At 54.6% G+C, this 57671-nt stretch carries 52 protein-coding genes and 3 pseudogenes; 27 read left to right on the plus strand and 28 right to left on the minus strand.

Annotated elements, in window-relative coordinates:
* Nucleotides 1-344: 344 nt before the first annotated feature.
* Nucleotides 345-1574 (minus strand): adenylate/guanylate cyclase domain-containing protein, encoded by a 1230-nt coding sequence (locus ACR0IK_RS20795; protein WP_480643059.1) that lies wholly within the window; start codon nucleotides 1572-1574, stop codon nucleotides 345-347.
* A gap of 750 nt (nucleotides 1575-2324) precedes the next feature.
* On the opposite strand from ACR0IK_RS20795, the gene rsgA reads away from it, so the two are divergent.
* The 7 genes from rsgA to ACR0IK_RS20830 all read left to right on the plus strand — a co-directional run bounded on the left by rsgA (nucleotide 2325) and on the right by ACR0IK_RS20830 (nucleotide 6468).
* Entirely contained in the window at nucleotides 2325-3407 is a 1083-nt protein-coding gene (rsgA, locus tag ACR0IK_RS20800; protein WP_480643060.1) for a ribosome small subunit-dependent GTPase A, read from the plus strand.
* A gap of 4 nt (nucleotides 3408-3411) precedes the next feature.
* Nucleotides 3412-4179 carry a VOC family protein gene (locus tag ACR0IK_RS20805; RefSeq protein ID WP_480643061.1) on the plus strand — a complete coding sequence of 256 codons (768 nt, stop codon included), beginning with the start codon at nucleotides 3412-3414 and terminating at the stop codon, nucleotides 4177-4179.
* A gap of 479 nt (nucleotides 4180-4658) precedes the next feature.
* On the plus strand, nucleotides 4659-4841 hold the full coding sequence (locus ACR0IK_RS20810) for a hypothetical protein (protein WP_480643062.1): 183 nt from the start codon (nucleotides 4659-4661) through the stop codon (nucleotides 4839-4841).
* A 204-nt stretch (nucleotides 4842-5045) separates the two neighbouring features.
* The gene (locus ACR0IK_RS20815) at nucleotides 5046-5171 is read left to right on the plus strand and encodes a hypothetical protein (protein ID WP_480643063.1); all 126 of its coding nucleotides are present in this window, start codon (nucleotides 5046-5048) and stop codon (nucleotides 5169-5171) included.
* A 64-nt stretch (nucleotides 5172-5235) separates the two neighbouring features.
* Nucleotides 5236-5388 (plus strand): hypothetical protein, encoded by a 153-nt coding sequence (locus ACR0IK_RS20820; RefSeq protein WP_480643064.1) that lies wholly within the window; start codon nucleotides 5236-5238, stop codon nucleotides 5386-5388.
* Nucleotides 5389-5475: 87 nt separating this feature from the next.
* Nucleotides 5476-5718: a hypothetical protein gene (locus ACR0IK_RS20825; RefSeq protein WP_480643065.1), complete on the plus strand. Its 243-nt coding sequence runs from the start codon at nucleotides 5476-5478 to the stop codon at nucleotides 5716-5718.
* Nucleotides 5711-6468 (plus strand): IS5 family transposase gene (locus tag ACR0IK_RS20830; protein WP_480643066.1). Its coding sequence is split into 2 segments (ribosomal slippage): nucleotides 5711-6032 and nucleotides 6032-6468, totalling 759 coding nucleotides; the frame shifts between segments, so codons are not numbered across the junction. Before ACR0IK_RS20825 ends, ACR0IK_RS20830 begins: the two co-directional genes overlap by 8 nt.
* Nucleotides 6469-6888: 420 nt before the next feature.
* On the opposite strand, the gene ACR0IK_RS20835 is transcribed toward ACR0IK_RS20830, so the two are convergent.
* The 7 genes from ACR0IK_RS20835 to ACR0IK_RS20865 form a co-directional block, all read right to left on the minus strand.
* Nucleotides 6889-8289, minus strand: coding sequence for a TRAP transporter large permease (locus ACR0IK_RS20835; protein ID WP_480595426.1), 1401 nt, complete (start codon nucleotides 8287-8289; stop codon nucleotides 6889-6891).
* A gap of 11 nt (nucleotides 8290-8300) precedes the next feature.
* On the minus strand, nucleotides 8301-8933 hold the full coding sequence (locus ACR0IK_RS20840; protein ID WP_480643067.1) for a TRAP transporter small permease subunit: 633 nt from the start codon (nucleotides 8931-8933) through the stop codon (nucleotides 8301-8303).
* 68 nt (nucleotides 8934-9001) lie between these two features.
* Complete coding sequence (gene dctP / locus ACR0IK_RS20845) at nucleotides 9002-10012, minus strand: TRAP transporter substrate-binding protein DctP (protein ID WP_480595428.1); 1011 nt, start codon at nucleotides 10010-10012, stop codon at nucleotides 9002-9004.
* A 125-nt stretch (nucleotides 10013-10137) separates the two neighbouring features.
* Entirely contained in the window at nucleotides 10138-11478 is a 1341-nt protein-coding gene (locus tag ACR0IK_RS20850) for a sigma-54-dependent transcriptional regulator (RefSeq protein WP_480643068.1), read from the minus strand.
* Entirely contained in the window at nucleotides 11475-13175 is a 1701-nt protein-coding gene (locus ACR0IK_RS20855) for a sensor histidine kinase (RefSeq protein ID WP_480643070.1), read from the minus strand. The genes ACR0IK_RS20850 and ACR0IK_RS20855 overlap by 4 nt, the downstream gene beginning before the upstream one ends.
* Nucleotides 13176-13735: 560 nt before the next feature.
* Nucleotides 13736-15451 (minus strand): adenylate/guanylate cyclase domain-containing protein, encoded by a 1716-nt coding sequence (locus ACR0IK_RS20860; RefSeq protein ID WP_480595431.1) that lies wholly within the window; start codon nucleotides 15449-15451, stop codon nucleotides 13736-13738.
* A gap of 39 nt (nucleotides 15452-15490) precedes the next feature.
* A complete protein-coding gene (locus ACR0IK_RS20865) occupies nucleotides 15491-15628 on the minus strand; it encodes a hypothetical protein (RefSeq protein WP_480643072.1) in 138 nt (45 codons plus the stop codon).
* A 123-nt stretch (nucleotides 15629-15751) separates the two neighbouring features.
* On the opposite strand from ACR0IK_RS20865, the gene ACR0IK_RS20870 reads away from it, so the two are divergent.
* From ACR0IK_RS20870 to ACR0IK_RS20880, 3 genes are all read left to right on the plus strand, one after another.
* A complete protein-coding gene (locus ACR0IK_RS20870; protein WP_480643118.1) occupies nucleotides 15752-15907 on the plus strand; it encodes a winged helix-turn-helix transcriptional regulator in 156 nt (51 codons plus the stop codon).
* A gap of 300 nt (nucleotides 15908-16207) precedes the next feature.
* The gene (locus ACR0IK_RS20875; RefSeq protein WP_480595433.1) at nucleotides 16208-16471 is read left to right on the plus strand and encodes a YdeI/OmpD-associated family protein; all 264 of its coding nucleotides are present in this window, start codon (nucleotides 16208-16210) and stop codon (nucleotides 16469-16471) included.
* Nucleotides 16472-16911: 440 nt separating this feature from the next.
* A complete protein-coding gene (locus ACR0IK_RS20880; RefSeq protein WP_480643073.1) occupies nucleotides 16912-18636 on the plus strand; it encodes a caspase family protein in 1725 nt (574 codons plus the stop codon).
* A 135-nt stretch (nucleotides 18637-18771) separates the two neighbouring features.
* Here the strand turns inward: ACR0IK_RS20880 and ACR0IK_RS20885 are convergent, their stop codons facing one another.
* Together ACR0IK_RS20885 and ACR0IK_RS20890 are read right to left on the minus strand one after the other, a co-directional pair.
* The gene (locus ACR0IK_RS20885; RefSeq protein ID WP_480643074.1) at nucleotides 18772-19617 is read right to left on the minus strand and encodes an MBL fold metallo-hydrolase; all 846 of its coding nucleotides are present in this window, start codon (nucleotides 19615-19617) and stop codon (nucleotides 18772-18774) included.
* Nucleotides 19618-19881: 264 nt separating this feature from the next.
* Nucleotides 19882-20204, minus strand: a pseudogene (locus ACR0IK_RS20890) (transposase); the annotation flags it as partial.
* Nucleotides 20205-20749: 545 nt separating this feature from the next.
* On the opposite strand from ACR0IK_RS20890, the gene ACR0IK_RS20895 reads away from it, so the two are divergent.
* The gene (locus ACR0IK_RS20895; RefSeq protein ID WP_480643076.1) at nucleotides 20750-21697 is read left to right on the plus strand and encodes a DMT family transporter; all 948 of its coding nucleotides are present in this window, start codon (nucleotides 20750-20752) and stop codon (nucleotides 21695-21697) included.
* Nucleotides 21698-21961: 264 nt separating this feature from the next.
* Nucleotides 21962-23989 (plus strand): oxidoreductase, encoded by a 2028-nt coding sequence (locus ACR0IK_RS20900; protein ID WP_480643077.1) that lies wholly within the window; start codon nucleotides 21962-21964, stop codon nucleotides 23987-23989.
* Nucleotides 23990-24500: 511 nt separating this feature from the next.
* Here ACR0IK_RS20900 and ACR0IK_RS20905 read toward each other — a convergent pair.
* The 3 genes from ACR0IK_RS20905 to ACR0IK_RS20915 all read right to left on the minus strand — a co-directional run bounded on the left by ACR0IK_RS20905 (nucleotide 24501) and on the right by ACR0IK_RS20915 (nucleotide 27155).
* Nucleotides 24501-25628 carry an ATP-binding protein gene (locus ACR0IK_RS20905; protein WP_480643078.1) on the minus strand — a complete coding sequence of 376 codons (1128 nt, stop codon included), beginning with the start codon at nucleotides 25626-25628 and terminating at the stop codon, nucleotides 24501-24503.
* A 200-nt stretch (nucleotides 25629-25828) separates the two neighbouring features.
* Nucleotides 25829-26488, minus strand: a complete 660-nt coding sequence (locus ACR0IK_RS20910; RefSeq protein WP_480595438.1) for a response regulator transcription factor — start codon at nucleotides 26486-26488, stop codon at nucleotides 25829-25831.
* A 37-nt stretch (nucleotides 26489-26525) separates the two neighbouring features.
* On the minus strand, nucleotides 26526-27155 hold the full coding sequence (locus ACR0IK_RS20915; protein ID WP_480643079.1) for a PepSY domain-containing protein: 630 nt from the start codon (nucleotides 27153-27155) through the stop codon (nucleotides 26526-26528).
* 198 nt (nucleotides 27156-27353) lie between these two features.
* Here ACR0IK_RS20915 and ACR0IK_RS20920 point away from each other — a divergent pair, with 198 nt between their 5' ends.
* The 4 genes from ACR0IK_RS20920 (at nucleotide 27354) to ACR0IK_RS20935 (ending at nucleotide 30946) form a co-directional block, all read left to right on the plus strand.
* Nucleotides 27354-28466: a hypothetical protein gene (locus tag ACR0IK_RS20920; RefSeq protein ID WP_480643080.1), complete on the plus strand. Its 1113-nt coding sequence runs from the start codon at nucleotides 27354-27356 to the stop codon at nucleotides 28464-28466.
* Nucleotides 28467-29368: 902 nt separating this feature from the next.
* Nucleotides 29369-29590: an excinuclease ABC subunit A gene (locus tag ACR0IK_RS20925; protein ID WP_480643081.1), complete on the plus strand. Its 222-nt coding sequence runs from the start codon at nucleotides 29369-29371 to the stop codon at nucleotides 29588-29590.
* A gap of 184 nt (nucleotides 29591-29774) precedes the next feature.
* Nucleotides 29775-30203, plus strand: coding sequence for an HAD hydrolase-like protein (locus ACR0IK_RS20930; RefSeq protein WP_480643083.1), 429 nt, complete (start codon nucleotides 29775-29777; stop codon nucleotides 30201-30203).
* A 50-nt stretch (nucleotides 30204-30253) separates the two neighbouring features.
* Nucleotides 30254-30946 (plus strand): glutathione S-transferase, encoded by a 693-nt coding sequence (locus ACR0IK_RS20935; RefSeq protein ID WP_480643119.1) that lies wholly within the window; start codon nucleotides 30254-30256, stop codon nucleotides 30944-30946.
* A gap of 26 nt (nucleotides 30947-30972) precedes the next feature.
* Here the strand turns inward: ACR0IK_RS20935 and ACR0IK_RS20940 are convergent, their stop codons facing one another.
* The gene (locus ACR0IK_RS20940; protein WP_480643084.1) at nucleotides 30973-31359 is read right to left on the minus strand and encodes a WGR domain-containing protein; all 387 of its coding nucleotides are present in this window, start codon (nucleotides 31357-31359) and stop codon (nucleotides 30973-30975) included.
* A gap of 204 nt (nucleotides 31360-31563) precedes the next feature.
* Here ACR0IK_RS20940 and ACR0IK_RS20945 point away from each other — a divergent pair, with 204 nt between their 5' ends.
* Together ACR0IK_RS20945 and ACR0IK_RS20950 are read left to right on the plus strand one after the other, a co-directional pair.
* Nucleotides 31564-33123, plus strand: coding sequence for a class I adenylate-forming enzyme family protein (locus ACR0IK_RS20945; protein ID WP_480643085.1), 1560 nt, complete (start codon nucleotides 31564-31566; stop codon nucleotides 33121-33123).
* A 371-nt stretch (nucleotides 33124-33494) separates the two neighbouring features.
* Nucleotides 33495-34736 carry a YbfB/YjiJ family MFS transporter gene (locus ACR0IK_RS20950; RefSeq protein WP_480643086.1) on the plus strand — a complete coding sequence of 414 codons (1242 nt, stop codon included), beginning with the start codon at nucleotides 33495-33497 and terminating at the stop codon, nucleotides 34734-34736.
* Nucleotides 34737-34847: 111 nt separating this feature from the next.
* On the opposite strand, the gene ACR0IK_RS20955 is transcribed toward ACR0IK_RS20950, so the two are convergent.
* Together ACR0IK_RS20955 and ACR0IK_RS20960 are read right to left on the minus strand one after the other, a co-directional pair.
* Nucleotides 34848-36734, minus strand: coding sequence for an NAD-dependent malic enzyme (locus tag ACR0IK_RS20955; RefSeq protein ID WP_480643088.1), 1887 nt, complete (start codon nucleotides 36732-36734; stop codon nucleotides 34848-34850).
* Between the two features lie 206 nt (nucleotides 36735-36940).
* The gene (locus tag ACR0IK_RS20960; protein ID WP_480643089.1) at nucleotides 36941-37849 is read right to left on the minus strand and encodes a LysR family transcriptional regulator; all 909 of its coding nucleotides are present in this window, start codon (nucleotides 37847-37849) and stop codon (nucleotides 36941-36943) included.
* 158 nt (nucleotides 37850-38007) lie between these two features.
* On the opposite strand from ACR0IK_RS20960, the gene ACR0IK_RS20965 reads away from it, so the two are divergent.
* The 3 genes from ACR0IK_RS20965 to ACR0IK_RS20975 all read left to right on the plus strand — a co-directional run bounded on the left by ACR0IK_RS20965 (nucleotide 38008) and on the right by ACR0IK_RS20975 (nucleotide 41690).
* The gene (locus tag ACR0IK_RS20965) at nucleotides 38008-38787 is read left to right on the plus strand and encodes a CmcJ/NvfI family oxidoreductase (RefSeq protein WP_480643091.1); all 780 of its coding nucleotides are present in this window, start codon (nucleotides 38008-38010) and stop codon (nucleotides 38785-38787) included.
* Between the two features lie 139 nt (nucleotides 38788-38926).
* Nucleotides 38927-39715, plus strand: coding sequence for an SDR family NAD(P)-dependent oxidoreductase (locus ACR0IK_RS20970; protein ID WP_480643093.1), 789 nt, complete (start codon nucleotides 38927-38929; stop codon nucleotides 39713-39715).
* A gap of 91 nt (nucleotides 39716-39806) precedes the next feature.
* Nucleotides 39807-41690, plus strand: a complete 1884-nt coding sequence (locus ACR0IK_RS20975) for a sigma-54-dependent Fis family transcriptional regulator (protein ID WP_480643094.1) — start codon at nucleotides 39807-39809, stop codon at nucleotides 41688-41690.
* A 51-nt stretch (nucleotides 41691-41741) separates the two neighbouring features.
* On the opposite strand, the gene lpdA is transcribed toward ACR0IK_RS20975, so the two are convergent.
* The 11 genes from lpdA to ACR0IK_RS21030 form a co-directional block, all read right to left on the minus strand.
* Complete coding sequence (gene lpdA, locus ACR0IK_RS20980; protein ID WP_480643095.1) at nucleotides 41742-43136, minus strand: dihydrolipoyl dehydrogenase; 1395 nt, start codon at nucleotides 43134-43136, stop codon at nucleotides 41742-41744.
* 23 nt (nucleotides 43137-43159) lie between these two features.
* A complete protein-coding gene (locus ACR0IK_RS20985; protein ID WP_480643096.1) occupies nucleotides 43160-44434 on the minus strand; it encodes a HupE/UreJ family protein in 1275 nt (424 codons plus the stop codon).
* A gap of 69 nt (nucleotides 44435-44503) precedes the next feature.
* A complete protein-coding gene (locus ACR0IK_RS20990) occupies nucleotides 44504-45097 on the minus strand; it encodes a VOC family protein (protein WP_480595456.1) in 594 nt (197 codons plus the stop codon).
* A gap of 123 nt (nucleotides 45098-45220) precedes the next feature.
* Nucleotides 45221-46801, minus strand: coding sequence for a GMC family oxidoreductase (locus ACR0IK_RS20995; RefSeq protein ID WP_480643098.1), 1581 nt, complete (start codon nucleotides 46799-46801; stop codon nucleotides 45221-45223).
* Between the two features lie 19 nt (nucleotides 46802-46820).
* Complete coding sequence (locus ACR0IK_RS21000) at nucleotides 46821-47414, minus strand: Twin-arginine translocation pathway signal (protein WP_480643099.1); 594 nt, start codon at nucleotides 47412-47414, stop codon at nucleotides 46821-46823.
* 97 nt (nucleotides 47415-47511) lie between these two features.
* Nucleotides 47512-47874 (minus strand): putative quinol monooxygenase, encoded by a 363-nt coding sequence (locus ACR0IK_RS21005; RefSeq protein ID WP_480643100.1) that lies wholly within the window; start codon nucleotides 47872-47874, stop codon nucleotides 47512-47514.
* Between the two features lie 52 nt (nucleotides 47875-47926).
* Nucleotides 47927-48637 (minus strand): lipoyl protein ligase domain-containing protein, encoded by a 711-nt coding sequence (locus tag ACR0IK_RS21010; RefSeq protein WP_480643101.1) that lies wholly within the window; start codon nucleotides 48635-48637, stop codon nucleotides 47927-47929.
* Entirely contained in the window at nucleotides 48634-49314 is a 681-nt protein-coding gene (locus ACR0IK_RS21015) for a 2-oxo acid dehydrogenase subunit E2 (RefSeq protein ID WP_480643102.1), read from the minus strand. The genes ACR0IK_RS21010 and ACR0IK_RS21015 overlap by 4 nt, the downstream gene beginning before the upstream one ends.
* Nucleotides 49311-49544, minus strand: coding sequence for a biotin/lipoyl-containing protein (locus ACR0IK_RS21020; protein WP_480595463.1), 234 nt, complete (start codon nucleotides 49542-49544; stop codon nucleotides 49311-49313). Before ACR0IK_RS21020 ends, ACR0IK_RS21015 begins: the two co-directional genes overlap by 4 nt.
* Before the next feature lie 71 nt (nucleotides 49545-49615).
* On the minus strand, nucleotides 49616-50635 hold the full coding sequence (locus ACR0IK_RS21025; protein WP_480643103.1) for an alpha-ketoacid dehydrogenase subunit beta: 1020 nt from the start codon (nucleotides 50633-50635) through the stop codon (nucleotides 49616-49618).
* A gap of 16 nt (nucleotides 50636-50651) precedes the next feature.
* Complete coding sequence (locus tag ACR0IK_RS21030) at nucleotides 50652-51638, minus strand: thiamine pyrophosphate-dependent dehydrogenase E1 component subunit alpha (protein ID WP_480643104.1); 987 nt, start codon at nucleotides 51636-51638, stop codon at nucleotides 50652-50654.
* A gap of 324 nt (nucleotides 51639-51962) precedes the next feature.
* Here ACR0IK_RS21030 and ACR0IK_RS21035 point away from each other — a divergent pair, with 324 nt between their 5' ends.
* The 6 genes and pseudogenes from ACR0IK_RS21035 to ACR0IK_RS21060 all read left to right on the plus strand — a co-directional run.
* Complete coding sequence (locus ACR0IK_RS21035; RefSeq protein WP_480643105.1) at nucleotides 51963-52949, plus strand: zinc-dependent alcohol dehydrogenase family protein; 987 nt, start codon at nucleotides 51963-51965, stop codon at nucleotides 52947-52949.
* A 106-nt stretch (nucleotides 52950-53055) separates the two neighbouring features.
* Nucleotides 53056-54357: an adenylate/guanylate cyclase domain-containing protein gene (locus tag ACR0IK_RS21040; protein WP_480643106.1), complete on the plus strand. Its 1302-nt coding sequence runs from the start codon at nucleotides 53056-53058 to the stop codon at nucleotides 54355-54357.
* Nucleotides 54358-54562: 205 nt separating this feature from the next.
* Complete coding sequence (locus ACR0IK_RS21045) at nucleotides 54563-55408, plus strand: enoyl-CoA hydratase/isomerase family protein (protein ID WP_480595468.1); 846 nt, start codon at nucleotides 54563-54565, stop codon at nucleotides 55406-55408.
* Nucleotides 55408-55815: a nuclear transport factor 2 family protein gene (locus ACR0IK_RS21050; RefSeq protein WP_480643107.1), complete on the plus strand. Its 408-nt coding sequence runs from the start codon at nucleotides 55408-55410 to the stop codon at nucleotides 55813-55815. Before ACR0IK_RS21045 ends, ACR0IK_RS21050 begins: the two co-directional genes overlap by 1 nt.
* A 145-nt stretch (nucleotides 55816-55960) precedes the next feature.
* A complete protein-coding gene (locus ACR0IK_RS21055; RefSeq protein ID WP_480643109.1) occupies nucleotides 55961-56869 on the plus strand; it encodes a 2OG-Fe(II) oxygenase family protein in 909 nt (302 codons plus the stop codon).
* Nucleotides 56870-57097: 228 nt separating this feature from the next.
* Nucleotides 57098-57247: pseudogene (locus tag ACR0IK_RS21060) on the plus strand (NAD(P)H-dependent oxidoreductase); the annotation flags it as partial.
* A gap of 56 nt (nucleotides 57248-57303) precedes the next feature.
* Here the strand turns inward: ACR0IK_RS21060 and ACR0IK_RS21065 are convergent.
* A pseudogene (locus tag ACR0IK_RS21065) lies at nucleotides 57304-57467 on the minus strand (IS6 family transposase); the annotation flags it as partial.
* Nucleotides 57468-57671 lie beyond the last annotated feature (204 nt).

Raw genomic sequence — 57671 nt, forward strand, 5'->3', positions numbered from 1 at the left:
CACAAACAGGCCGGACAGACGAAGGTACTGACGAAAAATGCCGCAAAATCACGAGTAAACGCTTGCAATGCAGGAGCCACCCACAGATGCCCTTCGATCCTGGTCAGTTTCGCTGCGGTGCGGCCCGTCAGAGAAGGCATTCGCTGCACGCGCCGAATCGAGATAAGGTCTAACTTACAGCTTGCGGGTCAAAACCAGCCGTTAGCAAAATATCCCGAAGGTCCGGTCCAGAGCTCTATTGTTGTCCTTAGGGCAAACTTGGCCCCGTGCCTGGAACGGACACAAAGACAGTTTGGTCTTTTAGACAAAAACCGATGCTGGAGTAGTTCGCCCGTCCTGTCCTTTCATCCACCCTTCCTCCCGCTCAGCAACCAGGTGCGTATCATGCCTTTGCCTCGAACTTCTATCAAACCGCGTTCGACGAAGATGTATCGGTTCATGAGGCGTTCATGAACGTCCGATGTCACTTGGATTTGCCCAGGCTCGCCGGTTTGCTCCATTCGCGCCGCCATGTTAACTGCGTCGCCCCAAACGTCGTAGAAGAACTTTTGCCTGCCTACGACTCCGGCGACGACCGGACCGCTGGCGATACCGATGCGAATCGGCACCGCACGTCCTTTTGGATCAACGAGGTCAGCGAGCGTTTCGCGCATCTCCAGTGCGAGATCTGAGAGTGCCTCAACTTGGTCTGGCCGCGGCTCGGGCACGCCACTCACAACCATGTAAGCATCGCCGGTGGTTTTGATCTTCTCGAGGCCATGCTTCTCGACGAGCGTGTCAAGATCGCTGAAGACGTCGTTGAGGAATCGAACGAGATCCTCCGGATCCGTATCGCTTGCCCGCGCGGTGAAGCCCCCCATATCGGCAAAAAGGACAGAGGCCTGATCGTATCGGTCGGCAATTACTTCGCCGCCACTCTCCTTGAGACGTGCAGTCACACTGACAGGTAGGATGTTCGCGATCAATGCCTCGGAACGCTCGAACTCATGCTCAGCCGCCGCCTCGGCGTGCGCGATCTGACGCATCGCATAGAGTACGATCGCAAACAGGATCGCAAAGCTCAGTACGACAGAGGGAATGAAATTCGCAACGAAAACCTGGTGCGGTGGCCGCAGCCCTGTGTTCACCGGCGCCACGGCCTCCAGAAAGATCGTGACCGTAGCGGCCAACGCGACCAGTGCGACTGCAACTGGGAGGCGTATCTCTCCGTAAAACGGAATGAGAAGCGCCGGAACCAGCAGGGCCCAGAAGTGCAAACCCGAACCAGTTCCAAAGATCAGACATAGTCCGGAAATGTCCGCCAACCCGACCGCGATAAGCAAGGACGCTCCCAGCGACGGCCCCCACCGATGCATTAACGGGACAGCGCTAAAACCGAGCGCGGCGCCGAGATGGACGAGCGATGGCGGCCACAGGCCGGGATTGGGGTTAATCATATGGGCGACGACAAATCCCAAAGAAATCGCCACGAGCGCAAATGCGGTCGCGTTCACCACGCGGAGCCGCCGCGCGACCTTCTCTGGATAGCGTTCGGTGCCAAAGCGGATGGTTGGAAGAACTCGGCGCCATTTCATACGGACCCCTCCAATGCCTTCGATCATAATTGGGTGTCGGAATGAGACGAACGTCAAGCTTGCAGACAGTGTGAACGTGCGCGACAGCATGAATGAATGCCGTCGCCGTTGCGCGAAACTTGCGTCGCCGAGGATAAGCCTCACTGGCAAACCTTCCACTTGGTCACGTCGTCGGGGACATCTCAATTGGGTCTAGAATACGCAAGGCGTACGCGAACTAAACGTAAGGATCACCGATATTGCCACGGTGCGCACGCACAGCAGCATCGGTCGAAATGGGCTCATTCCAGATTCTGGATGCAGCTGCTTTTGCCTGACTAAGGTCTGGACGGCACTACAAGGCCGACCCAAAGGAGACATCCAGCGCACTGCTGCAATGCCGCGGTTGCAACCCGCATAGGCATCGTTCGCTGCAACCGCTCGTACGCGGCGGTGGCAGATGTTTTGATCGCGGACAAAGCGGACCAAAATCCCATCCCGTTTAGTAGCTGCTTTGGCAATAGTAAGAATGATCGGTATATATGTTCCGAGCGGTTGTATCGGGCGTCACCACACCCTACATTACGAGCGTCCGAAATGGAGATTTCATGTCCCGGTAAGGAAGGGAGGCAGCGTGCCTCTCGGTGCAAATCCTACGTTTGAGAACAGCTCCGTCATACTGTTTTGACGGTGAACGTTGATTTGCATGCTTTTTCCTAACCATCGGCACCCAAGCCCTGCTTGTGCCAGAGACATGAAAGCAGACATCCTATGACACGGGATTATTCCAGTTTCCTCCCACCGCGCGCGCACGACGCCGGATCACCCGTCAAACTCAGCCGTATTCAGGCCCTCGGCTGGCAACCCTTCTTCGCCCAACAAATCGGTGTGGACGATTTGACCGCGGCTCCTCCCGTTCGCGTCGTCGAAGTGCATCGCAATGGGCTGCACGTCATCGGCGACACCGTTGATACGACACTTCCTCCCAGACCCGATGTAACTGTTGGGGACTGGCTGATGCTGGATACGGTGCACCCGCGATCCAGCCGAGCCCTTGAGCGCACCAGCCTGATCAAGCGACGCGCGCCCGGCACGAACCGGCAGGAACAGCTCATTGCTGCCAACATCGACACGGCCTTCATCGTCACGTCCTGCAATCAGGACTTCAATGTGGCCCGGCTCGAACGCTACGTCGCGCTTGCATTTGAGGCTCGGATCACGCCCGTCATCGTCGTGACAAAGACAGACCTCGTGACGGACCCGCAAGGCTATATCGACTCGGCCCGCGCTGTGTCGGACATGATCGACGTGATCGCACTTGACGCCCGCGGAAGCGCACCTCGGACAGGTCTGTCTCCGTGGTGCTTGCCCGGCAAAACCGTTGCATTCCTGGGCTCGTCGGGCGTTGGGAAATCGACATTGACCAATGCGTTGCTCGAGGGCCAATCCATAGAGACCCAGTCCATTCGAGAGGACGACGCGAAGGGTCGGCACACCACGACGCGACGCCATCTTCACTCAATGCCGAATGGCTGCTTGATCCTCGACACCCCCGGAATGCGGGAGTTGCAGCTCACCGACGCGGCGGATGGGATCAATGACCTATTTGCAGATATTCACAAGCTGGCAGCGCGCTGCCGATTCAATGACTGTCGGCACGAGACGGAACCAGGCTGCGCTGTTTTGGAAGCCATAGAAAACGGCACCATCGATTCAATGCGCCTCGGCCGGTGGCGCAAGCTCTTGGCGGAAAACGCCTTCAACTCCGCCAGCCTTGCCGAACGCAGATCGCGGGACAAAGCGTTCGGCAAGATAGTCCGTGGCGTCAAGAAACTCAAAGATGTCAGGAGATAGAGCGATGACACAGTCAAAAGCCGGTCAGATCGTGTGGCATGATCTCTTCACTTCCGACAGGAAACGGTCGATGGACTTCTACCAGCGTATCGCCAACTGGACCTACCAGGTCGAGCGGGCGACGGACTTCGCATGGGGCGGCGGCGAGAAGGATTTCGTCCTTGCCCTGTCCGGTGACGAAGCCGGTGCCGGATTTGCCGAGACGCCGCCGAAGCAGCAAAGCGGCTGGATCGCTTACATCGAAGTCCCCGACGTGGATGCGGCGGTGGCGAACGCCAACAAGCTAGGAGGAAAGATCGTACGACATCCGTTCGACGTGCCGGGCGTCGGGCGCAGCGCACTGGTTCGCGATCCGCTCGGCGCGCTGCTGGGAGTTTCGCTGTCACGGCACGCATTCCCGGTGCCACTCCGACATTTCGGCCCCGAAGTCTACGTCAGCAAAAAGGGTGACTTCCCCGAAGCGTTCTATGCCGAGCTCTTCGGATGGCAGGTCCGTCCAGAGAGAGACATTGAGAGCCTCAGCATCCTCGAGCCTTCGGGCAATCCCGTCGCCGTCCAACATGCCGCGGCTTGGCATACAGGCTCAAACTCAATTTGGGTACCGAGTATCAAGGTTGCTTCAATTTCAGATGCCTGCCGTGTGGCCGAAGTCAATGGAGCGCACCCTGTACTTGAAAATGACAACAGAGCCGCTCAATCCCGGAGCATCATCCTTCGTGATCCAAACGGCGCAGCGTTCGTTTTCAGCGTCGAGCGGACAAGCCCGTCATAGCTACATGCTCCGGCCTCATCAGAACTTCAGAGTGGGCATTTGCCCGCTCTGCAGGATCGGTGACTATGTGCTCACTGCCGCAATCGGAGCAAATGCGTCATTTGATCAGTAAATTCGACTGGTACGGATGGGTACGGCCCATTTCGGACCTTCAGCCGAACTGCTGGATGCTGCAGTGCGGCCGGTCAAACCGGCCGTTCGCTGCGGGTGCGAGATCTAGGGTTGGTTGAACTCACATCTCGCTGACCTTTCTACTTGGCAGCAACAATCGCAGGCTGAATTCATAGTCAGAAATATTGAAATCTTCATCCATCATCGAAACGGACAAATTATCGCCTGGGATGACCGAAAACCGCTTACTGGTGATCTAAATCACATATGGGTGTTTTTTTGCCAACCGGGGTTGGATCCGGGATTTTGAATTGGTCTCACCGACGGTTCCAAAACTCACGGTATTGGCGATATCGAAGGGCGTGTTTTTGATCGTCGCAGCTGCATTGGCTATCCTGCACATGGCATTGCAATCGCGCCCGTCATTCGTAGCGCTGAAAAAACGTGACCTGGACAGAACGACCATTTGGGACGTTATCAGTGGTGGGCGGCTTCCGGCGAAATCGTTTTACATGATCCTGACCATGCAATTCGTCATTGCCGGGGTTTGAATCCTGCGCCTAGACTCAATCCAGTATCTCGATGATAAACGCGGGCTCGCCACCTATAAAGCCGATCACAACACGACCGAGTTTGACGTCCATCGCACGTTGATCTCTTACTGCAATTGGGATGACCAATTTTTCGAAGTACGCATCACGGACATAATCGAGGGCAATCCCCTGCCGCTACGCGATCCCGATATCGATATCCCCATGGATGAACTACGCATCAAGGAATTTTCAGCTTTCGCCACGGCGGTCAGCAGGGAATTCCGTGAACAGGGGCCGGGCGCCATCCGCAACCTGACCCTGCGGCTGAACCCGGTTTCGCGATCATAAGTGCGTTTTCCTGATCTGTGCGCGGGGCGTCGTGCGCAAAGGGGAAAACGCCACGTCGTTTCCAATGAAATACGCCGGGGCGGGGCTGATCCTGTCATTCTGTTTCGTGTTGCTCGCCTATTTTGTGATCCTTGAACACCACGTCTCGACCGAGATCTCGGCGGCATATGCCACAGGGCGGGTGGTCTGCCTGGAACATGCCCGAGGTTTTTTTTGAGGGGCAAACCCTTGCCTTTGTATTTTCAACAATCGGGCTTTTGGTTCCGTTTTTTATGTCTCCGCGCCAGGTTTTCAGGAACCTATGTTGTTTAGAACACTGTATTTTATCCTGCCATTGATGCTGCCAACACTAGGCGCTGCGGACCCGTCGCAAACGACATTTGCGATCCGTGACGTGCCCGGTTGGGTAGAGGTCACAAGCGGCAAAAAACAGCTTCTGGAAAGAGACAGTCTTGACCACTGGATCGCCATGACTAAGTTCAGGATCCATTGTTTTCCGAGCGACGGCATGATTCACGGCTCGAAAACGAGCGGTGAACATGTCTGATCTTTTCTGGTTGAGTGACGCGCAGATGGCGCGTCTGGAACCTTTCTTTCCCAAGTCGCACGGCAAACCGCGTGTTGATGACAAGCGCGTGTTGAGCGGCATTATCTTCATCAATCGTAATGGCTTACGATGGCGTGATGCACCCAAAGAGTATGGCCCGCACAAGACGCTCTACAATCGTTGGAAGCGGTGGAGCGATAAGGGCATCTTCGCCGCGATGCTCACCGGCTTGGACACTGATCATGGTGAGGAAAAGACCGTCATGATCGATGCCACGTATCTCAAAGCCCATCGCGCAGCGTCCAGTCTTGCGGTGAAAAAGGGGGACGTGGACGCCTGATCGGCCGAACGAAGGGCGGTATGAACACAAAGCTTCATGCCATCTGCGACAGCAGAGGCCGTCCACTGAACCTGTTTGTCACCGCCGGTCAGCTCAGCGATTACATCGGCGCACGGGCACTGCTTTGCAGCCTGCCAAAGGTAGATTGGTTGCTCGGCGACCGAGGATATGACGCCGACTGGTTCATAGAAGCGTTGAAAGACAAAAGGATACGCGCCTGCATTCCAGGTCGGAAGCAGCGTAAGGCAACCGTCAAATACGACAAGCGCCGCTACAAACGCCGAAACCGCATCGAGATCATGTTCGGACGGCTCAAAGACTGGCGGCGTGTGGCCACGCGATACGACAGGTATCCGAAGGCCTTCCTGTTCGCCATCGCACTCGCGGCCCTTGTCATTTACTGGCTATGAGTCCTGACCCTAGGACGAGTTGATGAGTTGACCTATTCCGTACCGACCCCGTTCTCCGACGTTTTGCAGGCAATGCAACATACCCGCACAGGCACCGGTTGGGTGAAACTGCGGGCTGGCTGGGAAAGATAGTCAGTGCCGCGCGTCGCGTCCATCAGGGTTGCGCGCCAATTGCAGTCATATCAGATTGTGACCATCTTCCGCCGCCCGGCCTAAGAAAGTCAGTTCTTGACCAAATGACACCGAAGATCAGGACCTTTGATTTTGCCTGCCGACCCAGAGGACACACCGCCAACGGGCATCCCGACCGTAACGGGCCAAACCGGATATTGAACAAGTGTCATGTATTCTGCAGCGCGGCTGACTGATCCAGGCTTTAGCTGCACCGGCAAACCGCACTCCAAAACCATCCCACATGGTTCAAACCTGTCCGGGAAGCCATAGAACGATTGCCGGGAAGGCAACAAGCATTGCGATAGTCGCAGCATCCGCCAGAAAGAAAGGTGTTACACCTTTAAAAACATCCTGAACGCTTAGGTCATCGCGCACACCAGCCACGACAAAGCAATTCAACCCGATCGGTGGCGTAATCAGACAGAACTCGGCCATTTTTACGACCAGAATTCCGAACCAGATGGCGCACATCGGGCCGGACATCCCAAAGGTGCTTTCTGCTGCACTTACGGCTTCGCCGCCGTTCAACGCCATGACCGCAGGGTAAACAACCGGCAAGGTCAGCAACAACATCCCGATCGCATCCATGAACATGCCCAGAACAGCATAAGCCAGAAGGATACAGATCAGGATCAGCATCGGCGACATTTCAAGCGAGGTGATCCAGTCGGAGAACGCGTTGGGCAGTTCAGCAAAACCCAGAAAGCGAACATAGACCAGAACACCCCAGATGATGGTGAAGATCATGACGCTCAGCTTGGCGGTTTCCAACAGCGCGTCTTTGAGTTCGGACCAGCGCATGCCTTGGTACAACGCCATCAGGAAAACCACGAAGGCTCCGATGGCACCCCCCTCTGTCGGTGTGCCCCACGCATCACCTCCAAACGGGTTGTAGACAAAGAAGATGATGGTCACCACGACAACCACGATGGGCAGTGCGGGCGGCAGAGACAGGAAACGTTCTTTCCACGTAAAGCCTGTGACCGCGGGACCGAAACCTTTGATCACAACGGCCATGCCGATGATCAGCAAGCCGTAGATCACGGCTGAGAACATGCCCGGGATGAATCCGGCCAACAGCAGTTTGCCAACATCCTGTTCCACAATGATCGCGTAGATGACCAGAATGGCCGAAGGCGGGATGAGCGAGGCCAACGTACCGCCTGCAGCGACGACACCGGCAGCAAAGCGCTTGTCGTAACCGATCTTCAGCATCTCTGGGATGGCGATGCGAGCGAAAACAGCCGATGTGGCAACTGAGGCCCCGGATACCGCGGCGAACCCGGCAGTCGCAAAGACTGTCGAAACCGCCAGCCCGCCCGGAACCCATGCGAGCCATCTCTTGGCAGCCTCGAATAGCGCCTTGGTCAGGCCCGCATAGTAGGCGAGGTAGCCAATCAGGATGAAGGTCGGGATAAGGCTCAGCGCCTGGCTTGAGATCTTTGAATGAGGCACCTGCCCCGCTGTTTTGACGGCCACGGTCACTGCCTTGCCGAAACGCGCCGGATCGTACCCAAATTTGGCCCAAAAAATCCATATCAGACCAACCATGCCGGCGGTCGCGGCGGCAAAGGCCACGCGCATCCCCAACACCACAAGAACAAGCATTCCGCCCGAGACGATCAAACCAATATCAATGGGTTCCATCAGATTTAACCTCAGTTGTCGTGGCCCGAGACATGCTCGGCTTCCATTGCAGCCTGCGTGGCGGCATCGGCTATTAAGGGGACGGCAATAGGCGGCTGGTCGGGATGACAGATCGCGCGACCGTAGGCCCAGAGCTGCAGAACAAGCCTTAGGCAAAGCACGCTAAAGGCGACGGGGGCCAACAGCTTTGCAGGCCACAGCGGGATACCTATGTCGATGGAGCTGTCGCGGCTCCAGAGTGGAGCACCAAAGTCAAAACTGCGCGCGAAATGTGCCCAGCTCCCCCAGATCAACAAGACGATCAGCGCCAGAATGAGAGCGGTTGTGACGAACTCAACGATATAGAGCGTCCGGCCTTTCAGCGCGCCAACAACCATGTCCATTCGGATATGACCGCCATCACGCTGCGAATAAGAAATCCCCATAAAGGCGATCAGCGGCATGGCTTGCTCGATCCAGTCCACATAACCAGGAAGTGGTGCATTGGCGATATTCCGGCCACCGACGGAGACCACGGCCATGACCATCAGCGAGAAAACCGCAAGACCACTGATCAGAGCCAGAATGCTTTCCAGTTTGTAGAGGCGTTGATCGAGAATGCTGAGACGGCTGTCGTCGGACAGCACCAGGGATGACCCGGCCATCGTTTTACTCCGCTGTCAGGGAAGAAAGAACCCGACGCCAGCTAAGCTGACGCCGGGCAGTGAGTGGATTAGCTGCCGCTTGCGATCTTGCCAGTCACAAGGTCATAGAGCTCTTGTGCTGGCAGGCCACGCTCGGTGTTTTCTGCAATCCAGGCCTCGGCTGCGGGTGCGGCAGCGGCTTCTTTGAACGCTGCGATTTCTTCATCGCTGAAAGTGACCCGTTCGATGCCGCGTTTATCCAGCTCAGGGCCCCACGCTTCCATCGTTTTGGTCTGGTAATGGCTCACGTAGTGATCCAGTGCCTCTTCCACCGATCCCAGCAGAGCCTCGCGGTGTTCGTCAGATAGATCTTCCAGCGCCAGCGTATTCACCACGACTGGGCAATTGACGGTGCCGGGGTTGAGGTTTGTCGTCCACCACGTGCCATTCTCAATGGTGCCGAAGGACATATGGGCGTGTGGCGCAAAGCTGACCGCTTTGACGATGCCGCTGTCCATTGCCTGACGCACTTCTGACGCAGACATCGAGGTCGGAACTGCCCCAACCGTCTCCATCGCCTTGCCGATGCCACCTGTCGCCCGTACGCTCAGACCTTCAAAATCGGTTAGGGATTTTGGCGCTTCGCCTACTCCAACAAGGTTGTACTGCGGCAGCGGTGAAGGCATCAGCAGAGTCGCGTCCCAGCGGGCCAGATCCTCGACAACGGCCGGATGTTGATAAACGGCCATCGACAGGTCGACTTCCTGTTCAAGGGATGTCACGCCCAGAAACGGCAGTTCCAAGACAGTGATCGAGGGGTTCTTGTCGCGGTGATAGCCAGCGCAGAACTGGGCCATTTCAAACGCGCCAATCGAAATCCCATCGAGGTTTTCCTTGTTCTTCGACAGGCCGCCATAGCTGATATTCAGGGTAAATTCACCGTTGGTCTTTTCGTTTACCAGTTCGGCCAGTTTTTCGACGTGCTCGGTAAAGGCGCGACGCTTGCCCCACAGGGAAACGTTCCACTCAACGGCCAGTGCTTCGGATGCAAAGGTTAGCGACAGGGCAGCAATGGCCGCCCGGTTCAGATGTTTGCGCATAGTGGCACCTCCAAGTCACGCAATTTGTTTGTGCAGAGTATTCAGTATGCGTAGAGGGCTGACTATGAAGGAAAACGCGGGCGATCCTTCGGGTCCTCTGCGGATTTCCGCAGGACGTTTCTGGCTTACAACAAGGCCTCTTTATCCAGACCAAGTTTGACGATCTTTTCATTGAGTGTACGGCGACCAATTCCAAGTGCCTCGGCTGCGGCATCCATTCGGCCTTTATGCGCCTTTATAGCTTTGCCAATAAGCTCGCGTTCAAAAGCAGCAACCGCTTCGCGTAGCGTATCTGGCACATCGTCGATGTGATGATCACTTTGGATCGCCTTAGTAAGAGAACCGCCGCCGCGCCGGGCGGCCAATATGCGTCGCTCGCAGACATGGCGCAATTCACGCACATTGCCGGGCCAGTCATGTGCAAGCAGAGCGGCCAAATCGTCCTGATCGAGTTCTGGCGCGTCAATCTCATAAACCTGCGCGTATTCGTTCAAGAAATGCGTTGCCAACAGAACCAGATCATCCCGTCTTTGTCGCAGCGGAGGTAAGGACAGGACGACTGTATTCAATCGAAACAATAGGTCCTGACGCAGGCGGCCTTCCTCGGCCGCCTGCACAACGTCTTCGTTGGTTGCTGACACGACCCTGAAGCTTACCGGCACCGGCAACACTGCCCCAACCGGCAGCACCTGCTGATCTTCGATGACCCTTAGTAGCTTGGCCTGCGCCGCTGGTGGGCACGAACAGATTTCGTCCAGAAACAAGGTCCCACCCGATGCCGCCACGAGCCTTCCGTCGGATTCACCCGCGACGCCGAACATTTCCGCTTCAAACGTATCGGCCGACAACGCTGCGCAATTCAGCGCCAGAAACGGTGCCTCCGGCGAGCGGCCCAAATCATGTAGAGCATGGGCAACCAGTTCCTTCCCGGTGCCCGTGTCTCCCTGCAATAAAACCGCAACCCATGTATCGGCAAGATCAAGTACTTCTTGTCGCAAGTCTGTAATGGCGTCTGTTTGACCCAGCAGGATGCGGTCAAGCCCGGACAGCTTGAAAAGCCGGTCTTTAAGGCGGGCATTGCTTTTTCGCATTCGGTTTTGTTCAGCCGCGTGCCTCAGCACCGTCAGCAATCGCCGTGGTTCATATGGCTTTTCGATGAACCCATACGCCCCGTCCTGTATGGCCTGAACCGCCATCGGGATGTCACCATGTGCCGAAATCAATACCACCGGAGGCGCCACATGCCTGTCCAGGCTGGCCAGCAATTCAAGTCCCGACATGCCGGGCATACGCACATCGGACAGAATAACATCGGGCGAGGCGTTAGTCAGATGTTCCGTCACCTGGGTCGCGCGTGGCAAGGCGCTGACAATCCAGTCGGCAGCTTCGAGCAACTCGACAAGAGACTGTCGCATCGACTTGTCATCATCAACGACCAGAACTTTGAAGGGTTGCTGTTGGGTCATTCGTTCGTTTCTTCAGTAATTGAGGCCATTGGGAAGGTGACACGGAATATTGTTCCGCCGCCATCACGATCTCGGGCCGTCATTGTGCCATCGTGATCTTTGACAATGCTGGTGGAAATGGCCAGTCCCAAGCCCATACCTCGTCCGCTCTCCCTTGTGGTTACAAACGGCTCCTGCAATTCAGCCAGCGTTGCCTCGCCCAACCCGTGACCGTTGTCCTGAATTTCCAAAACTGCCTCATCATCAGAAGCCATGACAGCGATATGGATTTCAGGCGCATCCGCTCCGTCCGTTGCATCTATGGCATTGCGTAAAAGATTAGTGATGACCTGTTCGATCCGCAGGGCACTGCCCCGGATAAAGACCGGACCGGTCGGCGCATCAACTGAGGTTTTCACCTTACCCTGCTCGATGTTTGGCGCAACCAGAGCCAAAGCGGCGTTAACCGAAGTGCATAAGTCTACGTCGTCGAACGCCTCACTCTCTGACCGTGCAAAAAACCGCAATTGGCGCGTGATCCCTTCCATCCTGTCAACCAAGCTTCCGATTTTTTGCGGCAGCTTGGACTCACCGGAAGATGAGATCTCTTCTGCCACCAGGTGATTGCGCATCGCAGCGATGGGCTGGCCCAGCTCATGCGTGACCGAAGCGGATAGTTGCCCCAAAGCCGCCAGCCGGCTTGCGCGCTCTAACTCGCCTTGGGTGCGCTTGAGGCTCCGCTCGGCTGTCTTGCGGTCGTCAATTTCGATGGCAAGCCTTTCATTCGCCTCGCGCAGCTTTGCTTCTTCCTGTTCGGACCGCGCCAAGGCTGCGCTTACGCGTCTTGCGCGTTGTATCTGGAAGAAGACAAATGCGAGCCCCGCCAAAAGGACAAAAACTGCAGTTACAAGCCAACTGCGCGCTACGGCCTGATCGTCACTTGCAAAATAGTGAAGCGACCAGCCATGTGGCAAATCCGTAGCTGCAAGATGCAAGCGCTTCGTCCCCGCAATTCTGGCCTGATCCCCCGGTAACTCAACCCAATCCAACGCATCTAAGTCTTGCCCCGGAAACTGCCTGGCATCCCGAATCCGTTCTCGCTGTGGTTCTGACAACGGCGTCAACGCGCGATATTGCCAGTCCAAATTCGACGAAAGCAAAACGACACCGTCTTCATTGGCCAAAAGAACCTGTTCACCCGAGTTTTTCCAACTATCCTGAAGATCAGAGAAATCGATCTTTATCGCTATGACGCCAGTTGAAGCTCCCTGGTCGTCAAGCACTGCGTTGGCGATGAAGTATCCTGGCAGACCAGTCGTTGCCCCGATGGCATAAAAGCGGCCCTGTTTACCAGAAACGGCATTTTGGAAATACGGGCGGAAAGCGTAGTTCTGGCCAACAAAGCTCCCAGTGTCGCGGTAGTTCGATGCGGAAATCGTGATCCCGTCTTCGTCCATCAGGTAGATCGCATCCAGCCCCGCCTGCTCTGCAAAATCCTCGAGGCGCCGGTTTAAAGTTCCGGTGCTGTCTCCTTCGGCTGTACCAATTACAAAGGAATCCTGTGACAGCACATATGTGAGGTGGGAAAATCGTTCGAGTTCGCTGTTCACCGAGCTTTGGTAGAGAGAGAGCCGGCCCTGAGCTTTCGAAAGTTCCGCCGAAACGAAGTATTGGTAAGAAACCAAATAAAGGCCAATGCTGGCGACAATGGCTACCAAAATACCTACAATATACGAAGTTGACCGCATTTAATGCCCATAAACCGCGATAACATAGGATCACAGTAGGATTTAGCCGTCCATCCCATGACTTCTAATCCGACATTTTGATGTTCAGGCCAAACAAAAATGACCGAATAATTTGAGAACGCTAAGCAATGAACGAACCTGCAAAAACAACTTTTTGCTTTTCGCAAGTAGACGTCGACCCAAAACCGGTCGGGCAGTCTTTCACTTGATCGCGGGAATTGAGACCAGACGGCCTGTGGGGAAGACCTTGGTCTTGCAACCCAAGGTAAGGTAGCACAAAACCTTTGATCCGTTCGCTTTCTACCAGATCATGCAACAGACTATAGCCTTGGTTTGTCGCTCGGCGGAAAACAGAAATCACAGCGGCGTTCGTGCGCCCGCCCCATTGCTGCGAAACCTGTCATTCGAGCCGTAGGTCGTTGATAACTCCGATGCAGACAAAGCCGTCATAAACCTTATCGACAACAATGCCCGCTCTCCATTCATCGAGACTTGAAGGGGTTTAAATGTGAAGGTTCGTTCGCGAGACTTCATTCCGGCCAACCGGCTTTGGCAAGATTGGCGATAATAGACTCCGCAACGTTTGGATCAATGTCCGGATTCATCGCGCGGATGAAATCCGGCGTGACGTGGGGAAATTTGTCTGAAAGTTTGGCAGTATAGGTGCGCGCTTCGACCAGTTGTCCCAGTGCTGCGTAGGAGGCGGCCAGAAAATAGACCTCCACCTCGAAATCCAACGCGTTTTTCAAAGCGGCAATCGCCTCTTCGTACCGCTCCTGCCGGTAACGCAAAATTCCCAGGACGGTGTAATAGTTTGGCAAGGGATGCGGGCTTCGGTCGAAACCTGCTTCAATCCATTTGTTTGCCAGATCAAATTCGCCGCAATTCGTGATAACATCACCCATCCAAATAAGGCTTTCGGGATCAAACGGGTACTTGTCGACCACCGTTTTCGCTGTGCGTAGGGCCGCGTCGCAGTCCCGCCTGTGATGGATATCTGCATATGCTTTCAACCAGAGACCGGACCGTAAACCTTGGGGCGGCAGAGCCTCATCCGCAAGACCCTCATCAGCCAAGGCTGCCGCTTCTTTGAACTCGGCGGGGATATCGTCTGCCCAGCCGAACAGACCCGCAATCATATGGATCCAACCGATTTTGACCTTGAGTAGGCCGGAGTCCGGATACTTCACCAGACCTTCTTGAAAAATCTCAAGCGCTCTTGCATGCGATTGAGGCGTGTACTTGAAGAACAAATCGTGGCCACGCAGATAGTAATCGTACTCCTCTAGATGGGCGGAGGATTTGTCCCATGCCGCTAGATATTCCGCTGCTCTTATCGTGCCATGATGGCCGCTAAGTGATTCTGCAAGCTTACTGGTGATCTGATCCTGGAGCGCCAGCACGTCGGTGCCGCTTTGGTCGAACTTATCGTCCCAGACGTGATTGCCGGTCCTCCCGTCGATGAGTTGGGCATTAATGCGGATTTTGTCCCCGGCGCGGCGAATGCTACCTTCCAGCACATAGCGTACGTTCATTTCCTGAGCAATTTCTCGGACATCGACTGCCTTGTCTTTGTAGAGGAACGCAGAATCGCGGGCGATCACCCGCAGTTCTTTCCAGCGGGCCAACTCGGTGGTGATGTCCTCGGTCATGCCATCCGCGAAATAGCCGAGGCTGCCATCGAGTGACAGATCGTCAAAAGGAAGCACGATGACCGAAGGCAGGGATTGCGCATCACCGGGCACGGTGGCGATTTGCTCCTCTGCCGGCGGAAGGTTTTGCCAATAGGCGAGCCCGAGGACAAGCGACAGAACCACAGCAAGCACCACCGTCATTGCGACGAACCTGGTATGCAGTTTCGTAGGAGCTGAGGCGGATGAAACCGGGGTAACCAGCGCGTCAGCCTTCTTGTTGAAGGTGACGCTGAACGCATTGATCGGACGGGTGATGTTTTTGACCTTTACCTCGCCGAGATCGGCAAAATCGACGTCCAACTTGCCCCGCAATTCATTGCGCACGTTGCGGCCCACGCAAATGCCACCGGGGTCAGCAAGGCTTTCCAGTCGGGCCGCGACATTGACCCCTTCGCCGTAGATGTCATCGCCTTCGACAATGACGTCGCCGATATTGATGCCGATGCGGAACAAGATCCTTCTGTCTTCGGCCACGGCGGCATTGCGCGCATTCATCCCACATTGCACCTCGATGGCGCATTTGGCGGCCTCAACCACGCTGGGGAATTCCATCAGGATCCCATCCCCCATGAGCTTAATAATGCGTCCGCCCTATTGCGCGGTTTTTGGGTCGATCAACTCCGCCCGGTGAGCCTTTAGAGCCTCAAGCGTGCCAACTTCGTTCCCTCCCATCAGTCGGGAGTAACTGACTACATCAGCGGCAAGAATGGTGGTGAGCTTGCGGTCCACATCAAACTCCATAGCTCAGGGACAGAATTTACCATTGATCCCGTATTTTTGTACATCATCGGAAAGCGGAATTGTGCAAAAGCGGCCGATTTCGTTGCGGTAGCCAAACACAGTTATTCGATCTTGGGCGTTGAGCCGTGTCCACCAGTCGAAGTCCAATATGAACTCACTGCCCTTGGGGAAGACCTGTTACCATCGTTGATGGCGTTAGCTGAATGGGCTGGGGATAACCATGAGCAGATTCAGCAATCAAGGGATGCCTTCGATGCAGAAGCATGAGTTAGGTCGCATTACCGGCCATTCAAACTTGGTGCAGCACCCGGTACTGAGGGCTCGTTGTAGACGTTAGATTGTTCGCAGCATGTTCACTTGGTGGACGGTGTTGCGCCAACAGGGACGGCCCAGATCGGTCATTGATCACGTTGTCCAATGCCACAATGCGGCTTCACCAAAGCCGGCTTTGGTCGATGGCGCGGCATCCAATCAGCTTTGATGCCTGCACCGCGGACGATTTTCAACCTGCGGGCCAACGCGATCAGCTTAAGATAAGCCGCTCATTAAACTCAGGTGAGGAACAAGATGAAACGTTCAGCAGATCCAATGCCGGAGGTTGTCCGCGCAGCTATGGAAGCTCACGATCTACGGGACCGCTACAACGAACGTCCATGGTCCCAGCGCAATGACTATCTCGGCTGGATCGACCGAGCCAAGCGCGACGACGCCAAACTTAGACGCCTCAATCAGATGCTGGATGAACTGAAATCCGGTGACGTCTATGTGAAGATGGCATGGCGCCCGCGGTCGTTAAACGGATATCCGCTATCTGAGCTCCATCACCGCTAGCCGGGCCAGCAACCAGCGTCAGCATCACTTCTGAAGATACCGGGTGTCTGCAAGGATCACTCAAAGTTGCGGCCTGTTCCGGTCATTAAGCATTTATCCACGGCATTGCAGGTGCGTCGGCATTCCGACTATTCGCTGCGATCGTAAGACCAAGACCAGTACTCATTCACACGTCGCGCTGTAAATCCACCATTCAAGGCCTGAATTTGGGGCTCCAGTTTGTTTGAACTGTTTTGTAGCTCGTGGGTGTGAAAGTTAGGACTGAACCCGCTCTTCGAGCGGAAGAAGCGCTTCATAATGGATAGCGCCGTCATTTTGTTTGCTGTGACGGGAATTTTGCACGCAGTCGCTATTTGGACACCTAACAAGACTTCTGTTATCATTCCTAAGTCTGTTACGGCAATCGTTCTCTATTTTTTGCTGTGTCGGGTAATTTATCAATGGCTATTAAGCTGGATATACAATCATCTGAACTGGACGATAAAGCGCTGTCGACAATTGTAGCGCTGCTTGATCGTGACTTGAACAATTCGGCCGGGGTCAGATCTGCTCGTGCGAAGCACAAGTCCGCACCAGGAGAGCGCGCATTTGAGTTATTGCTTGACCCGCAGCTCTGGATCGAAGTTTCGCAGTCTGCTGCGGTGTCGTCGTTAATCCAAGTCTTGAAAGCTTACATTGTTCGAGAAAAATCAATTTCATTCGCATTGAGTACAGATGACGGCACAGAGATCGTATTTGACGCCAAAAATTTCAGCGAGGAAGAGGTTTTTGACGTTCTATCCAGACTTGCCCCGGATACCACGCAGACTTCATCTCAAGGTGTTGCAAAAACTGATCAATCAGACGTGACGATCGAACTTTTCGAGCCCCCTCAGAAGCAAACTGAATCCAATCAAACAACGCGGAAGACTGCGATTGTCGTAGGAATGGACAATTTCGAAGACCCTGAGCTGGACGATCTGAGCTACGCACGTAACGACGCTACGGCGCTTCACAATCTGCTACAGGGTGAGACTGGCGAACAATTTGATCACGTCGAACTGATAACCCAAGGCAACCATTCCGATGCACTGACGACGATTGAACGGATAACCACTGAAACACAGCGTAGCGATCTTTTACTGATTTATTACGCGGGTCACGGTTTAGTAAGAAATCAGAAATTACATTTGGCATTTGCTAATACGCGCTCAGATCTTGTCCATTCAACAGCTTTGAAATACAGCAACCTGCTTGATGTTGTTGAGCAAGCAACGGCTCGTTTCCGATTGGTAATACTCGATTGCTGCTACGCGGGTGCAGCTGGAGAGGATGCTTCTCGCTCAGCGCTGAGTGAACAACTTAAAATGGAGCTTGGAGCGAACAGCCGCACTTTGGTGATGACTTCGGCCACCAGCACGCAAGTAGCTCGGGAAGCAAAAAGCTATAGCCATGGTGTGTTCACCAAGCACCTCTTGGACGGATTGAAAGGTGCGGCTGACCGCAACGGTGATGGTACAGTCGATACTCGCGAGCTTTTTGATTACCTCGAAGAGATGATGCAGGTCGAACACCTTCAGCGCCCGCAGAAATTCAACTTTTCAGGCAGTGGCGCCGTCACCCTGCGAAAAACCGGGTTGCAACCGCATCGTGATCTCGCTCGGCGTCTTCGCAAGCAGGTCAACGACTTGCAACATGAAGGACTTCTGTCGGAGAGCCAGTCGGACCGGCTTACCGGGTTGTTGAAGTTGAATCTCGACCAAATGGACCTGGTGCAGCGTCGTCGTTTTCGGCTACTGGAAACTCATTTAAAAGGCGATTTCAAACCAGGGCTGTTTTTCGATGAATGGGAACGGTTGAGTGCGAACAAACCTTCTACGCCGCGAACGCAGGCGAAGCAGCCACCGCCTGAAACTTCAAATGCGGTGAAATTCGGCAAGAAATGGGCACATTTCAAGTCTGGTGCAAACGAAGTAATTTCCTCGGCAAAACAGCGCGCAAGTGAAACAAAGGACACCTTCCAAAACAAAACGTCCAATTCAGAAACTCAAACCTCCGAGACGCCGAAAAAAAGACCATGGAAGTCACTAAGAGCATGGGACAAGTTCATGCGCGTCTGTAGTTATATTGGTCTGTTGTTTGTCGTTCTATTTGTGTTGTTGTTCATCGTAGCGTCGGGCATGTGAAGATACCGCATATTCGTCTTAGTAACTGGCCGTCTGGCCTCCAGTCAGATGAGGCGACTCCGCGGCGCAGCGCATCAAACTTCACGAAACCCTCCATCCGACGACGGATCCGTGCACATTGCAATACAATCTGGGCTAGTCCTCCCAGCGAAACGCGTCCTTGTCCGCCTTCACCCGACCCAAAGACGGCAATGCGAAATGGTTCCCTAGCACTAGGCACCCTGTTTCCGAGGCGCTTTCCAACAGTTTCCGACGGGATGTGACGGCCATCTCAGCATCGGAGTCAAATTTGAAGTACCACTCCGGGTGCCAGCACTGGGCGGTTGTATGGATCGCATCGCCGGTAATCAGGGCACGCCTGTCTCCGCTGGTGATCTCGACTGAGACATGGCCAGGTGTATGACCCGGCGTGGGCATCAAGGTGACATGATCGCCCAGCATATGCCCGGTCTCTACCAGTTCCGCCTGCCCGGCTTCGATGACGGGCAGAACGCTTTCGATATAAAGGTCGCTGTTGTCCTTGCGCTGATACGCCTCGTCCGCCGCAGGCATCAGATAGCGCGCGTTCGGAAAGGTTGGAACCCAGCGCCCGTCCTCGAGCCGTGTGTTCCAGCCGACATGATCAGCGTGCAGATGGGTGCACAGGACGTAGTCGATATCCCCCACATCCAGCCCCGCCGCCGTGAGGCTTGCGACAAACCGCTGGCTTGAACGCTTGTGCCAGTCGGGCCGCCGCGGGAGTGTTTTGTCATTGCCGACGCAAGCGTCGACCAGGATGTTATGTGTGGGTGTTTTCAGCAGAAAACCCTGAATCGGCAGGATCAAACGCCCGGATTGCGCGCAAACGCCACCGGGTACATGCGCTTCGACAATGGCCCGAACATCTGGTCCCGCAGAGGGAAACAGCTCTTCCGTGGTCAGAAATGGAGCATGAATTTCCAGAATACGCCAGACTTCAACATCACCCACTTTACACAACATGGCCGGTACCCTTTCTTACTTTGCTGAAAGCCACGCGCCTTTGACTTGGTGCTCTGCATATCAGATTCTCAAAGGCTATCGCATCGGTAGCATTAAAAAGAACACAATACTGTTCCGAACAAACGGCGGATGTGTGCAACCTGATGGACGTAGTGCGTATCGCAGCATCAGAGAGCAACCCCGCCGGAAATGGCGCAAGAGCGGCCGATACCAGCCGTTGGCCACGTCATCTCGGTGCTGCGTTGCGGCCTGTCAGACCGGGCTTTCGCTGCGAATGTGGTCGATGCAGGCAAGACGACGAGCGGGGTTCAGTAGTTTCCCTTTGCAGCTTCCGTCAGGATCAGTTTGTCCAACGTCAGATCAGAAACCGCTCGCCGCAATCGTTCGATCTCTTTCTGAAGCCGCTTCATTTCTTTCAACTGATCCACGCCCATTCCGCCATATTTCTTTCGCCAGCGATAACAGATCTGTTCCACAACGCCGATCTGACTGATCGCATCGAGACGGGACATACCTTGCCCCATCAAAACCTCAGCCTGCAGCAACTTCGAGGTAATCTCTGCGGGCTTTGGTCGCTTGCTTGCCATCCTTGGTCCTCCGTTTCCTGAACATAATGGTGGACCAGTTCAGTTGGGGAGACTCTCTATGTTCGCTGGTCCTACGCTTGGCACATTTTTCTCCGGTAACCCGGGCGCGTTGGTAGGAGCTGGTTCAGGGTTCGCTGGTGGAAAGCTTGCACACAAACTGAGCACAATAGGAAATTCAAATAGACACTTGAGCTCCGTCGCGATGACTAAGGCCAAAATTGAAAGACTAAGCCTGCAGAAAAGATGGAACGCTCCCACTTTTTGGTTAAAGTGATACAACTTGAAATAGACGTTCAGAGACACTGTCTCACAGCTAGTACAAGCCCTCAGCCAACCTCCAAACCAGCGGGGATTTGGCGTTCCGTCAGCTTGAGACGGCCCATAGCAGACCTTGAACCAAGGCAGCTGATGCTGCTGTGTGGCGCGTCGAACCTGCCCTTTGCTGCGGCACTTTCCAACCCAACCCAAACTCGCGAATTTCGGAACTTTTGCCTGGCGTCGCATTGAGAACAGACACACATTTGGCGACATTTCTATATGGTGACATGACCCCTGCTGATTCCACACCTCAATCCACGGATCGCATCCTTGCAGGCGTTACGCTGATGCTTGGATTTTGCCTGACCGCTCCTTTGTTGGATGTAGCTGCGAAGCTCGCATCAGCCAGTGTTCCAGTTGGGCAGATAACGGCTGCTCGCTTTATAGTTCAGTGCGCGTTGATGGCACCGTTTTTCTGGATAATGGGACTGTCGTTACGAGTGGCGCGAGGTGAATTGATGGCACTCGTATTCCGTTCACTACTTTTGCTGTTCGCGACCTTTTGTTTCATCGCGGCAATCCGGGTGATGCCGCTTGCCGACGCTCTGGCAATCGTGTTTGTGGCCCCGTTCATAGTCTTGTTGGTCGGCAAGTTTTATCTTGGGGAAGATGTCGGTCCTCGTCGTGTCGGGTCTGCTCTTGTGGGGTTTGTTGGTGTATTGTTCGTCATCCAACCCAGTTTCGCGGCATTCGGTGCCGTTGCAATAGTCCCGCTTGGTACGGCAGTTGCCTTTGCTTTCTACATTCTTGTAACGCGGGGATTGTCGCGTCGAATGCATCCTGTGGCTCTGCAATTCCACACTGGCCTGGTTGCCAGTCTGTTTTGCATTCCAATCTTAATGGTTGCGCAAGGTTCTGGCTCCGAGTTGTTCGATCCCGTTTGGCCGACAGACATCGCGTTGTTGTGGCTTCTAGGCGCTGGTTTTTTTGCGACGGTGAGTCACTTGATGATGACCTACGCACTTTCCTTTGCGCCTTCCGCCACATTGGCTCCATTGCAGTACTTTGAGCTACCGGTAGCGACCCTGTTTGGCTACCTTGTTTTCAATGACTTCCCCAACACGCTCAGCCTAATTGGAATTGCCATCATCATCGGTGCAGGACTGTACATGATACATCGTGAAAGGGTCACAGCCAGACAGTTGGTCACAGCGCGCGCAGCACCACCAATCTAAGACTACACGCGTCGCCCCTCTTAACTGACCTTCGTGGATCCAGCGGCACCTACCAAGTCTCGGTCTCTGCTCAACGATTTTTCCGCATTTGAGATTCGTGGTCAGGTCGTCTTTTCATACAGCTATGTCGGAAGCTGCGGTTTCTCACGCGTTGCTTCCCAAGTAAATACTTTCGACAACGAACCTCATCATGCCTGGAATCTGACCCGCACGCCCGACCTTGCGCGGTTTTCAAACAGCAGCTTTGGCCGAAGGGATACGTAAGTGGCAAACCTACTTGATCCGTTTAAGTTGAAACATTTGGCTTTGCGCAACCGTATCGTTAGCACATCCCATGCACCGAGTTTTGCCGAAGACGGCCATCCACGGGACCGTTACAGGTTGTATCACGAGGAAAAGGCGAAAGGCGGGGTCGCTCTGACCATGGTCGGTGGGTCGACCAATATCGCCCCTGATAGCCCATCGGTGTTTGGCCAGCTTTATGCCGGTGATGACAGTATCATCCCATGGTTCCGGAAACTGACGGATGGTGTTCACGAACATGGCGCCGCTATCATGTGCCAGATTACTCATATGGGGCGACGCACAGCCTGGGATGATGGGCATTGGCTTTCGGTTATGGCTCCGTCTGGTATCCGCGAACGCGCTCACCGCTCCTTTCCCAAAACAATGGAACAAGAAGACGTCGATCGCGTGATCAGCGATTTCGCTGCTGCTGCGCAACGTTGTCAGCAAGGCGGGTTCGACGGGATCGAAATTTTATCCCACTCACACCTTCTGGGGCAGTTCCTGTCCCCACTGACCAACCAGCGCGAAGACAACTATGGCGGGACGTTGGAGAACCGTATGCGCCTGACCCTGCAAGTGCTAGACGCGGTGCGCGCAATAGTCGGCCCCGATTTCATCCTGTCGATGCGCATCACCGGCGATGAACTGACCGAAGGAGGGCTGAGCACCAAAGATTGCATAGCTGCCGCCCGGATGTTGGAACGTTCCGGCCATGTCGATCTTCTCAACATCCTTGCCGGGGCACCCTTTGATGATCTGGGCTTGGCTGAATGGGTGCGCCCAATGGGCCTGCCTGCGGCCCCGCATGTCAACGTGGCCGGCAGCATCCGTGATGCTGTTGATCTGCCGATCCTGCACGCCGGGGGGATTGCGGATATTGCCACGGCCCGCCACGCTGTCGCTGGCGGCTATGTTGATCTGGTGGGCATGACCCGCGCACAAATGGCCGATCCCTATTTGGTGGATAAACTCGCGCGTGGGGAGGAAGAGCGCATCCGACCCTGTGTTGGCCTGGGTTACTGCGTGGACCGGGTCAATCAAGGAAAACCTGCCGTGTGTGGGCACAATGCCGCCACGGGGCGAGAGCGGACCTTGCCTCATATCATCACCCTCAGCGACACTCGCAACAAAGTGGTTGTCATTGGCGGTGGGCCCGGCGGGCTGGAGGCCGCGCGGGTCTGCGCCCTACGCGGTCACGAAGTCGTGCTGTTTGAGGCGTCGGATCGGCTGGGCGGCCAGTTGGTTCTAGCCGCCAAGGGGATGACGCGCAGACAAGTCTGGGGCGTCGCTGACTGGTTGGTTTCCGAAGTGAGCGCGCTCGGGGTCGATATCCGCTTGAACACCTATGCCGAAGCCGTTGACGTGCTGTCCGAAGCTCCCGATGTTGTGGTGGTCGCGACAGGCGGCTGGCCCGAAACCGTAGCCATCCCCGGCGGTGACCTGGCGGTCTCCAGTTGGGAGGTGTTGTCCGGTGAAGCACGCGTCTCGGGCCAAGTGCTGTTGTTCGACGAGGTCGGCGACCACCCTGCGGCCATCACGGCCGACATGCTGGCAAGCACCGGGTGTAGCGTCAATCTCGTTACCCCGGATCGGACCCTTCTGCATGACCTCGGTCCAACAACCTCTGCCGTTGCATTGCGCGATCTGGTCTCCAACGGAGTTACCTTCACCTGTCTGCAAGAACTTACCTCTCTGACGCGTGAAGGTGACTTGGTTCGCGCCAGCTTGCGGCACGTGTTGACGGGGGATGTCACTGAATGTCTCGTTGATTACGTGGTTGTTGAGCATGGCCTGTCCCCGATGGCCGAGCTTTATTTCGACCTCAAGCCAAGTTCGCGCAACCTTGGACAGGTCGAACACAAGGCGCTCATTGGGGGGACGTTTCCATACGTTGACACCAATCCGAGCGGTCAATTCTATCTGGCCCGCATTGGTGATGCGGTTACAAGCCGGAATGTGCACGCTGCAATTCTCGATGCCTTGCGGGTATGTGCTCCGGTCTGAAAGAAGCCATGCTCCTCCGCCGATAAAACATGGGAGTTGACTAGCAGTTCTGGTGCAGCAAATGACAGGATAGCACCGACCCTCATGGGTTTCGAGCGGCCCAACCAGTCATTGAGCTTCGCCAACCGATGCTGCGACGCGGCCCGTCGAACCTGCCGTTCGATGCGCGAACGAATTGGGCGGTCAGCTGAACTCAAGCAGAGCGGACTTTGCCGGATTTCGATTTCCAGCCTTTGCTGCCGCAGCAACTTTTCGCACATGCCGCACGCCTATCGTTGCGATGCAGCGTATGTCACCGAACCTGCCGTTCGAGGGCGTCGATTTGGCTCCGACAGAAACCGTACTTCCGCCGTAGCTTGACCCGACAACGTGGGCGCGGGACGGAGCGAGGCTTCACCGTGCAGGCCGCCACGACCGCTTTGTGGCAGTCCGGTGCCTATCCAGGCACCGAGTTGCGAACTTAGAATGGGCTTCACTTTGGTCGCCGACAGTGCTGAACAGTGCGGTTTTCTCATGTGCCAATCTTGATTTGGCACGCCAAACCGCCCAAGCGTTTCGATGTTTTCAGTTCCAGCTTGCCGCCATAGACGTTCAATAGATCAACGGAAATAGACAACCCCAATCCTGTTCCTTCTACAGAGGTATCCAGCCGACGGCCGGAACGCATAACCTCTCGTCGGGCGTCTTCTGGGATTCCTGGCCCGTCATCTTCAACGCATAGTTCGATACCGCTGTCGGTACGTCGTGCAGTGATTTGAAATCTTGTGCTGCTCCACTTGAGGGCGTTGTCGAGAAGATTTCCGATCACTTCTTCGATGTCCTGGGGATCCATTCGAACGCGCAATCCAGACTCGCAATCCGAAGTCAGCGTTTTTCCTTCACGTTCTGCCATGGAGGAAAACAATCTGCACAACCGTTCGACCGAATTCGAAAGGTCTGTTCGGGAATGCGTCAACTCTCCGGTGATTGATGCGCGCATGCGTGCGAGGGAACGGCCAAGCTGGGCGTCAATTCGGCTGAGGGCTTCTTCTGCTGGCTCTGTTTGTGCTCCGGTTCGGGACAGGTCTGTCAATTCGTTGCGTAGAATGGCCGTCGGTGTTTTCAGGGCATGCGCCAGATCCGCTGCCTGCCTTCGGGAGCTGGAGACAATCTCGCGATTTCTGTGCAGCAACTGATTAAGGTCTTCAACGAGTGGGGAAACCTCATCCGGATAATCTTCGGGCGTCAGATCGTCGCCCTGATCCCAGCGATGGGCCACATCGGCGCGCAACTTTCTGAGAGGGCCGACAATGGCCGACATAAGCAGAAGCGAACTGGCCACCCCAATCAAACCGACTAATCCAAAAACCGGAAGCAAGTTGCTTTGCGCCTCCCTGCGTTCACTGATCAATTCCAGCCTGCTTTCGGCGACGGTTACGCCCCATTCTGTTCCATCTTCGAACGTGATTTTCTGAAAGACACCGCGAACGGCCTCACTATCCGGGCCTGTTGTGTTCCAAATGGCTGCCTCATCACTGGCGCGTGCAGGTTCTGCAATCGTTTCATCAAAAAGCGAGGCAGAGGTATAGACGACCCCGTTGCTGTCCGATACTTGCCAATACCGTCCTGAATAGGGCGTGCTATAGGCCGGGTCGAACAACAACTCGCGCAGGGTTTCGGGGTCATCCGTAGTGGCGCTGAGGCCAACGACAAGCTGGGTGTGACGGTCCCGCAACGCTCCGTCGAACTGATCCAGGACGCGCGTGTTAATGTACGAAAATACCACCAGCGTACCTACGCCCACGGACAACGCAGCCGAGGCGATGCCACCGAGTAAGGCCCGCTGGCGCAGCGATAGCATCAGGTAGGATCAATCATGTAGCCGCGTCCTCTGACCGTCGTGATCAAATCGGAACCCAGTTTCTTGCGCAGACGCGTGACGAATACGGCAATCGTGTTGGAATCCCTGTCACCGTCGTATTCGTAGATGTGTTCGGACAACTCTGTGCGTGACACCATGCGACCGATGTTGTGCGCCAGATAGGTAAGAACCGCGATTTCTTGCGCCGTCAGGTCAACCGGAATGCCCCCGACACTGACCCGACCGTTCCGCGTATCCAGCGAGACATCGCCCATTTCTATCACCGGATTCATTTGCCCACTTTGTCGCCGCAGGATCGCACGTACCCGCGCGGCCAGTTCGGGCATGTGAAATGGCTTGGCCATGTAGTCATCCGCACCCGCATCCAGGCCGTCGACACGTTCGCTCCAACCATCTCTGGCGGTCAAGATCAACACGGGTGTTTTGACGCCCGCATTACGCCATTCGCGCAACACAGAAATCCCGTCACGCTCGGGAAGACCAATATCGAGTATGATCATGTCGTAAGGCTCAGTCGCCCCGAGATGCAGAGCATCGGTACCGTTGTTCGCCACATCCACAACGCGACCCTCGGCACCCAGCAATTTCTTGATTTGTTCGCAGAGCTGGGGTTCGTCTTCAGCAAGAAGTATTCGCATATCCAGAGACTACAATCAAACCGGCATCAGCTTCACTCTATTTTTTGCCGCCACCGTTTCCACCACTGTTACCGCCGCCGTTACCGCCGCCGTTTCCGCCACCATTGCCGCCGCCGTTTCCGCCGCCGTTTCCGCCACCATTGCCGCCGCCGTTTCCACCACCGTTACCGCCGCCATTTCCACCACCGTTACCGCCGCCATTTCCACCACCGTTGCCGTTACCACCGCCATTGCCGTTTCCGTTGCCGCCTGCATTGCTTCCGCTTGCGCTGTTCCCACGGGTAGCAGAGGCGTTCTGACCGTTATTGCTGTTGGAATTGGCTGTAGTGGAGCGTGCGGCCTCGGAAATCTCGCGCCCGACACTTGAACGGTTCGGAACCACTGTTCCGGTTTCGGCATTCACGATCACGCTTATGATCTTACCACCCTGCTTTTTAACCAGAATACGGTAGTAGACCGTGTCCGTTTTGAATGCACGGGCGTCGACAGGGGTTCCACCGAATGCCTTTTCCACGCCTTTGATGACGCGCTTCAACCGGATCGCGCTGCCCGACAGCGTCGCCTTGCGCAGTTCAGACTGTTTGAGTTCACGTGCGCCTGCGGCCGCTTGCCCTCCGGACAAGGCAGTCAGCAAAGCTGCAACCAGCAAAAGCGCTTTGGTCTGCATAGTACCCTCACACACCTTTGATCAAAACTATATGGCCGGACATGAACCGATGATGAACAGGCAGTTAGCCCTGCGTTCAAGCGACCTAGGACTAAATGGTGACGACCTTCAATGATTCGAGCCCGAATCCAACTGCCGACCATAGCGACCAAAATCAATGTGCTGATGGGTGTTGCTGTGTGGCTTGGGGAGATTGATATGAAAACCACCAACTGCGGACTGCTAAAAGCCTCAACAATCGCGATTGCCTTGCTGGGATCAACAGCCTTCGTAGCCACCGTCGCCGCGCCGGACGTTGCCTTTGCAAAGGAAGGCAATGGCAATGGCGGCGGAAAAGGTAACGGTGGCGGAAACGGCAAGGGTGGCGACAACGGAAATGGTGATAGCAACGGCAACGGCGGCGGAAAGGGTAACGGCGGCGGCAAAGGGAATTCTGCCAAAGGAGATCGTGGCGACCATAGCGCTGTTGGCAACAAAGGCGGAAAGAACGGTTCTGACAAGAGCCGTGGTGACCGAAATGCCGGCAAATCGAAGTCCAAGTCCTCACGCTCTGCTTCGGGTAAGGGTGGCCGTTTTTCCTTGAAGGACATCTTCGGCGGTAAAGGTAAATCGAGAACCGTTGCCACCTCCAAGAAAGGCGCGACCACGAATGGTGTCAGGCAAAAGCAGAGGACCTACCACAAGCCGTCGAAAACCGTGATTTTGGAGGAGTCCATTCGTCCCGCCGTCCGGACCAAAGGCAACACTATGGCTGCGCTGCTAGGTGCTCACCCGTCTGAACTGGGCGCCTTGAACGCGGCCAACGCCAGCGAGACTGCACTGGCAAACGCAGCCCCCAATTCGCGCGTCGGTCGAATTGCAAATTATCGCGATACCGTGTTGGCAGGCGAGCCGCTGCGCGAGGAACTTGCGGAACAGTTGGAAGAACTCACCGGACTGGAGCCACCGGAACGGACCGTTTCTGAGATCGAGGAAGACCTGGAGGTTGCCCTGAACGAAGTCCATGAAAACCAGAAGCGCGTTGAGGATCTCGAGCAGGCGCTGGAAGACGCCGGCGGCACAGATCCAGAGATCGAAGCGCAACTTGAAGAGGCCCAAGCCGCTTTGGACGACTCGATCGAAGAAGCTCAGGATCTGAACGACGAGAGACAGGCCACCATCGACTATAGTGAAACTGTCGAAGAGGTGGAGGAACTGACGGAACTTGTTGAAGAGCAAGACTTGGCCGAGCGTGAAGCCTTGGAAGCAGCGGCCAACAAACCTGTCACCGACGCTGTTGAAGAACAGGTCAAATCGCTTCTGGGACTGTAGCCGAAAGGGTTTAGACCGCTCTTGGTCTTTCACACCTACGGACGCCCGGTCGGGCCAGAGGCATCATGGGTGTTTAAGTGTCGGCATTGGTATCCGCTGATCGCGATGTTGGACAAAACGAAATCCCGCCCCAGGTTTGGGACGGGATTCAGGTTACAATTCCGATGTTTAGGACGAATATCGAGAATTGTTCCGGGGGGTCAACTGATAAGCCTACTGACGTTTTGGTGAGCCTCGGATAGCCGCTTGTTTTTTATGATTTGTGTTAGTGCATTTTCGATAGGAGGGAAGCGACCAGTGCTCGAATTCATCTTGGTTCTCTGACGCTCTTCGGTACTTTTGCCAGAGGTCTGCTTCGCAGCGTTCGTGCTGCGGTCTTCAGTCACAAAGGTAGGCTTGATCATGCTAATCCCCTTGTTGTCAACCAAACAACTTGCGTTCCGTTCAATATAACCAGGCCACTATGCCCCAGCGTGGTTGAACACATTGAGAATACACTGTTCACGTTCGGTTAATGTTGTTCACGAAATAAAAACAAAGGGTTTTGGCCGAACACCTCTTGTTTTGCACCCATCAACTTTGGCGGATTGGCAGGTCGATTATTGAGAGCACCGTGCCGAGGATCCACTGCGCCGCAAGAGAATTGGTCAGCGGCAGGCAGGTCTCTGCACAGGGATTGGTCAATTCCCGACGAGAAGCACAACTAAGACACAAAGCTAAGCGAGGCATCAGAGATGAAATCAACCTTGGGAATTGTGGCAACGTTATTCGCTCTTCAAGCCGCATCGGTTGCGAGTGCCAGTTTCGTCTCGCAGCCTCTTGGGCCCAAACAGAGTGCCGCAGCGCATACAACACTGCAGCCTGTTCTCGCAAAATCCAAAACCGGACAGTGGCCGCCCGGCTTGGCTAAGAAAGCAGTCCCATGCGTGCCGCCCGGCCAAGTCAAACGATACCGGGTTGGGGACTACATCTATGATGGGTATGCGCGTATCAACAACCCCGTCCGATATGGTCTGAGGCGAAACGGATACTATGTGCGCGCCGGAGACTACGTTTACGAAGTAAACCGGGAGACGCACGAAGTGCTGAACCTGATAGGGGCAATAGCCGACATTCTGAACTAAGTGTCGTCTCTCAAGATTGACCGGCTCGGGTTGCCGCCATTCGGCCGTCCCGCAAAGATCGGAAGAATGGGCCAATCCGAACCACCGCTGCAGCGCGAACCTAGGTCCGGTCCGGAATGGCGAACGGCTCGCGCGGCCCGCCGTTATTGTTGGCGATGCCGCTCAAGAATTTTCCTGCGGAGATATGAACAGTTCACTCCAATTGCTGCAGAAGGGAGCGCTCTTGGTCGCCCTCGCTAACAACCGCATTTTTATGGATCAGGATGGGCAACTGAACCTTGATGCCGGCTGCTATGTTTTAGCGTTTGAACACGCTACCTGCATCCGGGCTCAGTTGCCGGGCAATCCAGATCCCGGGTTCTTCAGAGCCGCGATTGCCACTACCGGATTCTCTCCTGCGCAGGCAGCCATGATCGGCGACGATGCTGAAAGCTATATTGATGGTGCCTTGGCTATGGGACTGGCAGAAGCATATCAGGTGCGCAAAGGAAAACTCCGTAATGGCGACGAGACCCGGTTTATACCGAAACCGACGGCCACGGTGGCCGATATTTGCAAAACGGTGGAACGCTTGGTCGGACCTGGTGGCATGAAAGCGGAAGCTTCAACCTGACAGTCCAGGAAGGGTTTGACCGAGCTGGCAGATTGCAGGTAAATCCTCTTATGCCTCATCACCCAATCTTATGGACCTTTCGCCGCTGCCCTTATGCAATGAGGGCCCGCCTCGCGTTGGCAAGTTCGGGTGTCAAAGTTGAGCTGCGTGAAATTCTTCTAAGGGACAAGCCGCAAGCCTTCTTGCAGACCTCTGCAACCGGTACCGTTCCTGCACTTCGCCTTCCGGATAAGGTTTTTGACGAAAGCCTGGATATCATGATCTGGGCTCTTGAACAAAATGACCCGCAGCGGCTTTTGGACATGCCACAGGAAGGGTGGGATCTGATCAAGGAAAATGATGGCCCGTTCAAGGCTGCATTGGATCACACTAAGTACGCCACACGCTATCCGGAAATCGACCATGCAGCAGAGCGCAAGAAAGCTGCAAGCTACTTGGTCAACCTCGACAAACAGTTGACCGGGCGGACTTGGCTGTTCGGAAATCGCCCAACCCTCGCGGATCTGGCACTCCTGCCCTTTGTCCGCCAGTTCGCCCATATAGACAGGCAGTGGTTTGACGCACAGGAATGGCCGAGTTTGATTGCATGGCTGGATCGCTTCTTAATAAGCGAAGCTTTCTTGCACGTAATGAACAAGTACTCGCCATGGGTAGAAGGCGACGCACCACTTTGGTTTAGCGGCCCTGTTCAACATGGCGGGACGGTCTCTTGCCGACAATTACTATCTTCCAGAAGTTTCTAATCCACTTTTCCAAGAGTTGCCTGGAATTACTCGCTCACTGAAACGTATCCTCGACGACGTTTCTGCTTTTCGAGTTTACGGAGCGCTTCAGCGGCCTGACCTTCGTCGTTGTAGGTCACCATCATGGCTTGCCCATTCGTTCCAATACGACCCCAGCTGCGAAGAACGGAAACTTCTCCGAATAGCGTCGGCTGCAACTCTATTCCATAGAACCGGGCCATGTTGACGTCCGGGTCCACATGAATCAGATGGACAGGTGTGGCTTCTGTCAGATGCATATCTTTTTTGTATTTTGATTCAGCCTTTCGGTCTAGTGACCCTAGGAGGTCGATTAGCAGGCAAAGATTCTGAGCTTTACTGGAGTCTAATACCAACTCTACCTGCCGATGAGACAATTTTCGCTCAACACGCATTTCCGTCGGTCACCAATAACTACCGGTGTCGGTAAGACCATTTGATCATGCGATTAGGTTTACGATTGCGTTCATTGCGCGACCAATCATTAAAATGATTAGTACACATTATGGTGCCGGTGTATCGGGCCGATTGGCTGGGGCTTCTTAGCCTAGGTGACGTGGTGTAGACTTTAGAACGGCTTGGATTTTTAGGAGAAGGACATGCCGGTATCCGGACCACCGCTGACCGTACCAGCGGATTTGACGGACCTGTTTCGACGGGGATTGTCAGCGGATCCCGAGGCGACTGCGCTTTACGCATTGGACGAGAAGTTCAACTGGAGCGAGTTGGATACCGCCTGTACACGGCTTGCGCTGAGGTATCTGAGCCTGGGCTTAAACCCGGGAGACAGAGTGGCGTCGATCATGCCGAACCGGGCAGCACTTGTGATCCATTACCTGGCTTGTATGCGGGCGGGTCTCGTGGCGATGCCGCTCAACTATCGTTACACGGCCGCGGAAATCGACTATGCATTAGGATTGGCGAAACCTGTGGCGCTATTCGCTCATGCCGAACGGGCCGAGGATGTGGCCGTAGTTCCTGGCGTAGCGCAATTGCCTGTTGGAATGATTTCCTATGGCGGCAAATTGACCGGAGCGCTCGCCTTCGAGGATTTGCTGGCAGGAGAAGGCGAAGGGACGCTGCCGACAGTTGGAGCCGAGGTTCCAGCGTTCATATTTTTTACCTCTGGGACCACCGGAAAACCCAAAGGCGTGACACATAGCCAAGCCAGTATGGGATATATGGTAGCGAGCAATGCACAAGGGCTGGGCCTAGGTCCCGAGGACGTAGTGCTACCAGCCTCGTGGATTTCGCATACCGCAGGATTGCGACTGACGTTTGCAGGGCTTTGGGCCGGTGCTACAACGAATGTTGCACAGCGGTTCACACCCGACGAGCTCTTGGCGCTCTTGCGGCAGACGCGGCCGACGGTGGCACAGATCCTACCTGCGCCTTTGGCGGCGCTACTCACAGGACACGGGGCGAAGCGCGAAGACTTTCGCTCACTACAAACGATGATGGCCGGTGGAGACAAGCCCTCTCAGAAGCTGGTCGACGCGTTCGGCGCATTAGCCGGTGTACCGATTGGGGCGTTTTATGGGATGACCGAAATGGGGACGTCGCATTCCAACACCCACGGGGGCGCTGAAAAGCTCGGTGCAGTTGGGTTGAATAATCCGGGCTATGTCTCGGCGCTTCGCGACGAAGCTGATGAGGAAGTGCCCGTGGGTATAGACGGGCGGCATTGGGTAAAGAGCCCGACCATAATGACGGAGTATTGGGAGAATCCGGAAGCTACTGCAGCGGCTTTTCGGGATGGCTGGCTCGACACCGGCGATTTGATGCGGCGGGACGAAGACGGTTATTTCTGGTTCCGGGGGCGACGAAAGCAGATCATCGTACATGACGGATCGAATATCAGCCCGACTGAAGTGGAGGATGCGTTGACAGCACATCCAGCCGTTGCCGCAGCAGTTGTGGTTGGAGTGCGAGACGAAATGCACGGGGAAGACGTCTGGGGGTTTGTGAGCCTGACCGAAGGCGCCAAGCTGGTGCGCTCAGGTGAGATTATCGACTTTGCGAGAGAGCGTATTGGATACAAGGCGCCGGACATGGTTCGGGTAGTGGAAGCTCTGCCGTTGACCATGGGCGGCAAGCTTGACCGAATGGCGTTGAAGCGCTTGGCGGCGGAAGAAAGTGGTGCTGCGCATGTGCTGTGACGCGCTTGGCGGTTGGCTCAAGGAGTCGGACGGCTTGCCATGGGGTTTTAAGCGGTGGCCACAGGCGGCAAGCAGAGGGAGTCGCCTATTCTGTCCGACTGTGTACGTTCCTTGCGGGCTCTTTGCCGATCTGGAGTGCGATGCAGTATCTCCCTGATCTCCGCTCGCGTGAGCGTTGAGAGCGTTCAAAACTGCTCTTTGTCACAGACCCGAAGTGTGGAGCGTTTTTGCGCCGCCTTCCGTGTTGGCACAGGTGCCAGTCAATTGGAACCACGACGCGTGGACAGATTGGTCGGAAGTTGCACCACAACATATTTCAATCTCAGATTGTCCGATTTGAACAGCAAAGGGCCTGGGCGGATCGGCTAGGATTGCACGACAAAGCACATTGGGGCACGGTGTTCATTCAACTGGAAAGGGTACCCATGTCCGCGGGAAAACCTACCAACCCATGGCTCATATTGCTGGGCCTCGCGCTCGGGGTCAGCATTTCCAACGCCTTTGGTCGCTTTGCATACGGCCTTATTCTGCCATCAATGAAAAGTAGCCTTGGCTGGAGTCTCACTCAGTCTGGTTGGCTAAATACGGCCAATTCGATTGGCTACATAGTAGGTTCGATTCTAACACTTCTGTTAATCCGGCATATTTCGCCTTCGCGGTTGTTTGCAAGCGGCACTTTAGCGACCGCACTATGTCTTTTGGCGACCGGGTTTGATGAGAACCTCGTGTTTCAAACTGCTTGCCGAACATTGGTGGGATTGTTTGGTGCTCTTTCTTTTGTATCAGGCGGCGTCCTGGCAGCATCGCTGTTCCAGAACAGCGCCCGAAGGAATGCATTGGCTATCGCCTTATATTTTGGCGGTGGCGGTGGATTGGGTATCGCGTTGTGTGGCGCAATCCTTCCCGGTATGTTGGACGCATTCGGGCCACAGTATTGGGACTGGGCATGGATCGGGGTCGGGTTGGCAGCCCTGGTCATTTGCCCACTCTCGATTTGGGCTGCAACCAGATTGAACGAAACCGAACACGACGCCGCACTACCTTCCATCCCACCGGTGCGCAGAATGCTGGGTGAACTCGGCGGGTATGCGTTGTTTGGACTGGGTTACATTGTCTACGTCACTTTTATCTCTGTCTGGATGAAGGAGCAGCAATCCAGTGTCCTGTTGACCACCGCAACGTGGATGGTTCTTGGGTTCAGTATCATGGGGTCTCCATTTGTATGGCGCGGGGTGCTGGCTCGCTTTTCATCCGGAGTACCTTTGGCGCTGATCCTAAGCGGAGTCGCATTAGGTTCAGCCCTGCCGATCCTGGTTCCAACCGGATATGGATTGATTTTGTCGGCACTAGTGTTCGGACTGTCAGTGTTTATGCCGCCTACTGCTGTAACCAGCTTTGTCCGCAAGAATGTTGGACAACCGGATTGGGGTGCAACCATAAGCTTCTTTACCGTGATGTTTGCAATCTCGCAGGCACTGGGGCCGATCGGGGCCGGCGTCATTGGGGACATAACCGGAGAAATAGGGGACAGTTTGATCGTAGCCTCTGCGATCCTGCTGGTAGGTGCCCTTTGTGCTGCGATGCAAAAGCCGCTCAGCCGTGAGGCGGCTTAGCCGTCGCAATCTGGACCACGCGCAGATGCTGCGTTTCATTCCCAACAAAAGCCTCATTGGATTCTGAATGAACAAACAGAAGCCCCCCGGCCACTCCAACGCGGTTCGGCTTCACGCAATCTCCCCATAGTGCGGGATCCAGAACTTCGCATCTATCGCCGCCTTCAAGTCATCCTCTGTGGTTTCGGGCGCAACCCCATCCAACTGCGCCTGTCGTCCAACGGCAAAGGCGATTGCTTTGCTGACCTGACGAATGTTCCCCACGTCCGGCAACAAGCTGGCGGTGCGATCGGACTTTGCGGGCGATAATGTGGCCAGAGCCTCGGCGGCGGCCATGAACATCCCGTCAGTTACGCGGCGCGCGCCCACCGCCAGCACACCCAGCCCCATACCTGGGAAAATGTACGAGTTGTTGCACTGCGCGACATGGTGCGTCTTACCGTTGCAGACAACGGGATCAAACGGGCTGCCGGTGGCGACCATTGCACGGCCATCTGACCAGTGGATAATATCCGCAGGCACAGCTTCAATTCGCGATGTCGGGTTTGAAAGGGGCAACACGACAGGATGATCAGTCTGGGCTGCCATTGCACGAATGATCTCCTCTGAAAACAAGCCCGCCTGACCACTGACACCAACCAAAATGTTGGGTTTGGCCCGATTTATCACGTCCAGAAGTGAAATTTCACCGTCGGACCAGCTCCCCACTTTAGCAAGAGGTTGGACAATTTGTTTTTGGAACGGCAGAAGGCCTGTCATCGCATCGGTTAGCAGCCCGTTCCGGTCCACCATGAATATGCGCTCGCGGGCTTCGGTCTCGGGTAATCCTTGACGGACCATGAGTTGGACCAGTTGCTCAGCGATGCCCACTCCTGCAGAACCCGCGCCGAGAAACGCAATAGTGGCGTCCTTTAGCTGAATGCCAGTGACATCTGAGGCAGCCAGCAAAGTGCCTGCCGTTACCGCCGCCGTGCCCTGAATATCATCATTGAATGTACAGAGTTGATCTCGATACCGCGCAAGCAATGGTGCGGCATGTTGTTGTGCAAAGTCCTCGAACTGCAGCAACACATCCGGCCATTTGCGCTTTACAGCCTGTACGAAGAGATCGACAAAATCGAAATAGTCATCCCCGCTGACGCGCTCATTCCGCCAGCCGATATAAAGGGGATCTTCCAACCGCTCCTGATTGTTGGTGCCAGCATCCAAAACCACCGGGAGTGTCACAGACGGGCTAATTCCGCCAGCAGCAGTATAAAGCGAGAGTTTACCAATCGGAATTCCCATGCCGCCCGCGCCTTGATCGCCCAAACCCAAAATTCGTTCTCCATCGGTGACGACTATAGCTTCGACGGATGGCAGAATGGCGTTGTCCAATATGACATCAATCCGGTCACGCTCAGAGTACGAAATGATCAATCCGCGTGGGTGATCGTAGATTTCACTGAAACGCTTGCAGGCGTCACCTACAACAGGTGTGTAAATTATCGGCATCATCTCGGACAGATGCCGCACCAAAAGAGCGTAAAACAGAACTTCGTTGTCATCCTGAAGACCGCGCAGATAGACATGCTTGTCCAGCGATGTCTCCTCACGTTTAAAGCCGGCATAGACGCGGTCTACCTGGGTTTCGAGTGTTTCGATGTGCGGTGGAAGAAGGCCCAACAATCCAAGCTTTTCTCGTTCCGCCAAAGAAAATGCAGTACCTTTGTTCAAAAGCGGGTTGGTTAAGTATTGTAGATTTACCGGACCGGAATCGACCATAGGCTGTCCTTTCGGATCGGCGCACACAGGTTGCACGCATCTGTCCGGCAAGGTCAGCATTATACGGGAACAAATGCAACGAGCTTGCCACGTGAACGCTTCCTTCCGTATTGGATAGGCATGCTTGCGCGACGGTTGGCTCAAGTGTTCGGCCCAAAGCTGCCATTGACCTAATGCAAAAGATGCTGCGGCGTCGCCCGCCGAAGTCGCCATTCGCCGCGTCGCAAAAACCAAGAGTCAATCCAACTCACGATACACACAAAGAACTCGTCGTGTTCTTTTCATCGCCACATCTGTTTCACGGCCATTCTGGGGGCTTTCGGTTCGAAAGATGTAGAAGCAACAGTTTCTCAGAACTTCCTTCGGAATCGAGGTTGAAGACTTTCTGATGATCTTCGAAAGCATGACAATCAATAGGGACTTCTACATTAAGCCTAAACTCAGGACGTTTCCCAACTTGGCATCCTTCCAATCTGTTCCAACAGGAAATCCATGAAAACACGAACCTTAGCGGACAAGACGTTTGCTTTCGGATAGACAAGCCACAACACAGATGCGTCGGTCACCCGATAATCTGGCAAGACCTGAACAAGACTGCCTTCTGACAGTTCACGGTGGACGCTCCAGAGCGAATTCATAGAAATACCTGCTCCGGCAATCGTGGCGATTTTCTGGCTGTGGCCATCGTCAAAAGTTAGCTGACAGCGGGCCGCGCGGGGATCAAATTCTCCGGATGAACCGTCTGAACTGGTGAGAGGACGCGGCTCCTGATCTCTGAATGCGATCAAGTCATGGTCCATCAGATCGGATGGCACTGTCGGTGTCCCACGCTCGGCCAAATATCGAGGAGAGGCACAAAGTACGCGACTGTCGTCGGCGAGCTTGCGGCCTTTGAGGCTTGTATCTTCGAGCGCTGAGTTCCGAATGGCCAAATCATAGCTGCCCTCAATCAGGTTGAATTGGCTGTCGGACAGACGAAGGTCGAGATTAACCCCAGGGTATTGCAGGACGAATTCTGGCAGGATTGGCGCGATGTAGAGCTGGGCAAAAGTGCTTGGCGCGGTAAAGCGCAGTGTTCCTGTGGGCTGAGTTTGTCCCTGACCCAAGGCGGCGCGGCCAGCACTCTCCTGCGCCAGAATTTCCCGGGCGTAGGGCAGAAATTCAGCGCCTTCCAATGATAAAGAAACTTTTCGGGTCGAACGGTGCAGCAAGTCAGCACGCAATGTGTGTTCAAGCTTGGCAAGCCGGGCGCTTGCTACAGCCGGTGCAAAACCGAGTTCGCGCCCTGCTGCGCTAATGTTGAGTTTCTCAGCTGCAAGAACAAACAGGCGAAGGCTTTCTGTATCCATCACATTATATCCAAAATCCGAATTATCAATCTTTGGATGGCTTATTTTTATTCATTCTTCAATGCGTATCTTCAAAGCAAGCCAAAAGCGGAGCGAGATGCGAACGCAATTCGATTCTGAAATCGAGGTCCGAAATTGAAGCAAATAAGGAGGAAACTATGCCGGGTACTGCAACCGTCAATTACCACGTCCACAGTACGTCGAGGCAGGCGTTTCATATCGATGCCGGAGGTGTCGCGGGAAATCTGATCTCACCAGAACTTGTTGCGACGGAAATTCCACTCCGAGACCTTCGGGGGTCCGAGGATACAATTTCTTTCGAAACAGACGGTGTCTTGTTTGTCACATCACCCAGCGATGTAACTTCGTTTGAAGATGGAAACGATTGGCAACAGCTTTATGATCGCGAATTAACCGAGGTGCTTGCCCAGCATTTGGGTGCCAAAGAGGTCGTTGTTTTCGACCACACATTAAGAGTCGATGACCCTGACTCTGATCGCAAACCTGCCCGGAATGTTCATAGCGACTACAGCACTGAAGGGGCGGAAAAGCGACTGGTAGACATTCTCGGTTCAGACAAAGCTGCAGAATGGGTCACGGGGCATTTTGCCTTCATCAATATCTGGCGCCCTGTCGAAAACCCGATCAATAGCGCACCGCTTGGTTTTGTTCGCCCATCCAGCGTCACAAATGAAGATTGGATTCTGATTGACTTGATTTACCCGGACCGGCGTGGCCACATCATGGGACTGGCGGCGAGTGACGCACATGAATGGGTTTATCAATCACGCATGACCCCGGATGAGATTGTCCTGTTCAATATCTACGACAACCAAGGATTGCCTTCAGTGGGTCACAGTGCAGTCGATTTGGTTGAGGATCCAAGTGTCCATTCTATTCGAAAGAGCCTTGAGAGCAGAACAGTTGTTCGCTTCTGAAAAGTTAGCGAAAAGCCAGGCAAACACCTAATGCGAGCTTAAAACACGCTCGGCCATTAAAGGTCAGATGAATACTAACTTCAAAGGGCAGTCCGTCCTCAACCATCCGAAGCCTGACTTGTGAGCAAAGGAATGAACCATGTCCAAGACAATTCTCATCACCGGATCAACCGACGGCCTCGGTCTCTTGACTGCCAAAACCCTCTCGGCACTGGGACATAGAATTCTGATACATGGCCGAAACCGAGCTAAGCTTGAGGTGGCGGCCACGGAAGTCGGTGGACAGACTGAAAGCTTTGTCGCAGACTTTTCAAAGCTAAGTGATGTCGAAGCGCTATCTGCAGAGATTCTTGACCGACACGCCCGCATAGATGTCCTGATCAACAATGCTGGTGTCTACAAGACAGCCAATACGCGAACGCCGGATGGCTTCGACGTTCGCTTTGTGGTCAATACGTTCGCGCCATGGGTGTTGACGCAACGACTGCTGCCGATCATCCCGCAGGATGGCCGCATAGTTAACCTGTCGTCTGCGGCACAAGCTCCGGTCGATGCAAAGGCGATGGCTGGTTATGGTTCGCTGGACGACTTTGGGGCCTATGCCCAAAGCAAACTGGCGATCACCATCTGGTCTCAGGAACTGGCAAGAGCGCTACCAAATGGTCCGTCTGTCATCGCGGTGAATCCCGGCTCGCTGCTTGCTTCCAAGATGGTGAAAGAGGGATTTGGCGTCGCAGGAAATGATATGAGGATAGGCGCGGACATCCTGTGCCGTGCCGCACTGGATTCTGAGTTTGCCGATGCTTCCGGCAAATACTTCGACAACGATTCAGGTCAGTTGGCGCGACCTCATACAGCGGCATTGGATGAAGATCATAGAAAATCTGTGATGAAAACTATCCGCGAGGTTGCCGCCGCCATGCATTAAGCTCTCGCGCGGGTGGGAAACTGCGAGAGCATTGACCTTTATTTGCTGAATTGGCGCTCAATGCTGTAAGCTGGTGGCACGGGGAGGACGTATGGTGAAAACCGATAATTCCTTGCACTTTGGGAATGCCATCAGTGAGTCTTGGGAGCGCTGTGAGCTTAAGTACAAGCTTGTTCGGGATGCAGCTCGTCCTATCCTTCGCCTGCAATCATCTGAAGTGGCTCCGCGGTTAGAGGAATTGGTAGAACGTTCCGGCGGTCGCCAAGGGATAATCAGCCAACTCGCTCAAATAGCTGCCAATGCTGGTCATTGCCTTGTTGTCACGGATACCGACGGAGTTTCGGTTCGTCTGGAAGGCGCCGACCAAGGCCGGTCCGTTTTTGAAGAAAACGGCATCGCCGTCGGCTCCTGTTGGGATGAGCGCATTGCAGGAACTAATGGTGTTAGCATGGCGTTATCTGAGAGAGATGCCTTCACTGTTAACGGAGGAAACCACTACTTTTCTTCATTGCGTCCATTCGCTTGCACAGCTGCCCCTCTATTTGACGCAGAAAACCACACACTAGGTGCAATCAGCTTGGCTATGCTGGATCGCAATAACTCGTCAGATTACCTCTTCGCGTCTCAGCTTTTGGGCACCGCAGCAGACAGAATCCAGCGCATACTATTCGAAAAGCAGTTTGCAGATGATTTGATCATTTCTGTTTCCTCAGCTGATGGGCGTGACTTGCTGAAGCGGGATGAACTTGTTGCCTTGAACGAAGCTGGCATCATCTTGGGCACCACTGCAGGAGCGCATCGCCTCGTAGGTGACAAGACGCCCGCGACATTGAAAGGGAAGGCATTTGAGTTGGTGTTCGGTACTGATTCAAAGGCTATGGAAACCGTCCCCGAAAGAGTATTGAGTGTTCGGTCCAAGCACGGGCCAGTTCTAAATTTCTCGGCGCGGACCAAGAGAGATAAGCACATTTCTCCAGTTTCATGGAGAAACCCTAAGGCTATAGCTTCGCAAGGACCGAAACGCATCCGAATGGCCACTTCGTTGCGCCAGCTTTCAATTGGAAGCGATCGAATGGCAGCGCTTTGCACGAGGGCGTTGGCATATTACAGAAAGGGATTGCCGTTCCTGATCGAAGGAGAATCCGGAACCGGAAAAACTGCCCTCATTGCTTCGATCCTTGAAGCTGAAAAGTCCAATTCGACCCGGGTAACGACAGTGGATTGCGCATCGCTGGGAGAAACTGAGCAGGACAAGCTTTTTTTCCAGACGTTGCTTGAACAAACGCGTATTGCGGGTTCAATTGGAGCTGCAGACCAAGAACATATCGTACTTGTCTTTGAGAACGTCGACGAGCTGCCAGAATTTGCGCAGGCTCGCCTCAGGGTGCTGATGGGTGAATTTGAAGCTGATGGGTTCCTGCTTGAAGAGCAGATTTCAGAGCTGACTCCCAGAATTATCGCGACATGCCGTCAGCCGCTTCGCGCTGCCGTCCAGGATGGGTTATTCCGTGATGATCTCTATTTCCTGCTGGCAAATACGATTGTTCAACTTCCTCCTCTTCGACAGCGTGAACGGGTTGATGCCTTGGCTGGCGAGATTGCTCGACAGTTGGCAGGAGAGGCAGTTCAAATAACAGAAGAAGCAAAAAGTGCGATTTCCCGTTCTGATTGGCCGGGCAATGTCCGAGAGCTAAGAAACGCCCTGCAGCAAGCGCTTATGGAAGGGGACGGTCGGCGTATCTCACGACTGGACTTGCCGGAACGCACTATACCAGTGTCCGAAACACACAGGGTCATAGAGACAAGACAGAGTTATTGCGACCAGTCAAATTCGACCTATGATGAGCAGACACTCATTCAGGATGCGCTGATTGGTGCTCGATGGAACGTCTCAAGAGCAGCGCGTAAAATAGGCATGGGTCGCGCAACCATTCATCGAAAGATGAAACAATATGGCATCGCGCGACCCCGTTAGCATGAGCATGGTCGGCAACAAATAATGTTGCCGACAAACGGTCGAGCGAAACTATTTGTGGATGACTTTATCGAAAGCGTCGAGCGCGCTTTCATGCATCATCTCGCTAAGCGTTGGGTGCGGAAATACAGTTTCCATTAAATCTGACCCTGTTGCATTGAGCTTTTGCCCGACAACGTACCCTTGGATAAGTTCTGTCACTTCGGCCCCGACCATATGCGCGCCAAGAAGTCGCTCGGTCTTGGCATCAAATACGGTTTTGATCATCCCCTGCGCGTCGCCCAAGGCAATAGCTTTGCCATTGCCCTGGTAAGGAAACCGCCCGACTTTTATGTCAAAACCGGCTTCGATTGCTTGCGCTTCGGTCATACCAACACTCGCGATCTGAGGGTGGCAATACGTACAACCTGCAATACTCTCCGGTTTTACAGGGTGACCTTCAAGTCCAGCGATGAGTTCCGCGACCATAACACCCTCGTGACTTGCCTTGTGAGCAAGCCAGGGCGCCCCTGCGACATCTCCAATAGCGTAGAGCCCGGGTATGTTGGTGCGGCAAAACTCGTCTGTGACGATGTGATTTCGATCGATCTCAACACCCAACTCTTCGAGACCAAGGTTCTCAACGTTACCAGTGATGCCAACAGCAGAAATCACGGCGTCAAACTCCTGAACCGTGACCTCGCCGTCCTTTTCGATATGAGCGACAACTCGGTCGCTGAGACGTTCAAGCTGCGTAACTTTCGAACCCTCGAAGAATTCCATGCCCTGTTTGCTGAAGCTCTTCCTGGCATAGGTCGAAATCTCGGCGTCTTCGGCAGGCAAAATACGCTCCATTACTTCCACTACGGTCGTTTCTGCTCCGATCGCGTTGTAAAAACTGGCAAATTCGATACCGATCGCACCAGAACCGATGACCAGCAGCTTGTTCGGTTCATGCGGCGGCTGCAGAGCATGTTTGTAAGACCAAACGCGCTTCCCATCAGCTTCAAGCCCAGGAAGATCCCTTGCGCGTGCGCCCGTTGCCAGAACGATATTGTCCGATTGCAGTTTCTGCTCTCCATCGCTGGATTTCACAATAACTTCGCCATTCCCGGCCAGGCGCGCTTCACCCATAATAAACGGAACCTTGTTCTTCTTGAACAAATAGCCAACGCCACTTGAAAGTTGTTTGGCAACTCTCCGCGACCGCGCGACAATTGCTTCGAGATCGTGTAGTGGGTCTTCAATCTTCAAACCGAAGTCTTTTGCATTCTGCGCCAGCTGAAACACTTCGCTTGAGCGGAGAAGTGCCTTTGTGGGAATGCATCCCCAGTTCAGACAAATACCACCAAGGTGTTCACGCTCGATACAAACGACATCCAACCCCAGTTGGGCTGCACGGATTGCAGCAACATAACCACCTGGTCCTGCTCCGATTACGACCATATCGAATTTGGTATCAGTCATTTTGGATCTCCGTGATGAACGGCCTAAACCAGGCCAAAAGCATCTGCTGTTTCGGTAAAGCGAGTGAACGTAGCCGATGCGGCAAACACCGCGATGAGCAGAGCAACACCTCTGCGCCACGTGTCGTGCACCTTTGGGAACAGGCGATCTGCCAGAAGGATGACCGGTAGGATCATGGCATAGATCGCGAATTGACAGGCCTCCAACCCAAAGGCGAATGCTAACAGGTCGAGGAAATCAAACTGACCCGCGAACATCGCCTGAGAGGCAGAGGCGGCAAACCCGTAGCCATGGACCAGTCCAATGACGAACAGCGCCAACCAACCCAGCGGATGCCGGATCTGAAAGCAAATAAATGCGCCAGCGACAACAATCGAGAGCGCAATGCTAAACTCCACCAGTGGTATGAACCAGACTGTTGCGGGCGCGATTCCATAGAGGCCAGCCGCAAGAGTGATCATATGTCCAATGGTGAAGGCCGAAGCCAGCCCAAGTGCCTGACGCCAGCTTTGTGCAGCGATGGCGATCAGGATGATAATGGCCAGATGATCAAGCCCAAAGTAAATGTGTTCTGCGCCGATCAAGGCTGCATCACGCATAACGATCCACTTGTTTGATATTGCTGGGAATGAGGTGTCCAGAACACCGATCATTGCTTGGGTTTCAGTCCCATCATTGCGGTGCAATTTTACGACGGTGCCAAACTTGTCGATAACCTGAAAGTTTTCCCCAAGCTCTGAAACAAGACGCAGGTCCTGGTTGAGAGATCCTGCTGGTACAGAAATCGCGACGTCCAAGGTGAGATCAAGATACGGAAGAGTAGTCTGATCCATTTCAACCGCCTCTTCAAAGGCTGCTTTTGCAGATTTGAGAGTTCCAAATGACGGCCGCGCGGTATCTGTCCAGAACCGGAATTGTTCAATCTGAACCGCTGATTCACGGCCATCAGTCCAGATGGACAACGACCGGCTGAGTATTTCTTCGAGCTCTGACTTGCCGCGCTCAACCGCATCTGTGTCCAGATAGATATCAGCGCCTTTTCTGACACCAAACGGAGGCAATCGTGTGTCGTTCTGTCCTTGCCAGTCGTTCGGAAGCAGAGCCAACGGAGCGGGCATCCGAATGAGCACGATAACCTGGTCCCTGCCGTCCCCAGCAATATGAATAATTCGCGGATCGGAATAGCTGAAATGCGCATTCGCGCCCTGCGGCAGACCAAACAGCGTCAGCAAAGCGACCACGGAGCTGAGTGTCCAGGCTGCGAGATAGCTTCGCGCTGTGCGTACGGGGTTGTCCATGGCTGATCGCCTTCAAAATGGGGCTCCGATACGTAAAGCAACGGAACCCTTGGATTGTCGGTCAGAAAGTCAATCGCGCGGATCCCAGAAGCGCTGAGCTGTCTGGTCCTTGTGGAAGGCTATATCGTCGGGGAAACTGACGAGTTCCATTTGCGCACCCCAAGGCGACATGAAGTACACCCATTGTTCGCCTTCCAACGGTATGCCGGGCAGGTCGTGGGGTTCCGCAAGTACACGCACACCATTGTCACGCAAGTGCTGAACAGCAGCCTGCATGTCGTCGACATAAAACGCCAGGTGATAGCCGCCGATGTCGCTGTTCTTTGGCGGGTTGGGATTCTGATCCGGCGAGGTGTATTGGAACACTTCGTAGGCTGGGCCGTTGCCGCAGCGTACCATTGTGATGACATCGATGACCGCGCGCGGATTGACGTTCAGGTTTTCTGTCATCCAGTCATCTTCGAACGGACCAAACGGACCGAAGGAAAAAAAGGACTCGCATCCAAGGACATCGACGAGGAATTCAACGGCATCGTCCACGTCCGGAACGGTGATCCCGATGTGTTGAGTTCCGCGCATGCCTGGAAGTTCGGCAAGCGCGACTGGCGGTAGGCCAAGTGCCAGTGTTGAGGCGCAGGCAATTTTACTGAGTTTCTTGAACATATTCTCCTCCTATGGATTGATGCTGTTTCAGGGCGAGCAAACCCCGCTATTGCGCAAGACCGACTGCCCCCAATGCAGCCAGGCCCAATGGCCTGACCGCACCGGGGAGAGGCGCGTGTGGCGTCAGATGTTTTGAGCGTTCATCTCTTGCGCGATGTACTCTGCCTGGCGAATGACCAGTGCGACGATGGTCAATGTGGGGTTGGCCGCGCCGGATGAGGTGAACACACTGCCGTCAGATATGAACAGGTTCGGAACATCGTGGGCCTGACCCCATTTGTTCACGACACCCTTGTCTGGGTCCTCATGCATCCGTGCTGTGCCCATGTTGTGGCTTGCCGGGTATTTGGCCAAATGGTGTGTCACCTTCGCGCCGACGGCATCATGGATTTTATCCATCACTCCATAAGCATGCTTCAGCATACGTTCGTCGTTGTTATGTGGCGTGCGGTTTACGATAGGCACCGGAAGACCATGCTGATCTTTTTCAGTGTCATGCAACGTGATACGGTTCTGCTCTTGCGCCAGGTCTTCACCCACAATGTACACACCGGACAGATAGTCATATTTCTCCAGTGCTTCAGCCAGATCCTTGCCCCAGGCTCCGTTCCCGCGTTTCAGAAAGAGCGACATAACCGGAAGACCGAGAGTCAGTTTCTCGAGGTGGTACCCTCCAATGAAACCACGATCGGGATTGTTGGGGACTTCGTCGGCAACGATACCGGCCACCTGGGTCCCACGGTGGATATGCACACGTTCCGGCATTTCGCTGTAGACGCCACCATTGACGTGGACCATGTAGTTCTTGCCGACCTGGCCGGAAGAGTTGGCCAACCCGTCCGGGAACATCGACGATGCCGAGTTCAAAAGCAGGCGCGGGGTCTCAATCGAGTTGCCGGCGACCGCGACGATACGGGCCTTTTGAACATGGTGGTTGCCGTCTTTATCGGCATAAACCACACCTGTGGCTTTGCCGGTGTCGTCGTGCTCGATCTTCAACACCATACAATTGGTGCGAACTTCACATTTGCCCGTTTCCTCGGCGGCCGGAATTTCCGTGATGTCCGTCGACCATTTCGCACCGATCTTGCAGCCCTGCATACAGAACCCGATTTGTTGACAAGCGGGTCGACCATCATAGTCCTCTGAGTTGATCGCCATCGGTCCGGACTGGATATTCGTATAGCCAACACGGCGTGCCCCTTCGGCAAGAACACGGAAGTCGTTGTTCCAGGGAAGATGCGGCATGCCGGTCGCCTTGCCTGTCACGCCCATCTTGATTTCGGCGCGGTCGTAGTACGGCTCCAGCTCTTCCAATGTGATTGGCCAGTCTTCTACATTGGCGTTCTGAATATCGCCGTTCACGGTGCGCATTTTGAACTCGTGCTCATAAAAGCGCAGCGAAACACCCGCCCAATGAACCGTCGAGCCGCCAAGACCCTTAACCAGCCAGTTCGGCAATGTCGGGTGGTTTTGAGCCCCGTGCCAGCCGCCGCCCGAATATCGTTTGTCGAAATCGGTCAGCTTGAGAAACATGCCCCATTCATCGTTTTCGATGTCGTCAAACTCGAAAACACCGCCGGCCTCCAGAACAACCGAAGAGATACCTTTTTGCGCAAGTTCATTGGCCAACGTTCCACCGCCAGCACCCGAACCAATGATGACGACAACGCTGTCGTCGTCCAAGTCAAATTGGGTAGCCATTATGCTTCCTCCTGCTTTCTTACCTGCCGACAGCCTTCAAACGCTCTTCGAGCGTCGGGCCGGGCGGAATCCAGGTCGCATCGCTGAAACCACGGTCGATATAGCCGCCTTGTTCCCAGGAAGAGCCCTCATAGCCGAATTGCGGCCATGCTTCAGGATTGATGTAGATGCCGCTCCAGGTGGCCCATCGGAGTTTCTGGAAAAAATCGCTGTCCTGGATGATACGCAGAAGCGCTTCACGTTTTACGTAGGCATCCACATCTGCATAGGCAGTGCCATGGAGATCAGCAGATCGCGCATTGAGATCCTGCAACCCGTCAGACAGAAGTTTCGCGGTTTCTTGCGAAGAATCCGCCTCGGTCAGAACACCCGTCAAAACATCCTGATAGACGCTCAGCGGTAGAAAATCCGGGTGAGGGAAGATATCTTGAACGATCTGCAGCAATGTGATGGCCTGATCTTCGTTCAGCGTTGCGGCAAAGGCGTTCCCCGCGGCCCCCACAATCGCCGTTGCACTTGCCCCGGCCAAGATTGATTTGACCAGAAAGCTTCGGCGACTAAGCCGATCTTCTTGCGCCTTTGGTGTTTCAGGATTCTTGGTTTCGAAATCCATATTCTCCTCCATATTGGATTTTGAGCCCGCCCTTTCGGGCCTGCTAAGAGGCCTGACGATGTTTGGATGAGGTTCCATCGAGTTGATCCTGCGCGGATCAGAAGCGGTGAAACCCGCCTTTCTGAGAAACGTAGAGAGGCGTGATGCCCTCCAGGATACCGCGAATGTATGGCGTCGCATTATTCGACACGATGGCTTCGCACCCGTCGATCAACTCGAAGAACCGGCCTGCATAATTCTCGGCAAACCCTTTCACATGCAGATCGCCATTCGCGGCATCCGCATATCTTTCGATGATATGCCAGGTGTTACCGTCGTCAGTTCGATACCATTCGTAAACCAGCGTACCCGGCTCGTTTTGGGTTCTCGCAACGAGCTCGGCCATGAGGTCTTCGAAACTGCTGGAGTTCTTTGAGGGCACACCAACTTTCAGGTGAACGTGGATCGTTTCGTTGGACATTGTTTCCTCCCTTTTTTGCAAACCGCCTTCCGCTGGCGGCTCATGTTTTTGCTCATGCCGCAACAAAGGCATGCGCTTTGCTGTGAATGGACCGAAGCGCTGACACCGAAGCTGCGTGCAGGTCCTGAACGATGGTATTGGGGGGGCGAACGGGCTTGTCGGTAGCAAGCTCGAGACTTGTGTGAGCCGCAGAAGAGACTGCGCCAAACCCCAGGTCGGCATTAAAGGCGCCCACTGCTCGAGCGCCGGGTTCAACTGAGCCCGTGGCCAGGATCAAAGCATGCGCCAAAACTCGGATGCTGGTTTCACCAAGCGGCTTCCAGCGCTGCGCTGTACCCACGACCTTCTTGCCGCCAAGGGAAAGATTCCAATCGCCGTCGCAGAAGCTTGCAGGCGTGGGACCTGTGGCCAGCCTTACCCCCGTGGAACCTAGCCCGTCTCGAATGATGCCGGTAATCAACCTATAGCCATCATTGATCGCAAAACCGCGCGGTGCGGTGAAAGCGATTGCCAAATTGACGATCCCCGACCCTTGCGGAACAGCGCCCCCTCCGGTTGGACGAGTGAAGACGGGCCAACCACGTGTCAGCGAATGCGATAAGGCATTGTTGAAACCGGGGATGTTGCGAAATGAGGCCGGACAGACCAGCGCATCGTTCTGGCAGGTCCATAGACCCACGGCAGACTCCCGAGCGGCAAAAAGCTCGGCTTCAAAAGCCAACCCCTCGGCCGGGCTTGAAAACTGCCGTAGAAGGCTGGTCATTTGCCCATTCCTTCGATTTCTTCGCAGATCGAAGTCAGAAGGTCGCCCGCCGGGGCCCCGTCGAGGGCGCGATGATCGAAAGTTAACGACAGACCTACATGCGGACGCAATTCGATACCGCCATCTTCACTTCGAACCGCCCTGTCAGTAAGGCGCCCGATACCCAGAATGCAGATTTGCGGGGCATTGATGATGGGTGTGAAGTGCTCGACCCTGGTCAATCCAAGATTGCTGACAGTGAATGTGCCGCCAGTCATTTCTGTAACGCTGAGCTTGTTGGTCTTCGCCCGAACGGCAAGGTCTTGTCGTGCCGCCCTCAGTTCAGAAACATCCATCTCACCCGCACCAAAGATCGCTGGTGCGACCAACAAATTGCCCGGCAAGGCAATCGCAACCGACAGATCAACTGCGCTGGAAAGCTTGACGTCTTTTCCCTCTACTCTGCCATTGGCGTCCGGGTTCTTTTTCAAAGCGCGGATAACCGCTGACATCAGAAGATCCTCGACCGAAGCCTTCGTTCCTGCCTCGGCCAATCGGGTCTTTTCCGCCAAAAGAGCGGTCGCGTCGGCGCTGCCCTGATGCGTCAGCTGGGCGGCTGTCTGCAGGCTTTTCACCATCGCATCAGCGATCATCCCGCGCACACCCTTGAGAGGGACAGTTTTCACTTCGCCGCTCATTCTATCGATCCGATCACGGCGCCTTTGGCGACGACAGCATCGGCCTCTTCTTTGATGCTTACGGTCCCGGATGCCGGGGCAAGGATTTCATACTGAACCTTGGCCGTCATAATTTCGGCAATCAGGGCACCTTCTTCGACGGTCGATCCATTATCGACCAGCCAACTTGTGATGACAGTTTCCTCGTCCTCTTCCCATAGATCCGAAGGGATAGTGATATCAGTTGCCATTTAGGCACTCCTTCCTTGTTCGGGGCCGCAATGTGCTGCCCCGTGCTTGATGTTTTTCACTGGTGTGTGGATCAGGCGGCTTTCATGTCGTTCCAGGCTGCGACGATCTTGTCCGGGTTCGGCAAACAGTGTTGCTCCATGACCCGAGAGAACGGGATCGGCACATCCGGGAAAGCGATCCGCCTGGGTGCGGCTTTCAGCACCGAGATGTCATGCTCTGTAACTGTCGCGATGATTTCACCGGAGACGCCATAACTCATGTAGTCTTCGTCAACGACGATCAGCCGGCCGGTTTTGGCCACCGAGGCGCGGATCGTTTCGCGGTCCAGCGGCACAAGGCTGACGAGATCCACAACTTCGGCGCTGACGCCCTGCCCTTCCAGCTTGGCAGCGGCCTTCAACGCGTTGTGAACGCCCATGCCAAGGCTGACAATAGTGACATCTGATCCCTCGCGGACCACTTTGGCCTTTCCGATTTCTACGGTGTAGCTTTCTTCGGGAACATGAACGGTTGCACCGGCTTCAGTGCCCAACCAGCCCATGCCTTGAAGGCTCTTGTGGTACATGTAGACCACGGGGCTGTCATCGCGCATTGCTGCCGTCATCAGCCCTTTGGCGTCATAGGCGTTGGAAGGGGCCACGACTTTCATGCCAGGTAAGTGGGCAAAGGTGCCGTAGACACATTGCGAGTGCTGACCTGCGTCCGAGTAACCGCCGCCGGTCGAAGTCATCAGCACCATCGGCACTTTGAAATTACCGCCCGAGAAGTAGATGTTCTTGGCCATTAGATTGTAGATCGCGTCGAAGCAGACGCCGAAGAAGTCCACGAACATCAATTCTACGACCGGTCGCATCCCGTCTTGTGCGGCACCAACTGCTGCGCCAATAAAGGCCGTTTCTGAGATCGGAGTATCACGAACCCGTTCGGCGCCAAACTCGTCCAGGAGGCCTCGGGTGTTTCCGTAAACTCCACCCAGCGCACCGATGTCTTCACCCATCACGAAGACCGAGGGATCAATCTGCATTTCCTGCTGCATCGCCTCGGCCATAGCTCGGGCGATGGTCAGCTTTCTTTCGTTCGATTTGTTCATTTTTCCTCCCTCCAGCTCAGGCAAAGACCGCTATCAGCGCATCTTCAGGTGCTGGTTCTTCGCTTTCCCGGGCGAATTTGATTGCAGCCTCTACGCGTGCCGCGCTTTCGGCTTCGATTGCGTCGAGCTCAGCTTCGGTGGCTGTTCCATCGGCAAGCATTTTGGCCCGCATCTTCGGAATAGGATCCTTTTCGAAAAGCGCGTCCTTTTCGCCCTCTGGCCGATACCCTTCGGCATCACCCATGAAGTGTCCCGCCAGACGATATGTCTCGATTTCCAGAAGGGTCGGGCCTTCGCCAGCCCGTGCACGCGTTATGGCCTCTCCTGCTGCCTCATAGATCGCGTAAGGATCATTCCCCTCGATGCGTTTTCCGGGGATGCCGTAAGCCGCAGCGCGGTCCGCATTGTTTGTAACCGCTGTTGAGGCTTCTTTGGAAACCGAGATGCCCCAGGCATTGTCCTCGATCACGCAGACAAAGGGCAGGTTCCAAACGGCGGCCAAGTTCATGGCTTCATGCCAGCCACCCTGGTTAACTGCACCCTCTCCAACAAACGCGACCGCAACTCCCGGTTTGTTTTGCATCTTTCGGGAAAGAGCCGCGCCTACAGCTGGCCCCATGCCTTGGGCGATGATCCCCGAGCAGGCAAAGTTCACGTCGGCATCAAAGATGTGCATGTGGCCGCCGCGTCCGCCGGACAGGCCTGTCTTTTTGCCAAAAATTTCCGCTGCCATTTTGTCGAAGTCGACACCCTTGGCGATCGCTTGATGGTGGGGGCGATGCGTCGCTGTCACGACGTCATCAGGATTGAGATGCGCACATACTCCGACGGCGACCGGTTCCTGACCGTCACTTAGGTGCATTTCTCCAGGAATCGGCCCATTAGCCATATTAAATACGGGCGTTTTGCCTTCGAAATAGATGCCTGCAATGGTTTCTTCGAACCGGCGGCTCGTGACCATATTGCGATACATCCAATGCTGTTCTTCGCGAGTTGGTGTCATGCGCTCCTCCCAAGCATGCGATCGTGATGTCGCTCATGTTTCGTTGGGAAGGCTGGCGAGAAGCGCTGAATGCGGCAAGGACCTCGTTAGCTCTAAGCCCTGCCAATTGCCTAACTGTCTCACCGCGAGACAATTTGAGACAGTTTGAGACAATGGCCCTCAAGCTATCGCGACCACAGCATGTGGTTGCTTACCAAAACCGATATTGGAGATTCTTCCAGATTATTCTCAGAATCGGAAAACTGAACTCCGATTTGGGCCAATTTATCCCAATGGGTGTTCAATCTACGTATGAGCCGTCAAACACCCATCCGGAGATGCCCAATGAAAGCAATGACCCTTGTTGAATACGGCGACAACGCAAAGTTCGAACTCGCCGAGATTGAGACGCCTACTGCCAAACCCGGCCATGTTGTCGTGCGCGTCGCAGCCACCAGCGTGAACACTGTAGATACTATGATCCGCGCGATGGGCACGGATCTCCCACTCTCGCCCGAACTACCCGCTGTTCTGGGTATGGACTTTGCCGGAACTGTAGAGGTTGTTGGGGACGACGTGATTGGCTTCGAGGTTGGCGACGAGGTTTACGGATGTGCTGGCGGCCTACTAGAACTGCAGGGTGCCCTGGCGGAATACATGGTCGCTGATGCGCGCCTTATTGCACACAAACCCAAGTCAGTTTCGATGCGAGAAGCTGCTGCGATCCCGCTGGTCGGCATTACTGCCTATGAGGGTCTGACACGCGCGGGCACTCAGGCCGGTCAGAAGGTTCTGGTGCAAGGTGGCGCCGGTGGGGTCGGTCATTTGGCCGTGCAACTTGCCAGGCATTTCGGTGCAGACGTTTTTGCAACGGGGACCGGAGAGTCGCAACTCAAAGTGATTGAAAGCTATGGCGCGACGGCTATCGATTTCATGAACGAGAAGATCGCAGACTATGTCGAGGAACACACTGCCGGTTTAGGTTTCGAGACCATCTTTGACTCGGTTGGCGGCCCAAACATGACCAACTCCTTCGAGGCCGCAGCGCTGAACGGCAACATCGCCTCAACCGTTGCTCTGGTTGAACTGGACCTTACTCCAGCACATTTCAAAGGTCTGTCACTGCACATCATCTTCATGCTGATCCCGATGATCCACGATCACAAGCGCGAAGAGCATGGCGCGATCTTGGCCAAGTTGGCCGAAATTGTAGACGCAGGCGCATTGAGGCCGCTGCTTGATGACCAGCGTTTCGGGTTTGAACAGGTTGGTGATGCCTATGATCGCCTGACCAGTGGACAAGCCATCGGCAAGGTCGTTGTCGAACTCTAAAACACTGCACCAAAACCACCCTGTCGGGCAGCGCGCATTCGATATGCGTCGCTGCTCGATTTTCTTTCTCTGAACCCTGCTTGAGAACCCAAGGAACGAATTTGCGATGCATGCGGCGAGCCTAAAAAATGCTGACGCTCGGTTCAAGGTTCTGGATCCTGCACCGCGGACATATGCTTCTGGTGTAAGTCTGCTCAGGCGCAGCCGGTTCGACCTGAACCTGAATCAACAATGCACCCCGGAAGACGTCGGGGATTGGCTGTTGAACGCAGCAGTTCTGACTAAGGACACCATCGACCTCACAAAAGAGTTTGCGGAACAGTTGGCGCAGGCAGGGTTGGGGGTTGGTCGTCTGAGTCTCAATGTTGGAACGCTGCATCCGCAAGCCTTTGGATATGCGTGGAACTGGAGCACGACCGACGGGTTTTGCGATGAGATCCAAATTGGTGAGGAAGCCCTTTATTCTGACGGCTACAGAAAAAACCGTCTTTTCAACGTGATGGAGTACGGCCGAATGGTTCGGGTGGCTCTTGAAAACGGTGACGGTGAAACCGCAAGTCCGCTCATGAAAAGTCTCGGCAAAGAGGGTTTCTCGGAATATGTGGCGCTTCCGATGTCTGCGAGCTGCGGCAGATTTAATGCCATCACACTGGCCACGCGACAGCGAGGCGGATTCGAAACGGAACAACTGGAAAATTTGACCCTCCTAATCAAGTTGTTCGGTTTGCATGTAGATCGACACGTTGCAGAACGGATTACGAAGAACATCTCCCATACCTATCTTGGGTGGGAAGCAGGCGAGCGCGTTGCAAGCGGGACGATCCGTCGGGGAACGGGCGTTCCGATCAGGGCAGTTGTATGGAGCTCTGATATGCGTGGTTTTTCTACGCTCTCGGAAAACATGGACAACCAATCCGTCGCAACGGTGCTCGATCACTACTTCACAGCCATGGCAGACGCTGTAAATCAGCATGGCGGCGACATCTTGAAATTTATTGGTGACGGTATGCTCGCCGTGTTTCCAATTGCTTCTTTTGAAACGTCTCAAAGCGCCGCCCAAGCGGCTGTTGAAGCCGCGCGACAAGCGCTATCCGAACTGGATTTACTGAACGAGCGCATGCGTAGTGAAACGGCTTGGACTCCGCTACATGCGGGCATTGGTTTGCACTTGGGTGAAATCTTCTTTGGAAACATCGGTGCGGCGCAGCGATTGGATTTTACCGTCATTGGCGAGGCCGTAAATGTGGCAAGCCGAATTGAGGGGTGCTGTAAAATACTGAAACGGAACCTGCTGTTCTCTTCAGAGGTCGCATGCCTTCTCGATGATGAGGTTGAGTCTCTGGGTACGCAATGCCTCAAAGGAATGAACAAACCAGAGCAACTGTTTTCATTGCCTTCAATGGTTTGAAGCTTGGTGATGACCATATTTTCAAGTTGAATATATAAGAAAACTAAAAACTGAAATCTATTTAGGCGTATTTATAAAACAGTTCCAGCGAATAGATTGCGCTTCGGGTGAGGTGCTCCTCAAGAACCGCTTCGCCCTTAAGGAAACGCCAACCTCCAAAACCGTTCTTGTCCGAACGGTTCGAAACAGGAAATGAGGAACCCAAATGAAGTATGAGAACTTCACCACGTTCAACGTGAAGGTTGAGAACGCGATCGCCACCGTCACGTTTGATTTCGGCTCCGTAAATGTCCAGGGTCAGGAAATGCTGGCTGATCTGAACAGCCTCGCGATGCGGCTGGAGAGGGACCGCAACGTCAAGGTTGTGGTCTTTGAATCCGCCAATCCGGAAATCTGGGTCTGCCACTACGACACTGAACTTTTGAAAGACATGTCGACCGAGGCCGTGTCGCGCGATGAAGCCCAGTTGCTGGACCTGCAAGCCGTCTGCGAAAGGATCAGCCGCGTACCGCAGGCGACGATCGCAAAACTGGAGGGTTTCGCCCGAGGTGGCGGACACGAGCTGGCACTGGCGCTGGACATGCGCTTTGCGGCGCGCGGTAAGTTCAAGTTTATGCAGATGGAGGTCGGCATGGGCATCCTGCCCTGCGGCGGAGGTGCATCACGCATGGCCCGTCAAACCGGTCTGGGTCGGGCGCTGGAAATCATCCTCAGTGCGCAGGACTATGATGCGGACGACGCGGAACGGTTCGGCACAATCAACAAGGCGCTTGATCCTGACGAGATTGGACCATTTGTCGACGCGCTGGCCAAACGCATTGCACAATTCCCAGCGGAGTCGATCAATGCCTGCAAACAGATGGTCTATGAATCCATCGACAAGCCAATTGATGAAGCTCTGAAAGCCGAAGCCTATTGGCTGTATCAGGCAACCAGCAAAACCCCTGCGGTCAAACGCTTTGCTATCGCAGATGAACAGGGACTGGAGCATGACATCGAAAACCAGCGCAACTGGGGCGAACTGGTGATGAAGGTTCAGGACATCAACTGATGTCCGCCACCCAGAACAAAGAAACCGTTCAATGCTTTTTTGAGCGGTTTTCTGAAACCGATGTGGAGGGGGCACTGGCCTTGCTGGACGCAGAAGTCGTTTGGCAAGCGATGGGCCTCAAAAGCAACCCACCTGTGGATACACGGATGGATCGAGAAGGAATAGCCGAGCTTATCAAAAAGATGCGTGAAAGAATGCCCAGTGGCCTTCAGCTTACGCCAACAGGCTGGACTGTCGAGGGTGATCGGGTCGCGATGGAAATGGAGTCCTACGGGACCAAAGTGAACGGAACTGTCTACAACAACTTCTACCATTTCTTGGTGACGTTGAAGGACGGAAAGATCACTGCAATCCGCGAATACATAGACACGCTGCACCTGAAGCAGGTCCTGATCGACGACGTCTGACCAAAGTCAGCACATCTGACGGGCGCTTTCTATATCCAGTCGTCGTTAGGCAGCGGACCCGGTGCCCGCGATTTTTGGATAGCTTCACTTGACGCTGCGGCGCTGAAGGCGGCGCAGCCTCCCACAAACGGAGACTAATGTAATCATGTCAGTCACTTCACTGGACCGCGCTCGTACAATTGAGCGACCTACGCGAGAAGAGATGCTTCAACGCGCACCCTCTGTTCAACAATTCTGGACTAAGAACCGTGACTTATTCAAAGACGCCTGGACTGATTGGGAAAATGCAGAGGGAGGAAAGCACGTGCTTGACCCGTCCCTTTTTGATCCACAATTGCGCGAAGCTGTTGAGCAAGCATGGGACGACCCGACAAAAGAGGCGGCAGTTCGGGACCTGTGGAAAAAAGTTTTTCCAGGTGTTTACGCGACACAGTTCTTTGACCCACAACGACTTGCCGTTCTAAGGGACTACCTGGACAAGGTATCCCGCGCGGATATTCCGCTGCGCCCTCCTTATGGGATCGTGCTGAACCGGGGCGGTGCGCTTCTTGATCCGCGCTCGGAAGGGTATCTTGCGGCCCCAAGTTTCCAAGCGTTTTATCAAGAGCTGATGGACGGCTATATGAGGCCCGTTTCTCGCCTACTGTTCCCCGACATTGTCGGCTATGACACGCAGACCTTTGGTTTCTCCATTCGCTGGCAAGAAAACAAAGATACCTCGCTGCGCCCGCATACTGATGCGTCCGCTGTGACGCTGAACATCAATCTGAACCTACCGGGCGAGGATTTTTCAGGGTCAGCCGTCAGCTTTTTTGACAATCAAACGCGTCAAGTCAGCAAGCTTACATTTGAGCCGGGGACTGCTTTGATACACCACGGTAGTGTCCCTCATGCGTCCGAACCGATCACCAGTGGCGAGCGCTACAACTTTGTGCTCTGGCTGTATGGTAAAAACGGTCGGATTCCACCTCAAGAGGCAGAGCACAAGGAAATAGACGCGCGTCAGCGGTGGACTGTGCCAGCGCCCTCTTCCGACAGTTTTGCACCGTTTTAACAGAGCCGTTGAATCAATTTCACCGGTGCAGAAAAGCACCTCGCCAGTCTGCACAGCGTCACCAGGTTACAAAATTGTGCCTGGTTGCGGTGCGACTGACGAGCCGCGACATCCAGACTTAACATCGTGTCACCTGCAGAAACCACAACAGAAAAAGGGGCTAAGATGTCCAGAATGATCGTGTACTTCGGCCATCCTGGGCAGCGCCATAGCCGGGCAAATTAGATCATGGCAAAAGCGGCAAAGGCCGTCACGGGTATAACCTTCGTTGATCTGTACGCCGAATACCCCCGCCACGACATAGATCTCGAGAAGGAGCAGCGTCGCCTGCCGGATCACGATGTGATCCTGTTTCAGTTTCCACTGTATTGGCACTCAACGCCGAGCCTTCTGAAAGAGAGGCAGGAACTCGTTCTGCAACACGGGTTTGCACACGGTCCCTTACGCCTTCGCGCTACGTCGGCGATCACACTAGCGTGTTTATCACCCAACGGTTCAGCGTCGTGAGATCTGCCGCAGCGTCACGCTCGGACATGGTATCTTCAAGATCACAGTACGACACGCCGTATCGGACGTAGAAGAACACAGCAAAGAGGATCGCATCCTTGGGATATTACGCGCCTTTGAAGGAGATCATGAACTGACTTTCGACCAGTTGGGACCGAAAGCCATCCACGCGCTAAACCCCAGCGCGTCAACAGCCATAACTTTGTAACAGAACCCCCATCTAGGATGCACACCAGCACATAAACGACGAATCCCAAAACCAGCTATTTAACGTAAATTCGGTTTTATGCGCTAA

Source organism: Ruegeria sp. BF7 (assembly GCF_056538605.1).

Bases quoted from the DNA above. Each gene is read 5' to 3' on its own strand.
- ACR0IK_RS21045 (WP_480595468.1), top strand. From the start codon at position 54,563: ATGAAGTATGAGAACTTCACCACGTTCAACGTGAAGGTTGAGAACGCG.
- rsgA (WP_480643060.1), top strand. From the start codon at position 2,325: ATGACACGGGATTATTCCAGTTTCCTCCCACCGCGCGCGCACGACGCC.
- ACR0IK_RS20795 (WP_480643059.1), bottom strand. From the start codon at position 1,574: ATGAAATGGCGCCGAGTTCTTCCAACCATCCGCTTTGGCACCGAACGC.
- ACR0IK_RS20935 (WP_480643119.1), top strand. From the start codon at position 30,254: ATGCCTCATCACCCAATCTTATGGACCTTTCGCCGCTGCCCTTATGCA.
- ACR0IK_RS20880 (WP_480643073.1), top strand. From the start codon at position 16,912: ATGGCTATTAAGCTGGATATACAATCATCTGAACTGGACGATAAAGCG.
- ACR0IK_RS20805 (WP_480643061.1), top strand. From the start codon at position 3,412: ATGACACAGTCAAAAGCCGGTCAGATCGTGTGGCATGATCTCTTCACT.
- ACR0IK_RS20885 (WP_480643074.1), bottom strand. From the start codon at position 19,617: ATGTTGTGTAAAGTGGGTGATGTTGAAGTCTGGCGTATTCTGGAAATT.
- ACR0IK_RS20815 (WP_480643063.1), top strand. From the start codon at position 5,046: ATGGATGAACTACGCATCAAGGAATTTTCAGCTTTCGCCACGGCGGTC.
- ACR0IK_RS20820 (WP_480643064.1), top strand. From the start codon at position 5,236: ATGAAATACGCCGGGGCGGGGCTGATCCTGTCATTCTGTTTCGTGTTG.
- ACR0IK_RS21035 (WP_480643105.1), top strand. From the start codon at position 51,963: ATGAAAGCAATGACCCTTGTTGAATACGGCGACAACGCAAAGTTCGAA.
- ACR0IK_RS21020 (WP_480595463.1), bottom strand. From the start codon at position 49,544: ATGGCAACTGATATCACTATCCCTTCGGATCTATGGGAAGAGGACGAG.
- ACR0IK_RS20895 (WP_480643076.1), top strand. From the start codon at position 20,750: ATGACCCCTGCTGATTCCACACCTCAATCCACGGATCGCATCCTTGCA.
- ACR0IK_RS20965 (WP_480643091.1), top strand. From the start codon at position 38,008: ATGCCGGGTACTGCAACCGTCAATTACCACGTCCACAGTACGTCGAGG.
- ACR0IK_RS21025 (WP_480643103.1), bottom strand. From the start codon at position 50,635: ATGAACAAATCGAACGAAAGAAAGCTGACCATCGCCCGAGCTATGGCC.
- ACR0IK_RS20995 (WP_480643098.1), bottom strand. From the start codon at position 46,801: ATGGCTACCCAATTTGACTTGGACGACGACAGCGTTGTCGTCATCATT.
- ACR0IK_RS20975 (WP_480643094.1), top strand. From the start codon at position 39,807: ATGGTGAAAACCGATAATTCCTTGCACTTTGGGAATGCCATCAGTGAG.
- ACR0IK_RS20960 (WP_480643089.1), bottom strand. From the start codon at position 37,849: ATGGATACAGAAAGCCTTCGCCTGTTTGTTCTTGCAGCTGAGAAACTC.
- ACR0IK_RS20985 (WP_480643096.1), bottom strand. From the start codon at position 44,434: ATGGACAACCCCGTACGCACAGCGCGAAGCTATCTCGCAGCCTGGACA.
- ACR0IK_RS20945 (WP_480643085.1), top strand. From the start codon at position 31,564: ATGCCGGTATCCGGACCACCGCTGACCGTACCAGCGGATTTGACGGAC.
- ACR0IK_RS21050 (WP_480643107.1), top strand. From the start codon at position 55,408: ATGTCCGCCACCCAGAACAAAGAAACCGTTCAATGCTTTTTTGAGCGG.
- ACR0IK_RS21040 (WP_480643106.1), top strand. From the start codon at position 53,056: ATGCATGCGGCGAGCCTAAAAAATGCTGACGCTCGGTTCAAGGTTCTG.
- dctP (WP_480595428.1), bottom strand. From the start codon at position 10,012: ATGCGCAAACATCTGAACCGGGCGGCCATTGCTGCCCTGTCGCTAACC.
- ACR0IK_RS21030 (WP_480643104.1), bottom strand. From the start codon at position 51,638: ATGACACCAACTCGCGAAGAACAGCATTGGATGTATCGCAATATGGTC.
- ACR0IK_RS20990 (WP_480595456.1), bottom strand. From the start codon at position 45,097: ATGTTCAAGAAACTCAGTAAAATTGCCTGCGCCTCAACACTGGCACTT.
- ACR0IK_RS21010 (WP_480643101.1), bottom strand. From the start codon at position 48,637: ATGACCAGCCTTCTACGGCAGTTTTCAAGCCCGGCCGAGGGGTTGGCT.
- ACR0IK_RS20940 (WP_480643084.1), bottom strand. From the start codon at position 31,359: ATGCGTGTTGAGCGAAAATTGTCTCATCGGCAGGTAGAGTTGGTATTA.
- ACR0IK_RS21055 (WP_480643109.1), top strand. From the start codon at position 55,961: ATGTCAGTCACTTCACTGGACCGCGCTCGTACAATTGAGCGACCTACG.
- ACR0IK_RS21005 (WP_480643100.1), bottom strand. From the start codon at position 47,874: ATGTCCAACGAAACGATCCACGTTCACCTGAAAGTTGGTGTGCCCTCA.
- ACR0IK_RS20840 (WP_480643067.1), bottom strand. From the start codon at position 8,933: ATGGCCGGGTCATCCCTGGTGCTGTCCGACGACAGCCGTCTCAGCATT.
- ACR0IK_RS20915 (WP_480643079.1), bottom strand. From the start codon at position 27,155: ATGCAGACCAAAGCGCTTTTGCTGGTTGCAGCTTTGCTGACTGCCTTG.
- ACR0IK_RS20835 (WP_480595426.1), bottom strand. From the start codon at position 8,289: ATGGAACCCATTGATATTGGTTTGATCGTCTCGGGCGGAATGCTTGTT.
- ACR0IK_RS21015 (WP_480643102.1), bottom strand. From the start codon at position 49,314: ATGAGCGGCGAAGTGAAAACTGTCCCTCTCAAGGGTGTGCGCGGGATG.
- ACR0IK_RS20970 (WP_480643093.1), top strand. From the start codon at position 38,927: ATGTCCAAGACAATTCTCATCACCGGATCAACCGACGGCCTCGGTCTC.
- ACR0IK_RS21000 (WP_480643099.1), bottom strand. From the start codon at position 47,414: ATGGATTTCGAAACCAAGAATCCTGAAACACCAAAGGCGCAAGAAGAT.
- ACR0IK_RS20920 (WP_480643080.1), top strand. From the start codon at position 27,354: ATGAAAACCACCAACTGCGGACTGCTAAAAGCCTCAACAATCGCGATT.
- ACR0IK_RS20910 (WP_480595438.1), bottom strand. From the start codon at position 26,488: ATGCGAATACTTCTTGCTGAAGACGAACCCCAGCTCTGCGAACAAATC.
- lpdA (WP_480643095.1), bottom strand. From the start codon at position 43,136: ATGACTGATACCAAATTCGATATGGTCGTAATCGGAGCAGGACCAGGT.
- ACR0IK_RS20850 (WP_480643068.1), bottom strand. From the start codon at position 11,478: ATGACCCAACAGCAACCCTTCAAAGTTCTGGTCGTTGATGATGACAAG.
- ACR0IK_RS20860 (WP_480595431.1), bottom strand. From the start codon at position 15,451: ATGGAATTCCCCAGCGTGGTTGAGGCCGCCAAATGCGCCATCGAGGTG.
- ACR0IK_RS20875 (WP_480595433.1), top strand. From the start codon at position 16,208: ATGAAACGTTCAGCAGATCCAATGCCGGAGGTTGTCCGCGCAGCTATG.
- ACR0IK_RS20930 (WP_480643083.1), top strand. From the start codon at position 29,775: ATGAACAGTTCACTCCAATTGCTGCAGAAGGGAGCGCTCTTGGTCGCC.